Here is a 42,533-nt window from a genome sequence, read left to right as displayed (position 1 = left end):
GGACTGCCTCAGTCGTCGTGGCGCTCCCATGGAGAAACTGGCCCATAATGATTCCTTCCATTCCTGAGAAAAGAATGCACCATTAAAGTCTGGGACTAAACACCTAGAGAGCTTCCTCTTTTGATGGAATCACTTGGTGTCCTTTTGCGCCGTTGTCGTGAATGGATAGGTTGAGGCATGGATTCCTGTGACAAGCACAGGAATGACGGAAGAGAGGGTTTTTCGCCTGAAACTTCATCGTCTTGCAGGCCGAAATGTTTAGGCTTGTGTCAAAAGCCATATTGCCGTCATCCTGTGCTTGTCACAGGAATCCATGCCTCAACGGTGAAACAGTCCGCACCGATAAAAGAATATCACCGTTTCAACCTAAAAATGAAATGCTCTAGCCGTTGTTTTCGGGGCAAGCCCGAGAACACGACAGATCAAGGCTGCGGCGTTTTGGTGATGTTTCTATGTAAGCGGTGTCAGGACGCTTGTCGCATAAGCCGGGCGCTGTTTCAGCCGTTCGTACCAGGCGGCGAAGTTCGGGAAATCCGGCCGATCGAGCGGAAGCTCAAACCACGCATAGGCATAAACGCCCAATGGAATGTCGCCGATGCCGAATTCTATTCCGGAAAGCCATGGCTGGCTTGCCAGCGCCTTTTCCGGTACTTCCAGTGCCTTGGCGAACGCTATGACGCCTGCGGCCAGAACAGCCGGGTCGCGCTGGTTCTCGGGCAAACGCAGCGTGTGCCAGATGATATCGCGGAACGGGTTGTTCAGCTTGGTGCTCGCCCAATCCATCCATTTTTCCGCCTGCGCGCGGTGCTCCACATCGTCAATCCAGAGCGTATCCGTCCCGTATTTCGCCGTGAGATAGCGCACGATGGTGTTTGATTCCCACAGAACGAAGCCATCATCTTCGATAACAGGCACGAGGCCATTGGCGTTGAGCGCGCGAAATTCGGGCGTATCGACGACGCCATAGGCACCGCCCGCGGGAATGTTTTCATAGGCGAGGCCAAGCTCCTCCGCCGTCCAAAGCGCTTTCTTGACATTGGTCGAGTTGGGCCTGCCCCAGATTTTCAGCATGTCCGGATTCCCTAAAGTTTCAGCGGATGAGGTGACGTGTCAGGCGCCGTTCTATCCAATCCCACAGATTGCGGATCAGCTCCACAATCACGAAATAGATGACAGCGGCCCATAAGTAAGTCTGGAAATCGAAGGTCTGCGCATAGGCGCGGCGCGTCTCGCCCATCAGATCATAGATTGTGATGATGGCGACGATGGCCGATCCCTTGAGAAGCAGGATCAATTCGTTGCCGTAGGGGCGCAGCGCGACGATCAGCGCCTGCGGCAGGATGATTTTCCAGAACGTGACCCGCTTGGAAAGCCCCAGCGCGGAAGCGGCTTCCCATTGGCCGGTCGACACGCTTTTGATGGCGCCGCGCAGTATTACCGCCTGGTAGGCGGCGGTGTTGAGCGTGAAGGCGAGGATCGCGCAGCTCCAGGCATCGCGGAAGAAACCCCACAACCCCAGATCCTGCAATTGCGGGCGGAAGGAGCCGAGCCCGTAATAGATGAGGAACACTTGAGCCAGGAGCGGTGTCCCGCGGAAAAAATAGACATATCCGCCGGAAAGCCGACGCGCGAAACGGTTCTTCGACAGGCCTGCAATAGCGACGGGAATCGAGATGATCATGCCGAGCAGAAAGGAGATGGCGACGAGCGTGAGCGTCGTCTTAAGGCCGGACCAGTATTTCGGGCCATAGGTCTCGATGAGGCCGATATTCCAGGCGCCATAGAGATAAATGGCCAGGCCGATGAAAAACGCCAGCCACAGGCCAACGAGGAAATAGCCGGCCACACGCGCGCGCGTCCACCGATGGGGAAGGGCGGGAGGGCGCAGGACTGCCTCGTCGGAGGAGGTTACGGTCGTCATCAGGCGCGCCCTTTTCCCATGTTTTGGCTCTGATACGCCCAGTTCTCAATGCGGATGATGAAGAAGGACGAGATGATGGCGAGGGCAAGATAGAGCAGGCAGGCTATGCCGTAGAACAGGAAAGCCTCCTTGGTGACGCGGGCCGCGATGCCGGTCTGGCGCATGATGTCGGCAAGGCCGATGACTGAAATGAACGAGGTATCCTTGAGAAGAACCATCCAGAGATTCGCCAACCCCGGCAGCGCGATGCGGGTGAGTTGCGGCAGGATGATCTTGCGCATGGTCAGCCGGTTCGAAAGGCCGATGGCGTAGCCCGCCTCATATTGCCCCGCCGGAATGGCGCGGAAGGCGGAGAGGAAAACCTCGCTCGCATAGGAAGAGAAGACCACGCCCAGCGCCAGCATGCCGGCGGCAAAGGAATTGATCTCGATCCTGGCATCGATCCCCAATATTGCGACGAGTTTTTCCAGACCGATCTGCGCGCCGAAATAGATGAGGAACATGGTGAGGAGTTCCGGCAGGCCACGGAACACCGTGGTATAAATGCCGGCGGCGAGCCTTACCGAGCGCTCCTTGGATTGTTGCCCGAGAGCAACGAGAAAGCCGATTAAAAGGCCGAAAGGCAAGGTCGCCAGAGCGAGCGAAATCGTGATGAGCACGCCATGCGCTATGCTCGTTCCCCAGCCCCCTTCGCCGAAGCTCAAGAGCCTCGCGTAATATTCCATCCGCCTTTTCCCTTTTAGGCCTCTTCCGAGCCAGTCTGGCGTTTATCCCAAGGCGAGGCCAAAATGAACCGGCTTTTTCAAAAAAAAGCGGCGGAAATTGCTTCCACCGCTTTTCGCTCATTCATCAAGTCCCTTCTCGATCAATCGCCGTAGACATCGAAATCGAAGTACTTGTCGTTGATTTTCTTATATGTGCCATTGGCGCGGATGGCGGCGATGGCGTCGTTGAACTTTTTGACAAGTTCAGGGCGCCCCTTCTTGATGGCGATGCCCATGCCGGGACCGAAAATCGCAGGGTCCGCCTTGGGCATGCCGACGATCTTGCAGCAGGCGCCGTCGGCCGTTTTCAGCCAGTTGTCGATCACGACGCGGTCGTCAACCGCGGCATCGAGACGCCCATTGGCGAGATCCAGCTGATATTCCTCGGCGGTCGGGTAGGATTTGATCGAGCTGTCAGGATAGGTTTTTTCCGAAAAATTGGAAAAAGTGGTCGCTCCCTGCACGCCGATCGTCTTGCCGGCGAGGTCTTCCTTGGTGACGCCCTTGATGTCGGTATCCTTGGGCGCAACGACGGCCGGCGGCGTGCTCATATATTTATTGGTGAAATCGATCTGCTTCTCCCGTTCCGGCGTGATCGACATGACCGCGATGAAGGCATCGAATTTGCCGGCCTGCAATGCAGGGATCGCGCCATCCCAATCCTGCGTGACGAAGGTGCAATCGGCCTTCATCTGATCGCAAAGGGCCTTGGCGATATCGATATCGAAGCCTTCCAGCTTGCCGTCGGGGGAAAGCGTGTTGAAGGGGGGATAAGCGCCTTCGGAGGCGATGGTCAGTTTCAGCTTGTCCGCCGCCTGGGCGGTGTCCATTGCAATCGCGCCCATCGTCAAGACGACAATAGCCGCGGACGCCGCAAGGGCGAAACGCTTCATAATGTGCATTTGTCTGCACCTCCTAATACTCAAGCTCCGGCCTAGTCCCCGTTTGTTTTTATTCAGCCTTCGAGCATGGATACGCGGAAGTCCGCGTACGAAAAATAATATTCCCACTATTTTCACTACAAAAGCAATAGATTTTAGCGCGTTGGGCTGTGCGGGTAAAAAAGCCGCTTCGCGCGTCATCCTCGAAATGACTGGCTAGAAGGCAATAAAAAAGCGGCGGAAATCGCTTTCCGCCGCTTTTCATTCCAGATCAAACCACCGATCACTCGCCGTAGGCGTCGAAATCGAAGTACTTGTCGTTGATCTTCTTGTACTCGCCATTGGCGCGGATGGCGGCGATGGCTTCGTTGAACTTGGCTACGAGTTCAGGACGACCCTTCTTGATCGCGACACCAGCGCCGGGGCCGTGAATCTCGTCAACCGGCTTGATGGTGCCGACGACCTCGCAGCAGGCGCCTTCCGGCGTGCTCAGGAACTTCTTGAGCACGACGATATCGTCGGTGGCCGCATCGATACGGCCATTGGTGAGATCGAGGAAATACTCCTCGGCGGTCGGATAGGACTTGACCGTGCTGTCGGTGAAGGTCTTTTCCGCATAGGTTACGTGAGTGGTGGCTCCCTGGCCGCCGATTGTCTTGCCGGCAAGCGCTTCCTTGGTTGCGCCCTTGATGCCGGAACCCTTCGGCGCGATGACCGCCGGCGGCGTGTTGTAGTATTTTTTGGAGAAATCGACCTGCTTTTCGCGCTCAGGCGTGATGGACATCGACGCGATAAAAGCATCGAACTTGCCGGCCTGCAGAGCGGGAATCGCGCCGTCCCAATCCTGGGTGACGAAGGTGCATTCCGCTTTCATCTGATCGCAAAGTGCCTTGGCGATATCGATGTCGAAGCCTTCCAGCTTGCCGTCGGGCGTCAGCGTGTTGAAGGGCGGATAGGCTCCTTCGGAGGCGATGGTCAGCTTCAGCTTGTCTTCCGCCTGGGCGGTGTTCATTGCAATCGCGCCCATCGTCAAAGCAACGGCGGCCGCGGACGCTGCAAGAGCGAAACGCTTCATGATACGCATTTTGTCTAGACCCCTTTTGTTTATTGCCCGGCTGTTCCCCATCTTCTTTTTTGGTTCAGCCTTCGGGCGAAGGCACGTGATTTTTTCGTGCCTGTCAGGAGATATTCCCATTATATCAGCGGAAAAAGCAACAGAGATTAGCGGAGTTTTCCCAAGCCATTCCGAGCTTCGATGAAGTCGGCGATTCCCGTGATATCATCGAGGCCGAAAACCGGGACGGTTTCACCCTCAACGGGATGATCGGCGGCGATGGCGACGATATTGGGATCGCCGGCGGAGAGTCGCTCGCCCTTGCGGCCATCCAGCCGCCGCACTTCGATTTTCTTGATCGATTCGCGCTTGTAGCCTTCGACGAGAATGAGATCGCAGGGGCCAAGGCGCTGCACGATATCCTCGAGCGACGGCTCGTTTTCACCCTGCAATTCATGCATCAGCGCGAAGCGGCGGTTGGAAACGATGGCGACTTCTCCGGCGCCCGCCTTGCGGTGGCGGAACGAGTCGGTGCCTTCATGATCGATATCGAAATCATGATGCGCGTGCTTGACGGTGGAAACCCGCCAGCCGCGCCGCGTCAATTCCTCGACGAGGCGGACGACCAGTGTTGTCTTGCCGGAGTTCTTCCAGCCGGTAATGCCGAAAATACGTTTGGTCATGACGCGCGTTTTTCCAGCAATTCCTCGGCTAGCGCAAGATCTTCGCGGGTGTTGATGTTGAAGAAGGGATCGACGCTCGTTCCGTCCTTTGCGGGCAGAGGATCGAAATGCGCCTCCGCCACGCGGTGACGGTTGGCCCAGGCACTTACCTTCAGCTTCTCGTCACTCATAAGAAACGCCGCGAGGTCTTTTTCCAGCGCGACGGGCCAAAGGCCGAAAACCGGGTGGAGGTTGCCGCCTGATGCGGCCAGCGCGATGTCGGCCTTTGCATCTCCTTGCGCATCCATAAGGCGGCTGACCAGATCGGCGGGAAAGAACGGCGTATCGGCGGCGACGGTCACGATATGAGTCGCGCCCATTTCTGTTGCATGGCGCATCGCAGCGTGAAGCCCAGCGAGGGGGCCTTGATAGCCGGGTACATGATCGGCCACGACAGGCAAACCGAATTCAGCAAAGCGGGCAGGGTCGCCATTGGCGTTTATGATGATGTCGGGCAGTTGCGGGCTTAGCCGCTCGATGACGTTGTCGATAAGCGACTTGCCGCCCAGTGGCATCAGCGTCTTGTCGCCGCCACCCATGCGCGTCGCGCGTCCGCCTGCGAGGATGACGCCCAGGAGCTGCATTCTATCCTGCTTCCGTCAAAGCCGCCGGTTCGGGCGCCCGTGCTTCAATCCGTCCACGCCGTGAGACGACGCTTTCGCGATAGAGCATGTAGATGCCGCTTGAAACCACGATGACCGAACCGATGATCATGGCAATGTTGGGAATATCGCCGAAGATGACGAAACCAAGCAGGATCGACCAGAGAAGGCTGGTGTAGCGAAAGGGGGCGACGAAGGAGATCTCGCCCGCGCGCATCGCCAGGATGATGAAGTGATAGCCAATGAGAAGCAGGATCGCGGCGATCATGAGAAAGCCTGCCTCACCCCAGCCGACCGGCGACCAGCCGCCCATGGGCACGATGAGGCCCGCGCCAGTCAGCGTAACGATAAAGGAGGTGAGGGCGGAGATCATCAGCGTCGGCATCGTGTCCGGTATGCGCCGCGTCGCCAGATCGCGGCAGGCGGTGAAAACAACGCCCACGAGCAGCATCAGCGCGTAAGGATTTATGCCGTCGGCGCCGGGGCGCACAATGATGAGCACGCCGACAAAGCCGGTGGTTATCGCCAGCCAGCGCCGCCAGCCAACCTGCTCTTTCAGGAAAATAGCCGCAAGCAGCGTGACGGCAAGCGGCACGGACTGGAAAATGGCCGAGGTGAACCCGAGCGACAGGTTTGCCAGCGCGACAAGATAGGTGATGGTCGCGCCCAGTTCACCCACCGCGCGCAGAATGATCATCGGATGCAGCATTTTGCGGGGACTGACCAGCGCCTTGCGCTGTCTTGCCAGAAGCAGCACGACCATGGTGGCAAGCGTGCCGCGCAGCAGCATGATCTGCCCGGTATTCATGCTCTCGGAGAGGTATTTGGTGATGGAATCGTTGATCGTGAAGCTCGCCATGGCCAGCATCATGAAAATCGAACTGCGAATATTGGGAGAAAGCGCCACGGCGGTGATTCCAGATGAAGGCAATAAGGCAGTAAGGCAGTAGGGCAGTATGTGAAATAAGGGAACAAGGACATATTGCCCTACTGCCATATTGCCTTTGCTATCCCCCTGTAACGCTCATGTGCCGCGACACGGCGGGGCGGTTGTGGCGGCGGTCGATGATGAAGTCGTGCCCCTTGGGCTTGCGCCCGATGGCTTCGTCTATGGCGCGGGAGAGAAGCACGTTGCCCTCGGATGCGCGAAGCGGGGCGCGTAAATCCGCCGCATCCTCCTGCCCGAGACACATGAAGAGCGTGCCGGTGCAGGTGATGCGCACGCGATTACAGCTTTCGCAGAAATTATGGGTCATCGGCGTGATGAAGCCGAGCCTGCCGCCGGTTTCGTCCACCTCGACATAGCGGGCGGGACCGCCGGTCTTGTAGGGAATTTCGGCCATGGTGAATTCCCGCGCCAGCGAGGCACGCAGCATGGAGAGCGGCAGGTACTGGTCGGTACGGTCGAGATCGATCTCACCCATCGGCATGGTTTCGATCAGCGTCATGTCCATGCCCCGGCCATGCGCCCAGCGGATCATTTCGGGGATTTCGTGCTCGTTGAAACCCTTGAGTGCAACCGCGTTGATCTTGACCTTGATTCCGGCGGTCTGCGCCGCATCGATGCCGTCAAGCACACGCCCGATTTCGCCCCAGCGGGTGATGTCGCGGAATTTATCGGCATCGAGCGTATCGAGCGAGACATTGATGCGCTTCACGCCGCATTCCGCGAGTTCGCCCGCATGGCGCGCGAGCTGCGAGCCGTTGGTGGTGAGCGTCAGTTCTTCCAGCGCACCCGAAAAAATATGCGGGGAAAGCGCGCGGATGAGATGCATGATGTTCTTGCGCACCAGCGGCTCGCCGCCGGTCAGCCGCAACTTGCGCACGCCCTTTTCGATGAAGACGGTGCAGAGCCGGTCGAGTTCTTCGAGCGAAAGCAGGTCCTTCTTCGGCAGGAAAGTCATGTTCTCCGCCATGCAATAAGTGCAGCGGAAATCGCAGCGGTCCGTCACCGACACGCGCAAGTAAGTGATCGCCCGTCCGAAGGGGTCGATCATCGCCGGTTCGCGCGGGTTTGCCGGATGGATCGATATCATCTCGTTCAAGATCAGCTCCTCCGCAACACAGATAAGACGCTTGTCGCACGGACGCAATCGGCCTAACACGGGCTTAGAGCTTTTTGCCAAGCGCCCTCGTCCTTCGAGGCGTCATTCCGCTTCGCTTCATTGCGCACCTCAGGATGAGGGCTATTGGAGCGCCGCGCCTTCACCCTCATCCTGAGGTGTGAGCGAAGCGAGCCTCGAAGGACGAGGGTGAAGGCTTCAACGATGATGGAGGGGCGCCATGGCGGATGTCTGGCCCAAGGAATTGCGCGTTTCGCCGGATCGGAAAGTCCTGACGATCAGCTTCGACAATGGCGAGGCCTATGCGCTCCCCGCCGAGATGCTGCGCGTCCTCTCGCCGTCGGCGGAGGTGCAGGGCCACTCGCCGGAACAGCGCGTGACCGTTCCCGGCAAGATCGACGTGACCATTCTCAAGGTCGAGCCTATCGGCAATTATGCCGTGCGCATCACCTTTGACGATATGCACGATACGGGGCTTTTCAGCTGGACTTACCTGCACCAGCTCGGTCTCGAAAAGGAAAGCCGCTGGCGGGGCTATCTGGATGAGTTGGCCGAGAAGGGGCTGCGCCGCGAACGGTAAGAGGGACGAAATGACGATCATCAGGACGGTGGAGGAACTCGAAGCGCTGTATGGCAAGCCGGGCGAGGCGTCGGTCGTCAAGGAAGTCGACCGTCTCATTCCGGAATATGCGGCCTTCATCATGGCTTCGCCCTTCGTCGTGCTGGCGACGTCAGGGCCTGAAGGGCTCGACTGCTCGCCGCGTGGCTATCTCCAGGGCTTCATCCGCATCCATGACGAGCGCACCTTGATGATGCCGGACCGGCACGGCAACAACCGCGCCGATTCGCTGAAAAACATCATCCGTGACGGCAGGGTCGGGCTGCTCTTTCTCGTGCCCGGTTCGGGGACAACTTTGCGCGTCAACGGTCGCGCTACGATCTCGGTAGATCCCGATCTTTGCGCCTCCTTCGCCGTGCAAAACAAGGCGGCGCGGTCGGTGATGATCATCGATATCGAAGCGATTTATTTCCAGTGCGCGCGTGCCATTCATCGCTCGGAATTGTGGAATGCGGAAAAGCAAGTCGACCCGAAGCGCCTGCCAACGCCGGGACAGATGCTGGCCCGCACCAGCGGGACCGCTATCGACGGCGACGCTTATGACGCGGCGTGGCTGGAGCGGGCCAAGGCGACCATGTGGTAGGTCTGGTTATTCCTTCAGCATTTCCGTGATGCGGCGCATCATGTCGCCCATCATGTCGCATTCCTCTGGGCTGGATTGATCCATCACCCGGTCGATCAGCGCCGCATAAACCTCCAGCGCCCGCATCAACCGTTTCTCGCCCTCATCCGTCAGATAGAGGCGCATGATGCGCTTGTCCTTGGGATCGCCCTCCCGGCGCATGAGGCCTTGCGCCTCCATCTGCGGCAGAAGCATGGTGACATTGGACCGGCCAACCAGAAGCCGGCGCGCCAGATCGTGCTGCGACTGGCCGGGATGGCGGTAGAGATTGATCATCGCATCGAACTGGGCAGGCTTCAGCTCGAAAGGCGCTAAAGCGCGCGTGAGTTCGCGCGCCACCGCCTTTTCCGCACGCATCATCGCCACCCAGTTTTTGAAACGGGGATTGTCCCAGGGAAACGTTTTTGGAGCGTCTTGCATTCTGTTCAATCTTGTACAATATTGTTCAGCACTGAACAACTTACCGGCAGGAATCTCCAATTATGGCACCCTTCGTCTTGCAGGTCACCCGTCTTGGTTTCGAGGTTTATGGGCGCATCGCGCCGAAGCGGGCAGGGCGCGCCGCGTTCAATCTTTTTTGCCGCACACCCGGCCGCAAGCCGAAAACAAAATCCTATGCGGAAAAGCTTGCGCGCGCCGAAGCGAGGATGCGGAAGGCGCGGCGTCTCGACCTGACAATCGACCGCGGCATGTTCACGTCCTACCTTTTCGAGCCTGACAAGCCGTCCGGCGGCACCTCGCTCGTCGTGCATGGCTGGGGTTCACGCGCGGCGGACATGCTCGCCATCGTCGATGCGCTGCTGGATACCTGCGAGCGCGTCGTTGCCATCGACTTGCCCGGACATGGCGCTTCGCCGGGCAGGGCCCTCAACATGGTGCAGGCGATAGCGGCGGTGGACGCGGCGTGGCGGGAATATGGGCCGTTCAACGCCATGATCGGCCATTCCTTCGGCGGCGCGGTCGTGGTCAATGCGGCTGCGGGCGCGGTTCCGTGCTATCCGGCGCACAGGCCGCAAAAGCTCATCACCATCGCTTCGCCGCATTCGATGATCGAAGTTTTCGACGATTTCGGCAAGGCAGTCGGGCTTCCGCCTCAAGTGCGCAACGCGATGGATGACGAAGTGCTCCGGCTCGCCTGCCGCCCGCTCGCCGCCTTCGATACGCCCCAGCATTTGCGCCAAATGGGTATTCCCGCGCTGGCGATTCATGCGCGCGACGACAAGGAGGTTTCGGCGAAATCCGCCGAGGCCAAGGCCGCGGCGGGGCCGCATATAACGCTGCATTGGGCGGACGGGCTTGGTCATCGGCGGATCATCGCGAGCCCCGAGATAGCCGCGCGAGTGGCGCAGTTTGTGACGGGGCAGGGCGCGATGGTGGAGGCGGCCTGAGGGCCGCATCACCCCAAATTCAGCTCCTTGAAGAAATCATTCCCCTTATCGTCAATCACGACGAAGGCCGGGAAATTCTCAACCTCGATTCGCCAGATCGCCTCCATGCCGAGTTCCGGATATTCAACGATCTCCACCTTCTTGATGCAGTCCTGCGCCAGACGTGCGGCGGGGCCACCGATGGAGCCTAGATAGAAGCCGCCATGGCGTCCGCAAGCCTCGCGCACCTGGCGCGAGCGGTTGCCCTTGGCGAGCATCACCATCGAGCCGCCGAAGGACTGGAACTGGTCGACATAGGAATCCATGCGGCCAGCCGTGGTCGGGCCGAAGGAGCCGGAGGCGTAGCCGGCGGGTGTCTTGGCCGGGCCGGCGTAATAGATCGGGTGGTTCTTGAAATAATCCGGCATCGGCTCGCCCTTTTCCAGCCGGTCGCGGATTTTCGAATGGGCCAGATCACGGGCGACTATGATTGAGCCTGAGAGCGAAAGGCGCGTCTTTACAGGGTGTTTTGAGAGCTCGCTCAGGATGTCCTTCATCGGTTGGTTGAGATCGATCCGCACCACATGCGAGGAGAGCTTTTCCTCATCGATGTCGGGCATGTATTTCGCCGGGTTGGTTTCGAGCTGTTCCAGGAAGATGCCGTCCCGGGTGATCTTGCCCTTCGCCTGGCGGTCGGCGGAGCAGGAAACGCCGAGGCCGATCGGCAGCGATGCGCCGTGGCGGGGCAGGCGGATGACGCGCACGTCGTGGCAGAAATATTTGCCGCCGAATTGCGCGCCGACACCCAGCGACTGCGTCAGCTTGTGGATTTCGGCTTCCATCTCCAGATCGCGGAAGGCGTGGCCGTTTTCCGAGCCCTTGGTGGGGAGACTATCGAGGTAGCGCGTCGAGGCGAGCTTGACGGTCTTCAAGTTCATCTCCGCCGACGTGCCGCCGATCACCACGGCGAGGTGGTAAGGCGGGCAGGCGGAGGTGCCCAGCGTCAGGATCTTTTCCTTGAGAAAATCCAGCATCCGGTCATGGCTCAGGAGCGATGGTGTACCCTGATAGAGGAACGTCTTGTTGGCCGAGCCGCCGCCCTTGGCGACGAACAGGAACGTATAGGCGTCCTCGCCTTCCTCATAGATATCGATCTGCGCCGGCAGATTGTTCTTCGTGTTCTTTTCCTCGAACATCGAAAGCGGCGCGAGTTGCGAATAACGCAGATTCTTCTTCTCATAGGCGTCGAGCACACCGGCGCCCAGCGCCTCGGCGTCGCCGCCCTCTGTCCACACGCGGCGGCCCTTCTTCCCCATGATGATCGCCGTGCCTGTGTCTTGGCACATCGGCAGGATGCCGCCGGCGGCGATGTTGGCGTTCTTCAGGAGATCATAGGCGACGAAGCGGTCGTTATCCGTCGCCTCTGGGTCTTCGAGAATGTTCGCAAGCTGCTGCAGATGGCCGGGACGCAAGAGATGGTTGATATCGGCAAAGGCGGCTTCGGCGAGCAGTCGAAGGCCTTCCACATCGACGCTGAGGATTTCCTGTCCCTTGAAGCTGTCGACCGAAACATGATCGGAGGAGAGCTTGCGGTAGGGCGTTTCGTCCTGACCCAGAGGGAAGATCGCGTCTGCCATTTGTTGTCCCGTTTTTGCATATGGTTTGTTGAGCCGCTTTTATCGCGAGGGGTGGCAAAATCCACTGCGGCAGATCGCGCGCGATGCGGAAAAGTCACGCCTCAAGCGAATGTGAATGGTCGGCCCGTCTCAGGGCAGAAGAATTTTTCGTCGTTAAAAGAATCTATACGAGATTCCGCAAATGTGATGTTTCCCTCGGATTCGCATACGCGGCCCTCCTTGGCCGTAACAATAAAACTAGTGGGCGGACATCATGCATTTTCCTTCCAGAAGCAAAGCTCTGGCCGTAGCGGCGGCGAGCGCCGCGCTTAGCCTTTCGACGGCGCTGACTGCAACCGACGCACATGCCGCCAGCACGCTTATGGAACTATTCCGGCAGCGCAGCCAGGCACAGAGTCAGCCAACGGCAGAGATTGCACCGCCGCCCGTTGCCATGGAGCGCGCGCCCGCGCCGGTGCCTAAGGTCGAGAACGATCCTCGCGCGGTGGATATCCCGATCAAGCGGGTGACCGTGAAGGGGCCGCAGGTCTATGATTACAAGCCGGATGCGCTGGTGCGGGTTGATTTCTCCAAAATCGACATGCAGTTGACGGCCGCCACGCGAGATGTGGCAGAGCCGCTGAACAGCGCGATCACATCGGGCATGTCCCCTTTGCCGCCCAAGCCGGAAGCGACAAGCTTCGCGGCGCTTGCCGAGCATCTGAAAAAAATCGACGTGCGCACGGAAAAGGGAATTGCCGACGCCATTGTCGAGTTCTATTCGGCGCACCAGAAGTTCCTCTGGTCGGCGGACCTCGCAGTCTCGCCGAAGGCAAAGGCAGCGGCGGCGCTGTTCGCTCGCGCGGGCGAGGACGGACTGGACCCGGAAGAATATGCCGTCCTGATTCCGGCTGAAAGTTTCGACGAGGCGGATAAACAGGACCGCCTGAAAAAACTTGCCGATTTCGATATATTGATGACGGCGCGGGCATTGCGCTACGCGATTGACGCAGGCGAAGGACGCATTACCGCCGACCGCTTGAGCGAGATGCATGATCTTCCGCGCGGCCGGGTGAAGGCGCGTGACGTACTGGAGAAGCTGGCCATTTCCGACGATCCGGCTGCCTATCTCGCATCGTTCCACCCTCAGAGCAAATGGTATGCGGACCTGAAGAAGAGCCTTGCCGATCTGGATGGCATGGCAAATGACGTACAGGTGCGCATCGCGCCCGGCACGCTGATCCGCCCCGGCGACGAGAATGCCGAAATTGCCAATGTCGTGGCGTTGATTCAGAAGAAGGCGCCTGCCGATTATCTGGCAAAGCACGAGGCGGTTCTCGCCGAACATGTGGGTGCGAGCGTTTACGATCCGGCGCTGGTCGCGGCGATCAAGGACTACCAGAAACAGGCCGGCAGCAATCCGGATGGTGTCATCGGACGCAGCACGATCGCAACGCTGCAGGGCGAATCCACCGCGCTGAAACGCGACCGCATTCTCTATGCGATGGAGCGTCTGCGCTGGCTGCCGCATGAATTCGGTAATCGCTATGTCTTCGTCAATCAGCCGGCCTACCGGGCGCAATATTTTGAAGGAGCGCAGGAAAAGGTCGCGATGAATGTCGTGGTCGGCTCGCCGCGCCACCAGACCTTTTTCTTCTACAATAAAGTCCAGACGGTGGTGTTCAATCCATCGTGGGGCGTGCCGCGTTCGATCATCCTCAATGAGATGATGCCGAAAATCCTGCGTGATCCGGGCCATCTCGAACGCAGCGGCTATGAGGTCTACCAGGGGGGCAAGCGCGTTCCGTCCAGTTCCGTCAATTGGTCGCGGATTGCCGCGGGCAAGGGTGACGTCGGCATTCGCCAGACCCCAAGCCTCGACAATGCGCTGGGCGAACTAAAGATCCTCTTCCCCAACGAGCATGATATCTACATGCACGACACACCGGCAAAGTCCTATTTCAAGAAGGATATGCGGGCGTTGAGCCACGGCTGCATCCGTCTGGAGCGCCCGCGCGACATGGCCGCAGCGGTGCTGGGCGTGCCGGTGGAGAGCCTCAGCAAATATTTCGGCAAGAACGAGCGCGCCGTGAAGGTGCCGGAGCAGATCCCGGTCTACATTGCCTATTTCACCGCCTGGCCGGACGCTGAGACCGGAAAGATTCGCTTTTATGACGATGTCTATGAGCGGGATGGCCAACTGGCGAAGGCGATGGAGAAGACGCGGGCGGCAAGGCTGGCGAATAGTTGATTCATATTCAGGCGGCATGCGCTCAAAATAGGCCCATGCCGCCGGGAGAATCGATCAGGGAGAAACCGCTGCAGGGATGACCAGCACTCCGTCTCTCATGGCGATATAAGCGTTGCTATATTCATCGTAGGCGGAACAGTTGACGACCTTCCGCGTGACGAACTGTCCAGCTATCTTGTTTGACATCGTATCTATGATGATGACTCGGGGAGAATTTGGGCTGTTGATAGGCACGCAGGCACGAGGGCCGGCTTTACTGCATGAAATTTGTCCAAAAAATTCGTCGGGAGCCAAAGGATAGGGGATTGAAGCCGATTGTATATTAGTCGCGGTGTCGATGACGATTATTTGATTGTTCGAGACCGCGAATATTTTACTGCCATCATCAGAGATATCAAAAGTCGTAATAGGGCCAGACAAGCCGATAGTGCCTTTTGGTGTCATCGTTGCAAGATCGATATATATGATTGAAGCACTGAACCTGCTACCGGCATAAGCCAAAGATACATCCTTTGCCACTGCCACCCACGTTGGATCTATAGTCGTGGGTATCGGAACAGCCGGTGCGTCCGATGTTTGATCGATCACGTAAACACAGTTGCTGCCGGGAAAAATAGCTGTCTTTCCATCAGGGGTGAAAGCCATATTTGGCTGTTTAATAGTTGTTTGAAGTTGTGGAACACGAGGTGCGGGGCGAGCTTCGTCCTTCTCTACGTCGACGAATAATGTCGAGCCATCAAGCATGATCGCATAAGCTGCGAGCGTCGAAGGGCTGCAGATGATGGAATATACCGTAGTATCGACGTTTTCGACATCGGGATTCTCTTGATAAACGGTCTTCCCATCGTTATAATTCACCTTGAGTACGGCGATACGGTTCTTGGGACCGGGACAACAGGCGAAGAGCCGTTTCGTCATCGGGCTATAACCAATCCCGGATATAAGATTTCCATCGAGAAGGTAGCTGGGTTCAGATGCAATTGTTCCGTGCGTCATAGCTCTTTCCTTAAATCTTTCTTAAGCATTTCACTTGCTTTAATATCAAATAGTTAGATTGATCTTAGCAATTCCCTCTAACCGGAGCGGTTTAGAGTAGCGCAATTCTAGGGTTATATTATAAAAATGTCAAGCCAGGGTTGTATATATAGCCTACCCGGTGCGGACTGTTTCACCGTTGAGGCATGGATTCCTGTGACAGGCACAGGAATGACGGCAACATGGCTTTTGACACAAGCCTAAACATTTCTGCCTGCAAGACGATGAAATTTCAGGCGAAAAACCCTCTCTTCCGTCATTCCTGTGCTTGTCACAGGAATCCATGCCTCAACCTATCCATTCATGACAACGGCGCAAAAGGACACCAAGCGATTCCATCAAAAGAGGAATCTCTCTAGCCACCCATCGAGCATCGGCCGGAGGGATCTAACCGCCTCACGCCTCAAACGCCGGCAGGCTCTGGAAGGCGCGTTTGAGCGCCTCCGACCAACCGTCGGAAATCGTTGAATAGTAGGGGTCGGTGCGTTCGACGCGCTTGTGGGTGCCCAGCTTCAGCGAATCGGCCTCGTAGAGCTGCAGGTCGAGCGGCATTCCCACCGAGAGATTGGATTTCAGCGTAGAATCGAAGGACACGTAGAGAAGCTTCACCGCGTCCTCGAAAGTCATCGCCGGATCATAGGCGCGCACCAGGATGGGCTTGCCGTATTTGTGCTCGCCGATCTGGAAGAAGGGCGTATCCGCGGAGCACTCGATGAAATTTCCTTCCGGATAGATATAGAAGAGGCGGGGTTCGCCGCCCTTGATCTGGCCGCCGAGGATGAAGGACGCGGCGAAGGAATCGGCGTTCTGGCCGGTCGGCGCCGCCTCGCGGATGACTTCCTTGACGGTGTCGCCGATGAGCTTCGCCGTCTGGAACATCGATGGCGTTGCGAAAACCGACGGCTGGCGTTCATCTGGCGCTTTCGCGCGCTCCTCGATGAGGCTCACCACGCCCTGCGTCGTGGCGAGATTGCCCGCCGACAGCAGCACAATGACGCGGTCGCCGGTCTTCGACCATGTGTGCATCTTGGAGAAAGTCGAGATGTTATCGAGGCCGGCATTGGTCCGCGTATCGGACATGAAGACCAAGCCACGATCCATTTTGAGGCCAACGCAATACGTCATATCAGCGGTTCCGAATCCTTTTTTCGGATATTACTGCTCTACATTGATTTCGACCGCAAGCCTCTCGGCGGCGCTGCCGAAACGCATGCCTGAAATCGGCGCCGCGTCACGATAATCGAGACCGCAGGCGATGCGCACATAACGCTCATTGGGGCAGATGTCGTTGGCGGCATCGAACCCGATCCAACCGAGGCCGGCGACATGGGCTTCCGCCCATGCATGGCTCGCCGTCTGGTCGATCACGCCGTCCATCATCAGATAGCCAGAGACATAGCGCGCCGGAATATCGAGAAGGCGGGCGGCGGAAATGAAGATGTGGGCGTGATCCTGGCAGACGCCCTTGCCGTTTCTCAGCGCGCTTTCAGCATCGGTTTCAACATCCGTCGCGCCGGGAACATAGGCGACTTGGGCGTGGATGGTGTTCATCAGCGCGTGCAGGACGGCAAGCCTGTCGCCCCCGGCGGGAATATCAGCGGCCATGCCCCGCAGCGCTTCCCCGGGCTGGGTGAGCAGCGTCTTGCGCATGAACAGCCAAAGCGGCGCATAGCCGCCTGTCTCACCCATCACCCCCGCCCGGTCCTCCGTCTCGATCTGGCCGGTGGCGGTGATGGTGATTTCATTGGCGTTGCGGTCGTGGCGAACGAGATCGACCTTGTTGCCGTAGCCATCCGTATAGGAAACCTCCGGCTCCGCGCCATCCACCGTCAGCTGCCAGTGGGCCACCTTCTGCCCGGTCGTCGTCTGTGGGCGCAGCCGCAGCCGCTGCACGGCATAGGGCACGGGAAAATCATATTGATAATGGGAAACGTGGCGGATCGTCAGCAGCATCTGGGGCTCAATCGAAGTTATACGCCTCGGCGACTTGCGAGCCGAGGCGGTTGTTCTTGATGATGAAATCGGACAGGAATTCGTGCAGCCCGGTCTCGAAAATGCGGCTGATATCGTTGTTGTGCAAGGTCGCGTGCGTTCTTTCCGCCGTCTCGTGGGCTGCGTGGCGGGCGCTATAGTCCGCGGAGAGAAAGCCCAGATTGTCGGCGATGTTGCGGTAGCAGAAATGCAGCGAACGCGGCATACGCCCATTGAGAATGAGATAATCGGCGATATGCGCGGGCTTGTAATCCCCGTCATAGACCCAGCGATACGAGCGGTGGGCGGAAACCGAGCGCAGGATCGATTCCCACTGATAGTTATCGAGCGTGGTGCCGACATAGGAGATAGCGGGCAAGAGCACGTAATATTTGACATCAAGAATGCGGGCGGTGTTGTCGGCGCGTTCGATGAAAGTGCCTAGCCGGGCGAAATTGAAGATCTCGTTGCGGAGCATCGTGCCATGGAACGCGCCGCGTATCAGCGCGGCTTCGCGCTTGATCTGATCGAGAACCGGCGGCAGGTCGCTCTCCGGAACCGGACGCGCGAGCGCCTTTTTCAGCACCATCCAGGCTTCGTTGACGCTCTCCCAAGTGTCACGCGTCAAAGCGGTGCGCACCATTCGCGCATTCGAGCGCGCCGCCTCGATGCAGGACATGACGCTCGACGGGTTGTCCGTATCACGCAGGAGGAAATCAGAGACGGTGGCGGCGGTATAAGCCTTGTGCTTCTGCGAGAAGCCGGATGCCGCGCCGGCACTGACGACGACGGATGACCATTCCTCCGGGGCGTCCGAGGTTTTGGTCAGCGCCATTCTAAGGCCCGCATCGACGATACGCGCCATGTTCTCCGCCCGCTCGATATAGCGGTGCATCCAGTAAAGGCCGTTTGCTGTGCGTCCGAGGAGCATTATAGCGCCTCGCGGGCTAGTAAACCGTGGGCAGTGAGCAGTGAGCAGTAAGGCCTTGGGTAGCTCATTGGATAATCACCTGTTTTGTTGCTGCAGGTTGCGGATCAATGCGTGCAGCATTTTTCCAAGCTCGTCGGATTGGCCAAGTAGACGCACAACGTCAGTATCTACGAATAGGCCGACTCTTCCACATAGGATCACATGCGTCTCTGTCTCTCTCAGAGATCCTCTGGCTATCCGAAGAAATTGAACGAACGAATTTCTGTGTTCTCTCCCATAACCCTCGGCAATGTTTGCAGCGATAGATGCTGAAGAACGTCGAAGTTGTGATGTCATTCCATATGTTTCGCTGGCAGGAAAATTCTTCGTCGCAGAATAACAATCTACAGCGAGCTCAATTGCGGCCTTCCAAACTCGCAAATCTCTATACGACTTGACGGGGACGGCAAACTTTTCCTCCATCTGCTCACTGCTCACTGCTCACTGCTCACTGCTCACTGCTCACTGCTCACTGCTCACTGCTCACTGCTCACTGCTCACTGCTCACTGCTCACTAATCTAATCTTCCAACACCCAAGTATCCTTCGTCCCGCCGCCCTGGCTGGAATTGACCACCAGCGAGCCTTCTTGCAGTGCAACGCGGGTCAGCCCGCCGGGCGTTATGCGGATGCGGTCGGAGACGAGGACGAATGGGCGCAGATCGACATGGCGCGGGGCAAGGCCCTTTTCGGTGAGGATCGGCGTGGTGGAGAGCGCCAGCGTTGGCTGGGCGATATAGTTATTTGGACGTGCTTTAAGTTTTTCGGCGAAAGTTTCACGCTCCGCTTTCGATGCGGCGGGGCCGACGAGCATCCCATAGCCGCCCGAGCCGTGCACCTCCTTCACCACCAGTTCCTGGAGATGTTCAAGTACGTAGGCGAGGCTGTCCTTTTCAGAGCACCGCCATGTAGGCACGTTTTCGAGGATCGCCTTGCGGCCGGTATAGAATTCGATGATCTCGGGCATGTAGGAATAGATCGCCTTGTCGTCGGCGATGCCGGTGCCGGGCGCATTGGCGATAGTGATGTTGCCGGCGCGGTAGACATCCATGATGCCGGCGACGCCGAGCGTCGAATCAGGGCGGAAGGTGAGGGGATCGAGATAGGCGTCATCGACCCGCCTGTAGAGCACGTCGATCGCGCGGAACCCCTCCGTCGTGCGCATCGCCACCCGGCCATCGACCACGCGCAAATCGCTGCCTTCGACCAGTTCCACGCCCATCTGGTCGGCGAGGAAGGCATGTTCGAAATAGGCGGAGTTGTGGATGCCCGGCGTCAGCACCGCGACGGTCGGTGTACCCTTGGTCACTGCCGGCGCGACGGCGGAAAGCGACTGGCGCAGCAATTGCGGATAAGTCTCGACGGGACGCACCTTCACATGCTGGAACAGCTCGGGGAAGAGCTGCATCATGGTTTCCCTGTTTTCCAGCATGTAGGACACGCCTGATGGCGTACGGGCATTGTCTTCCAGCACGTAGAACTGGTTTTCCGCCGTACGCACGATATCGACGCCGATGATATGGGTGTAGACATTTCCGGGCGGGCGGAAGCCGACCATTTCCGGAACGAAGGCCTCGTTATGGGCGATCAGCTCCTTGGGGATGCGCCCGGCGCGCACGATCTCCTGCCGGTGGTAGATATCGTCGAGAAAGGCATTGAGCGCCATGACGCGCTGCTCGATTCCCTGCGACAGGCGCCGCCACTCCTGGCCCGAGATAATGCGCGGGATGATATCGAACGGGATCAGGCGCTCGGCGGCCGCTTCATCGCCATAGACGGCAAAGGTGATGCCCGTCTTGCGAAAGACATGCTCGGCGTCGACCGTCTTCTGCGCCAGCTTGTCGGGATTTTGCGTATCAAGCCATTTTTGCAGGTTTTTGTAAGGCGGGCGGACGCCGTCATCCCCTGCCAGCATTTCATCAAATGGCTTCACCCATGTTCCCCATTTTTTATTTTGTTGACACCATTCAAGCGCTTTTGGGGAAAAAAGCAAGCGCGATCCGCTCCTTCGGAAAGCAGATATAAGACTTGCCTAAAAATCAGGCTTAAGAGGAATCATTCGGCTTAGGGTTGGATCATTTGGCCATAAAATTCGGCTATTGCCCATGCGATGAAGGCGAGCATCAGGGAAACGCTCAGGATCGTCAGCACCCTTGTGCCCCACCGGCCCTGTTTCGCCCTTCTTTCATCGATTGTTTTCATCATGCGGAACCTCTCTCTTTGGGAGAGAACGACATCAACGGACATGGGTTCCCGCCATGCTCCGCTGTTGTTGGCAATATGTGAGAGGCCGCTTGACTGGCAAGGCTGTCCCACGTATATCCCGCCGCACTTCCCGGCCCATAGGGCCTTGGGCGGGCGCGTAGCTCAGCGGGAGAGCACTCCCTTCACACGGGAGGGGTCACAGGTTCAATCCCTGTCGCGCCCACCATTTAAAGCGGAATTTCACGACTCTTATCCGATTTTAATGAGAATACGGCGTCTCAGGGAGCCAATCTTCGGCAATCAAACCGTCGACACGCATGAACTCCCGCAGATTGCCGGTTATGACGGCAAGTCCGGCGCTCCGGGCATGCCCGGCAATCAACAGATCGTAGCCGCCAATCATCCGCCCCTTGCGCTCCAGGACCGCTCGTATATTCGCCGCATGGGCGGCTGCGGCCTCATCAAATGGGAGAACCGCAAGGCGACCGGCAAAATTCTCGACACTTGAGCGGTGCTTCGCTACATCGGCCGATTTTTCCGCGCCGTAAAGCAATTCGCTCAGCACGATTGTCGAGATGCAGAGCCCATCCGCGTTTTCATTAAAACGGTCACGCAGCCCCTTTGGCCGGTCTCGCAGAAGCCGGATGCACAAATTGGTATCCAGCATATAGCGCAGCATGTCAGAAACTCTCCCTGACTTGCGCCGCAGGTTGGTTGCGCTCCCCTAGGTCAATGCCGGGCGCATCAAAAAAATCATCCCAGATGCTGTTGGCCGGGACGATCACACGACGGTTGCCATCGCGCAAAATCGCAACTTCTTTCACATTCTCGGGAAACGCCACGTCTTTTGACAGACGGACAGCTTGCGTCCGATTCGACTGGAAAAGGGTGGTACGCGACATTTTGAGGCCTCCGCAATGTATATATCGAACGTATACTCGAACTAGGTATATGTCAATCGTATATCCCTAAATCGCATTAGCCAGCCTATCCTCTATATAGGCGGCGCGGAGGCGTTCTGTGATCGCACCCGGCTTGCCGGTGCCGACCGGAGCGCCGTCGATGCGCGTTACCGGCATGACGAAGCCTGTAGCCGAAGTGCTGAACGCTTCCGCGGCTTGTCTCGCTTCCTCAGGCGTGAACGCCCGCTCTTCGACCGGGATGCCAGCGCCACGCGCCAGATCCAGGACGGAAGCGCGGGTGATGCCGGGCAGGATCGCGGTGGAAAGGCTGCGGGTTATCAGTCTGCCTTCGTTCGTGACGATATATGCGTTGGATGAGCTTCCCTCGGTAACGTAGCCGTCCTCGACAAGCCAGGCATCATCCGCGCCTTTATGCGTGGCTTCCGTCTTGGCGATGGAGGGATAAAGAAGCTGCACCGTCTTGATATCGCGCCGATCCCAGCGCAAATCCGGCATGGTGATGACGGAAATGCCCGTTTCGGCCTTCGGATTGGCGAGAATGGCCTTCGCTTGCGTGAAAAGGGTAATCGTCGGGACGGGGTTTTTCGGAAATTCGAAATCGCGGTCGGCGGGACCGCGCGAGATCTGCAAATAGATCAGGCCTTCATCGAGCTTGTTGCGCATGACGATCTGGCGATGAATGTCGAGCAGGCTGTCGGCATCGAGCGGGGCGGGAATCTTCAGTTCGCCGAGCGAGCGCTTCAGCCGCGCGGCATGACCGGGAAAATCGATGAGCTTGCCGCCGATGACGGCTGTGACTTCGTAAACGGCATCGGCAAAGAGGAAGCCACGGTCAAAAACGGAAACCTTGGCTTCGCTTTCGGGAAGCCATTCGCCGTTCACATAGACAATACGCTGCATGTCCGAATCCTTTTTGTTCGGGTTCATCCTCTAGCGGAGCATGAACACTTCGCAGGGGGCGCCCGCGCGCGCGGGCTGCGCATCGGGTTCGCGGATGATAAGGCCGTTCGCACGGGCAAGCGCGCTCAGCATGGAGGAATCCTGCAACGGCAGGGGGGTGGCGACAAGCTCGCCGTTTTCAGCAAGGGCGATTTCGGCGCGGATATGATCGCGCCTCGAATCATTGGCGGGCAGGTCGATAGCCAGACGCGCGGCGCGAATATCCGGTCGGTAATGCCTGCCGGAGAGCGCGCAAACGAGCGGGGCAAGGAAGAGATGGGCGCAAATCAGGCTCGACACGGGGTTGCCGGGAAGACCAAGAACACGAACCTTGCCTGGTAGTATTCCCGACATCAGCGGCTTGCCGGGGCGCATCGCGATCTTCCAGAAATCGAGTTTCATGCCGCGACGGGTGAGCGCCGCATGGACGAGATCATGGTCGCCGACCGATACGCCGCCTGATGTGACCAGTATATCCGCACCCATTTCAATTGCTGTGCCGATGGCGGTTTCGATATCCTCGATACGATCCCGGACAATGCCTGAATCGAGCGACATGCCGCCATTGAGGCGGACAATTTCCGCAATGCCTGATGTGTTCGAGGCGATGATTTGATCGGGACCAGGGTTTTCCCCGGGCGCGACGAGTTCGTTGCCGGTGGCAAGAATTGCCACCTTGGGCTGGCGCACGACATGAAGCTCGGCATTGTTCGCGGCTGCGGCAAGGGAAAGCGCTGCGGGATCGAGAACGCGGCCCGGTTCGAGCAGAACATCGCCAACCGCGAAATCCAGACCTGCCCGACGGATGTTCCGGCCTTGCGCGACGGTTTGCAGGACGCGGATGCTATCGCCGGCAAGTCGCTTGGTATTTTCCTGGATGAGAACGGTATCCGCGCCTTGCGGAACCGGAGCGCCGGTAAAAATGCGCACGGCTTCGCCGTTAGCCACAACGCCAGAAAAGCGCTTGCCTGCCGCTGATTCACCAATGAGCTTGAGTTCAACCGGCACGGAAAGAACATCGGCGGCGCGGATCGCATAGCCGTCCATCGCCGAAGCGTCGAATGGCGGCTGGGTTTGATGTGCGATGACGGGGCGGGCCAGAACCCGCCCGCCGGCTTGGGCCAAGGGTATGGTTTCCTCGCCAAGCGGCGCGGCGCCAGCCAGAAGCCGCGCGAGCGCCTCCTCCACGGGCAGCAGCGCCATGTTACGTTACCTTTCGCTCAATTTGCCCCTCACCCTTACCCTCTTCCCGCAAGCGGGGCGAGGGGGGCATCAGCGTTGACGCTTCGTTCTTCTCCCCGCCTGCGGGGAAAAGGTGCCGGCAGGCGGATGAGGGGCCTCTTTCCATGTCAGGCTGCTCCCGGCATTGGCGCGGTCCAGTCGCCGGACTTGCCGCCGCTTTTGGAGAGAAGCCTGATGTTGCCGATCACCATGGCTTTGTCGGCGGCTTTTGCCATGTCGTAGATGGTGAGGCAGGCGACGGAAACGGCGGTCAGCGCCTCCATCTCGACGCCGGTTTTTCCCCTGAGCTTCGCCGTCGCCTCGATGCGAAGACCGGGCAGGGCTTCATCGGCCTCGATCTCGACGGTGACTTTTGTCAGCATCAGCGGATGGCAGAGGGGGATCAGGTCTGCCGTTTTCTTGGCCGCCATGATGCCGGCGATACGCGCGGCGGCGATGACATCGCCCTTGGCTGCATTGCCTTCGAGGATAAGCGTCAAGGTTTCGCGGCGCATGGTCACAAAGCCTTCCGCCACCGCGACACGCTCGGTCTCGGCCTTTCCGCCGACATCGACCATATGGGCCGCGCCGGTCTTGTCGAGATGGGTGAGCTTGCCGGTCATTGAATTAGAATTTTTCATTTTTTGATGGAAACGAAGGCGGGACAGCGCCCCCCTCTGGCTTGCCAGCCATCTCCCCCTCAAGGGGGGAGATTAAGCCTTCATCGGCGTTCGGTATCAACCACATAGGTCTCGGAATGAGCGGGAAGGGCTGTATCAGCCAATCTCCCCCCTTGAGGGGGAGATGCCCGGCAGGGCAGAGGGGGGTATCTGGAGCCAGCGTTTCCAATGAAACCTCTCTACCCAAAAAGCAGTGCATGAGTAGCCGCGGCGACATCCTCCTGCCGCATCAGGCTTTCGCCCACCAGGAAGGCGCCTATGCCGGATTGCTTCAGCCGCAAGCAATCGTCATGCGTAAAAATGCCGCTTTCGCCGACAAGCAGCCGGTCATCCGGCGCCATAGCCGCCAGACGCTCCGAGACGGCGAGATCGACCTCGAAGGTGCGCAGGTTCCGGTTGTTGATGCCGATGAGGGGTGAGGCGAGCTTTAGCGCGCGCTCCATCTCCGCCTCGTCATGAACCTCGATCAGCGCATCCATGCCAAGCGAGGAAGCGGTTTCCTCCAGCTCGCGGGCAAGATCGTCGCTGACGCTTGCCATGATGATCAGGATGCAGTCCGCGCCCCAGCTGCGGGCCTCGAAGACCTGATAGCTGTCGAACAGAAAATCCTTGCGTAGCGCGGGGAGGGAACATGCCGCCCGCGCGGCGGTCAGGAACTCCGGCGCGCCCTGGAAGGAGGGAGTGTCGGTCAGCACGGAAAGACACGCGGCTCCGCCTTGCTCATAGGCGATGGCAAGGGCGGGGGGATCGAAATCCGGACGGATCAGGCCTTTTGACGGACTCGCTTTCTTGATTTCCGCAATGAGCGCGAATTCATTCGCGGCTTCCTTGCGCCGCAGGGCGTCGAGAAAGCTGCGTGTCGGCGGCTGGTATTTGATCCGCTCTTTAAGTTGATCAAGCGGCACGGCTGCCTTGGCCGCAGCGATTTCCTCGCGCTTGTAGGCTTCGATCTTTTTCAGAATGTCGCCCATGGCGCTAGACCTCGCGGTTGGAAACGGCGATGAGCTTGTTCAATACCGTATTTGCGGCCCCGCTGTCGACCGCATGGGCAGCAAGCGCAACGCCTTCATTGAGAGTCTCGACCTTGCCAGCAATGACGAGCGCCGCGCCTGAGTTCAACAGCGTGATATCGCGGAACGCGCCTTTGACGCCTTCGAGGACGCCGCGCAAAGCCTCGGCATTATAGGCGGCGTCGCCGCCCTTCAGTTCGCTCGGATCGGCGCGTCTCAGGCCGACGCTTTCCGGCGTCACTTCGAATGTCCGGATCTCGCCGTTTTCCAGTGCGGCGACATGAGTCGTGCCGGATGTGGTCATTTCGTCGAGGCCGTCACCATGCACCACCCAGACCGATTGCGAGCCTAGTTCTTTCAGCACATGGGCGAGGGGCTCCACCCATGGGCGGGCGAATACCCCGACGAGCTGGCGCTTCACGCCTGCGGGATTGGAGAGGGGGCCGAGCAGGTTGAAGATGGTGCGCGTACCCAGCTCCACCCGGCTCGGGCCGACATGGCGCATCGCTGAATGATGCGAAGGCGCGAACATGAAGCCCAGCCCCGTCTCGCGGATGCACTCGGAGATGCGCTCCGGGCTGATCTCGATATTGACGCCGAGCGCCGCCAGTGTATCCGCCGCGCCGGATCTCGAGGAAAGTGCGCGATTGCCATGCTTGGCCACAGGCACACCCGCGCCTGCCACCACGAAAGCCGAGCAAGTGGAGACATTGTAGGAGCCGGATTGATCGCCGCCGGTGCCGACGATATCCACCGCATCGTCAGGCGCCTCCACCGGCAGCATCTTGGTACGCATGGAGGCGACTGCCCCCGCGATTTCATCCACCGTCTCGCCGCGTACCCGCAAGGCCATCAGGAAGCCGCCGATCTGCGAAGGCGTCGCCTCGCCGGACATCATGATGCCAAAGGCTTCTTCCGCTTCGGCGCGTGAGAGGGGAGCGCCGGACGCGGCCTTGGCGATATGGGTCTTCAAGTCAGCCATGAACCCCTCTCAACCTTCTTAATAAGCCAGTGCGCGTTCAACAGCCGTCTGGTTGACCTTGACCGGGAATTCGGTCTGGAACTTCGCCACGAGCTGGTCCAGCAGATCGTCGGAAAGACGTGCGTCAATGGCCTTGCGCTCGTTTTCAGGCAGCGAATCCGGTCCCGTGCTGGCCGGCTCCACCGCATCGATGACCTTGAAGACGATCTGTGATCCATCGGCGGCGGGCGCGATACCGGCCATGCCATTGGGTCCGCTGAACACCTGAGAGACCGCGTCAGGCGAAAGCTCGGTATCCTTGCCGGTGCGGGTGATACCGCGCTTCGTCTGCTTCTGCAGCTGAAGCTCGCCGGCGAGCGCATCGATCGTCGCGCCGCCATCGAGGCGCTTCTTCAGCTCTCCGACCTTGTCCGCCAGTTTCTTTTGCGCCTGCTCGGCCTTCCACTGCGCGATGACCTTGTCCTTGACCTCGTCAAGCGCGCGGTCGCGTGCAGGAGTGATGCTGTCTACCTGGTACCAGAGATAGCCATTATTCCCCAAGGGCAGCGCGTCGTTATCAACGCCCGCGTCGGTCTGGAAAGCGCCGGGGAGAAGACGGCCCTGTTCCGGTATATCGGCCACGGCTTTTCCGTCCGGTCCATTGCCGTCCTTGTCGACTGCCGCGATAGTAACCGCCTTCAAGTTGAGTTTGGAGGCCGCGTCGGCCATAGACGTGCCTGAGGAACGCGCATCCTCGAAACCGTCATGAAGAGCGGGAATTTCCTTGGTGGCTGCGGAAACCGCAAGTGCCTTGCGGATATCGGTCTCGGCTTCCGCAAGCGGTGTCACTTTTTGCGGCGTAATGGCTGTTACGCGCAGGATGACCGGACCGAACGCGCCGTTCACCACACCGCTAACCCCACCTTCCGGCAGTGCGAATGCTGCTTCGGCCACGGGCTTTTCGGGCAGGGTATCCTTGGTGTAAGTGCCGAGCGTCACATCCTGAAGCGTCTTGCCCTGTTCCTTGACCAGGTCGTCGAATGACGTTCCGGCGGCGATTTTCGCCTGCGCGGCTTTTGCGGCCGCCTCATCAGGGAAAGCCAATTGCTGGATCGCGCGGCTTTCGGGTGTCGTGTAGCGGGCGATATTCTTGTCGTAATAGTCCTTGATTTCCTCCGGCGTAACGGAGGAAAGCTTGGCGATATCCTCCGGCGCGAGCTTCACATAAGTGATCTTGCGATATTCCGGCGCGCGATATTCAGCCAGATGGGCGTCGAAATAGGTCTTCAACTCGGCATCGGAAGGATTGGGAATTTCGCCGACGCTCGAAAGCGGCAGGGTGATGTAATCGATGGTACGGCTTTCGCCCTGATAAAGCGCCATCGCCTTGAGCAGCGTGGCGGGTGCCTTCACGCCGTCGGCGACGGCTTCGACAATCTGCTGGCGCAGGGCGATATCGCCGCGCTCTTTCAGATAATCCTCAGGGCGCATGCCGGCCTGGCGGAGCACGTCCACGAAGCGCGTCTTGTCGAATTGGCCGCTCGCATTCTGAAAGGCGGGGTCTTGCGCGGTCAGCTGCAACAGCCGGTCCTCGGAGAGGCCGAGCTTCATCTGCCGCGCGCCTTCGTCAAGCACGACACCGGCGCCGAGCTGCGCAAGAACCTGATTGGTGATGCCGAACGCCTGCGCCTGGTCGCGCGTGAGGCGCTGGCCGAATTGCTGCGAGAGCATCTGGATCTGCCGGTCATAGGCGAGCCGGAATTGCGTTGGCGTCACCTCTGAGCTGCCGGAGGAAAGAACGGCGTTGCCGCCGATATCGGCACGGAACACGTCGGCGATACCCCAGGCCCCGAAACTGAGGACCAGGACACCGAGAAGAAGCTTGGCGACCCATGAGCGGGCTGCATTACGCAAACTGTCGAGCATAGAAGTATCCTGGGTTTTCAAATTTTTCTTTTGATAAAGAGGGGATAGCCTCAAGCGGGGGCGGTATGCAAGGATTTCATTGTTTAGCCGTATGGTCTTATGCGAAAAGTCTGCACCAATTCGATACATATCCGGCGCTTGCTTTGCGAGAGGGATTTGATAGTCAGGCTCTAACTTTACGATTTTTGCCGGAATTCGACCGCTAGGAGGAACAAATGACCCCAGGTATTCGTCCAATGGTGGCCGGCAACTGGAAGATGAACGGCACGGGGGGACAGCTTCCTGAATTGCGGGCGATTGCTGTGGGTTTTGCCGCTTCCGGGCTTGATCGAAAGCTCGATGCCGTGATCTGCGTTCCCGCGACCCTCATTTCCCGCGCGGCGGATGTACTGGTCTCCTCGAAGGTCGGCCTTGGCGGCCAGGACTGTTCCGTAAAGGAATCAGGCGCCCATACGGGCGATATTTCCGCTGTCATGCTGAAAGAGGCCGGCGCGGATTATGTGATTGTCGGCCATTCCGAGCGGCGCACCGATCATCATGAAACCGACGCGGTTGTCAGCGCAAAGGCAGAAGCCGCCTGGAAAGCGGGCCTGACTGCAATCGTCTGCGTCGGGGAGACGGCGGCTGAGCGTCAGGCCGGGCAAACGCTCGATGTGGTTGCCAGGCAATTGCTGGGCTCGCTGCCCGACGACATGAAAAGCGAGACGACAATTGTCGCCTACGAACCCGTCTGGGCCATCGGCACCGGGCAGACGCCGACGGCCGGCGATGTCGAAAAGGCCCACGCCTTCATGCGCCGGGAACTGATCGCGCGCTTCGGCGGTGAAGGCGCGAAGCTCCGGTTGCTCTATGGCGGATCGGTAAAGCCCTTGAATGCGGTAGAGTTGCTGGGTGTGACAAATGTCGATGGTGCGCTTGTTGGTGGCGCCAGCTTGAAAGCAACTGATTTCCTCGCCATTTGTGAGGCTTATAAGAGTTTATAATCGTGCACAGCAAGCCATTTTCCTGCCCCAGCGGCTTGGATTATCGGACAAGAAAGTGTAAAGAGCCACAAGTTTCATTTAGCCGCATGAGCTTATCCAAAACGCACGCAATTTTTTGGGGTCATGCTCTAAACGCCAGAAAGCAGATTTGAATCCATGGCATCCCTGCAGCCCATCATCATCGTCATCCATCTTTTGATCGTCATCGCGCTGGTCGGCGTGGTGCTCATCCAGCGCTCCGAAGGCGGGGGGTTGGGCATCGGCGGTGGCTCCGGCTTCATGACCGCGCGCGGTGCGGCCAATGCGCTGACCCGGACGACGGCGATCCTGGCCGCGGCCTTCTTTGCCACCTCCATCATTCTGGGCGTCATGGCCCATCGAGGGGGCGGCGCGGGCGATATTCTGGACCGTATCCCGGCCGCTGTCCCTGGTAGCCAGACGACACCGGCGACCCCGGGCTCGGGTGGAGTGTTGAACCAGTTGGGCGGGGCGTCATCGCAGTCGGCTGCCCCTGCGCCAGCACAACCGGCGCCTTCGCAAGCAAATCCGGCTACTCCTGCAGATCCGGTTCCGAATTCGCAGTAAAAGCACCAAGAATTAACACTTTTACTTGAAGTAAATGAAAGCCTTTCGCGAAAACGGGAGGCTTTTATGCTTTGTTAACAGCCTTGTTTTATTGCCTTGAGCGAAAAGTGTTGCATACGAGCAATACACGGATCCCATTTCTGTTTGATTCGCAGATTGTGCGTTGAGTGAAAAACATGTTTGGCGTATCTGAAACTAAAAGGGCGGTTACCGAGTTATTCCCAAGACGAGCCGCTCTGCCAGGTCTCATTCTCATCAGGGGTAATCCCATGTTATCACGCCTTGTTCTTCTCGCTGGTGTCGCGGGATTGTGTCTGACTGTTCCGGCGGTGGCTCAGCCCTCCACCCAGAGCGGCGCCGCCAGGGCGGCCGTGGGCGCCAATGCGCTGCTCAAAGAGGTTTCGCTCGCAACCGAGAGTAAGAAGTCCCAGGCCAAGGCGCGCAAGAAGAACAATGCGCAGCAGACCAGTGCGCGGGGCAAATACAACCTCGACCCGAAGTTCATGCCGCAGGAAGTCTCGTTTTCGGGATATAAGCCCGGCACGATCGTCATCGACCCGGCGAAGCGCTTTCTCTATCTGGTCGAAACCCCCACTTCCGCGCGCCGCTATGGCATAGCTGTCGGCAAGGAGGGGCTGGAATTCAAGGGCACGGCGACCATTCAGACCAAGCGGGAATGGCCGCGCTGGATCCCGACCAAGGAAATGATTCAGCGCAATCCGGCGCAGTACGGCATGTACAAGGACGGCATGGACGGTGGCCCCGGAAATCCGCTCGGCGCCCGCGCGCTCTATCTCTCCCAGGGCAACAAGGACACCTATGTGCGCATCCATGGCACCACGCAGCCCTGGACCATCGGCAGCTCCGCCTCCAATGGCTGTTTCCGCATGGTCAATGAGCATGTGATGGACCTTTACAGCCGCGTCGATGTCGGCACGGAAGTCGTCGTTCGCTGAAACGACATATCCAGCGGTTGGAAAAGCCGGGTTAAAAACCCGGCTTTTTTGCTGTATTCAAAACTTTGCGGCATTGCGATTTAATCCTGTAAAAACAGAACGTTAGAGTCGCATTCAAAAGCAACAATTAAATTAGCGTCACGAAACGAACCCGGGGAGAATTTTCCCGGGCCCGATTTTTTTGTGGCGGAATCAATCAAGAGGGTCTAACGACGTAAGCCCATGGCGCGATATGTATTCATCACAGGCGGCGTGGTTTCCTCGCTCGGAAAAGGCATTGCTGCCGCAGCACTTGCGGCTCTCCTTCAGGCACGCGGCTATCGCGTGCGCATCAGGAAGCTCGATCCTTATCTCAACGTCGATCCCGGCACGATGTCGCCTTACCAGCATGGTGAGGTGTTCGTGACGGATGACGGGGCGGAAACCGACCTCGACCTCGGACATTACGAACGGTTCACCGGGCGTCCTGCCAACAAGCAGGACAACATCACCACCGGCCGGATCTACCGCAACATCATCGAGAAGGAACGCCGCGGCGATTATCTGGGCGCAACCGTTCAGGTCATTCCGCACGTCACCGACGAGATCAAGAACTTCATTACCGAAGGCAATGACGATTTCGATTTCGTGCTGTGCGAGATCGGCGGTACGGTCGGCGATATCGAGGCGATGCCCTTCCTCGAAGCGATCCGCCAGTTGGGCAACGAATTGCCGCGCGGCAGCGCCGTCTATATCCACCTGACGCTGATGCCCTATATCCCGGCGGCGGGCGAATTGAAGACCAAGCCGACGCAGCACTCGGTCAAGGAGTTGCGCTCGATCGGCATCGCGCCGGATATCCTGCTGGTGCGCGCCGACCGGCCCATTCCGGAATCGGAGCGACGCAAGCTGTCGCTGTTCTGCAATGTGCGGCCCTCGGCGGTCATCCAGGCGCTGGACGTGGCAACCATTTACGACGTGCCGACTGCATATCATGCGGAAGGGCTCGATTCGGAAGTGCTGGCGGCCTTCGGCATCGACCCCGCGCCCAAGCCGCGCATGGAGCGCTGGCAGGAAGTGTCACACCGCATCCATAACCCGGAAGGCGAGGTGACCATCGCCATCGTCGGCAAATATACCGGCCTCAAAGACGCCTATAAATCGCTCATCGAGGCGCTGCATCATGGCGGCATGGCGAACCGCGTGAAGGTCAATCTCGACTGGATCGAATCGGAGGTTTTCGAGCAGGAAGACCCCTCGCCATATCTGGAAAAAGTGAACGGCATCCTGGTTCCGGGCGGCTTCGGCGAACGCGGCTCGGAAGGTAAGATCCTGGCGGCAAAGTTCGCGCGCGAGCGCAAGGTGCCTTATTTCGGCATCTGCTTCGGCATGCAGATGGCCTGCATCGAGGCCGCGCGCAATCTGGCCGGCATCGAAAGCGCCTCTTCGACGGAGTTCGGCCCGACAAAGGAGCCGGTCGTCGGCCTGATGACGGAATGGCTGAAGGGCAATATGCTGGAGAAGCGCAGCAAATCCGGCGATCTCGGCGGTACCATGCGGCTCGGCGCCTATGAGGCGCGGTTGAAGAGCGGGACGCGCATCGCCGACATCTACGGTTCTTCCGAAATTTTCGAACGCCACCGCCACCGCTACGAGGTCAATGTCGACTACAAGGAGCGGCTGGAGGAATGCGGGCTGGTATTCTCGGGCATGTCACCGGACGGCGTTCTGCCGGAGACCATCGAATACCCCGATCATCCCTGGTTCATCGGCGTGCAGTATCATCCGGAGCTGAAATCGCGCCCGTTCGAACCGCACCCGCTGTTTGCTTCGTTCATCGAGGCGGCAGTGGAACAGGGGCGGTTAGTGTAGTCTGTTCTGATGAAGACGCCGGCGCCAGGTACCCCCCTCTGCCCTGCCGGGCATCTCCCCCTCAAGGGGGGAGATTGGCTTATACGACCATCCGGCCTCAATCTTCACCGTTGGCGATTGATGCCGGCATTGGTGAAGGCGTAATCTCCCCCCTTGAGGGGGAGATGGCTGGCAAGCCATAGGGGGGTACTGTCCCGCTACGTTTCCGTGTAGATGCTTTAGGAGGCCCAACTCATGCCCACCAACTCCACCGTCAAAGCCGGCAACGTCACCTTCTCCAACACGGCACCGCTGGCTCTCATCGCCGGCCCCTGCCAGATGGAAAGCCGGCAGCACGCCTTCGACATGGCGGGCGCGCTGAAGGAATTGACCGAGAAGCTTGGGATCGGCCTCGTCTATAAATCCAGCTTCGACAAGGCGAACCGTACCTCACTGTCAGGCACACGCGGCATGGGACTGGAAAAGGCGCTCGAAGTCTTCACCGATCTCAAAAAAGAATTCGGTCTTCCAATGCTCACCGATGTGCACACGGAAGAGCAATGCGCCATCGTCGGCAAGGTTGTCGATGTGCTGCAGATCCCGGCCTTCCTCTGCCGCCAGACTGATCTTCTGATCGCGGCGGCAAAGACCGGGAAGGTGATCAACATCAAGAAGGGCCAGTTCCTCGCGCCCTGGGACATGAAGAATGTCCTTGCCAAGGTGACGGAAAGCGGCAATCCCAACGTGATGGCGACGGAACGCGGTGCTTCCTTCGGCTACAACACGCTCGTCTCCGACATGCGCTCCCTGCCGATCATGGCAGGCTTCGGCGCGCCGGTCATTTTCGACGCGACTCATTCCGTGCAACAGCCGGGAGGGCAGGGCGCTTCATCGGGCGGCCAGCGCGAATTTGTCGAGACGCTGGCGCGGGCAGCGGTTGCCGTCGGGGTCGCCGGGGTGTTCATCGAAACCCATCAGGACCCCGACAATGCGCCTTCCGACGGGCCGAATATGGTGCCCCTCGATCAAATGCCACGCCTCCTCGAAACGCTGATGGCGTTTGACCGGATTGCGAAGGCCTAAAGTCGCGCAGCTTTACACGGGATGGTGGTCGCGGTAGCTTGCCCCCGGTGGAGGCGAGCGATATGCCGAGAATAATGTTTCTCGTGGCTTTTTTGGTCGCGGTATGCGCGCCCCAATTGGCGTTGGCCGCTTCGACCGAATATCAAGCTGGTGCGGTTCGCATCACCGTTCCGGATGTGGATGGCGCGTTCAACGCCATCGTCTGGTATCCTACCTCCGCCCCGGAGAAGCCGTGGCAGGCTGGTCCGTTCACCATTTCCGCCAGCCAGAACGCGCCAATCGCCACGGATCGGCGTTTCCCGGTGGTGCTCTTCTCGCATGGCCGTGGCGGCTCTCCACTAAGCCATCGTGAACTTGAAGCCAGTCTGGCGCGTGAAGGTTTCGTGGTCGTGGCTCCCGCGCATCTAGGGGATACGGCCGGCCAGCCTCAAGCAAAAAATCAGGCTCAAATTCTGATGGCGCGTCCGCGCCAGGCGATGGAAGCCCTGAACGCAGCGCTGGCTGACCGCCGCTTTGCGGAGCATGTAGATTCAGCGCGCATCGGCATGATCGGCTATTCGGCGGGCGGATACACCGCTCTGGTGCTTGCCGGAGCGCGCCCAGATTTCGAGGCAGCGACGGCCTATTGCCAAGGCGAAGGGCAGGGAGATATCGGTTCATGCGGACCTGCCAAGGACGGCACAGCCGATGCCGACAAACAACTCGGGACATGGCAACCGCCAACGGAACCGCGCTTGAAGGCGCTGGTGCTGATGGACCCGCTGAGCTTCGTTTTTGACAAGGCAAGCCTCGCTGCGATCAAAATTCCAGTCCTGCTGCTGCGGCCAAAAGACGACGCCTATATGAGCGCAGCGCCCAACGCCCTTGCACTGGCCAAAGACCTCCCCACGCCTCCGGAACAGATCGTGGTGCCCGGACGTCACTTCGTCTTCATCGATCCATGCCCTGAGAAATTGGCGGCGGAAGCCCCGCTCATTTGCAAGGACGGTCCGAGTGTCGACCGCACCGCGATTCATCGCACCATTGAACATGACGTGGCGGATTTCCTTCGAGCGCATTTGTGACGGCGATTTCATCAGCCAAGGGATTTTCCTTCCCCCCTCCTTTCGATATGGAAAGACGCGAAAGTTCTTTTGCGTTTCAATTGGTCCAGGAAGGAAGCATCCCATGACTGCTATCATCGACATCGTCGGTCGTGAAATTCTCGACAGCCGCGGCAATCCCACCGTGGAAGTCGATGTGAGGCTGGAAGACGGCTCCTTCGGTCGGGCGGCGGTGCCGTCGGGCGCTTCCACGGGCGCGCATGAGGCGGTGGAACTGCGCGATGGCGGCGCCCGCTATCTGGGCAAGGGCGTCGAAAAGGCTGTCGATGCGGTCAATGGCGAGATCTTCGACGCGCTGGCCGGCATGGATGCGGAAAACCAGATCCATATCGACCAGACGATGATCGATCTCGACGGCACGCCGAACAAGAGCCGCCTCGGCGCCAACGCCATCCTCGGCGTTTCGCTCGCCGTCGCCAAGGCTGCGGCGCAGGCGACCGACCTGCCGCTCTATCGTTATGTGGGCGGCGTCAACGCGCATATCCTGCCTGTGCCGATGATGAACATCATTAATGGCGGGGCGCATGCCGACAATCCGATCGATTTCCAGGAATTCATGGTGCTTCCCGTCGGCGCGTCCTCCATGCGCGAAGCGGTGCGCCATGGCGCGGAGGTGTTTCATACGCTGAAGAAGCGTTTGAAGGATGCCGGCCATAACACCAATGTCGGCGACGAGGGCGGCTTCGCGCCGAACCTGATGAGCGCTGAGGCGGCCTTGGATTTCATCGTTGAGTCCATCGAGAAGGCCGGCTTCAAGCCGGGCGAGGAGATCGCCATCGGGCTCGATTGCGCGGCGACCGAATTCTACAAGGGCGGCAACTACGTCTATGAAGGCGAGAAAATTACGCGCGACGCCAAGGCGCAAGCCGAATATCTGGCCAAGCTCGCCACGGATTATCCTATCATCACGATCGAAGACGGCATGGCCGAGGATGATTGGGAAGGCTGGAAGTATCTGACCGACCTCATCGGCAACCGCTGCCAGCTCGTCGGCGACGATCTTTTCGTCACCAATTCGGCACGCCTGCGCGATGGCATCAAGATGGGCGTGGCGAACTCGATTCTGGTCAAGGTCAACCAGATCGGCTCACTCTCCGAGACCCTCGACGCCGTCGAGACGGCGCACAAGGCGGGCTACACCGCCGTCATGTCGCACCGTTCGGGCGAAACCGAGGATTCGACCATCGCCGATCTCGCCGTCGCCACCAATTGCGGACAGATCAAGACCGGTTCGCTCGCCCGCTCCGATCGGCTCGCCAAATACAACCAGCTCATCCGCATCGAGGAAGAGCTCGGACCGCAGGCGCGCTACGCGGGTTATTCGGCGTTCAAGCGGGTCTGATCGTTCGTTGCTTTCGCCGCGCGTCCATGGCGCGCGGCGGTCCTGCCGGCCCCTTAATTCGCGTGCTGTGGCTTGATCTTGTAGACGCCGTTTTCCACGCTTTCGAACAGCTCTCTTATCTGGGGATGGCGCAGCGGTTCGCCGCTTAAGTCAAGTAACAGGTTCTGCTCCGATACATAGGCCGTATACTCGCCTTCCGCGTTTTCAGCGAGCAAATGATAAAACGGCTGGTCGCGATTTGGCCGCACATCCTCGGGGATGGCCTGATACCATTCCTCTGTATTGGCGAATTCCGGATCGACGTCGAAGATGACGCCGCGAAATGGGAAAAGCCGATGCTTGACCACTTGTCCAATCTGAAACTTTGCATGCTTTATTTGTGGAATGCTCATTGTACTTGAATGTGCCGGGTTTGGGTGCATCTTCATATCTATCTGGCGCTGTTGGCCCTGAATTTCCAGGTAAAGCCGCTGCCAGGCTTAAGACCCTCGCGCATGAAGAAACCGCGAAGCGGAGCGAACGAGCGCAGAAGCTCAAGGCCAACGCTGCGCGCGATCTGTGCCGGCAGGAAGCCGGTCAGGAGTGAGCGGTTCAGCGCATCGACAGATCCCGTGCGGGCCAGGACGTCCGGTCGCCGCGAGCGGTCATAGGCCCGCGTTACGCGCTCGGCCCCCATGTCGGATGGATCGGCCTGCAGCGCCTTCAAAAGCGTCTCCACATCACGAACGCCGAGATTGAGCCCCTGCGCGCCAATTGGCGGGAAGACATGCGCCGCCTCTCCGGCGAGCACCGTCCGGTTGGCGGCAAAGGCGGTCGGCACCAGTCCCGACAGCGGCCACGCCTGCTGTTTTGTCTCGACCGTGACCTTGCCAAGCATCGAATGCATCCGCTCCTCGACCCGAGCAGCCAGCGCCGTCGGGTCGAGCGACATCAGCTCCTCCGCAAGCGCCGGATTAGCAACCCAGACGAGGCTTGAGCGTCGGCCGGGCAGGGGCACTTGCGTGAACGGGCCATCCTCGGTGTGGAATTCCGTCGAGATATTCTCATGGTCGAGCGTATGGGCGAAGGAGAGCACGATCGCTGTCTGCGGATACGTCCAGCGCCGGGCGCCGATATCAGCTGCTTCCCGCGCCGGAGAGTTGCGCCCGTCGCAGGCAACGAGAAGGCGCGCGACCATCTCGCTGCCATCGCCGGTCTGAATTTCGACATGGTCCGCCATGTGCCGGTAGCCAGTCGCCGGTGAAAGGATACGGGCAATGCGCGGATCGGCATCCACCGCTTTGGCGAGCGCCTTGTTGAGCACCGTGTTCGGCATGTTGTAGCCAAAAGCCTGCTCGCCGATTTCGCCGGCGTGGAAAGTGACGGTGGGACTTCTGACGAGGCGGCGCGTGGCGTCGACAATGCGCATCGTAGCCAGTGGCGCGGTTTGGCTGGAGATGACATCCCACACGCCCAATCGCTTCAAGAATTCAATCGCCGGCATCATCAGCGCCGTGGTTCGCTGGTCGTTTTCGCTTGGGGAGGGGCCTATGAGCGCAACCTCATACCCCTCTTTAGTCAATGCGAGCGCTGCAATCATCCCGGCCGGACCGCTGCCCGCGATGGCAATTTGCTTTTCGATTTTTACGCTCATGGCTGAAGTCCTTTGCGAAATCAGGCAGCTGTCTCGTTGATGCTGTAAGCCCGGACTGGGTAAAAGACACGCGGAAAATGCGTTTTCCCTTGCTCTTTGATCTTAATTTGCGAAAAGCTTTTCATGGGAGCGGCCCATATGGATGAGATCCGGACCGGCAAAAAGAATCGGCAAGGCGCGTGAAAGAAAAATTGTCTGAAAAATTCAAAACCAAGCGGGTGACCGTGCCGCAGGTTCGGGCTTTTTCCGTTCATCTGCTGACGGCCTCCGGTTCGTTTCTCGCCTTTCTTTCCATTGTCGCCGCAAGCGAGGATCGTTGGACCGCCATGTTCTGGTGGCTCGGCCTCGCTTTGTTCGTCGATGGCATTGACGGGCCCATCGCTCGCAGGCTGGACGTGAAATATGTCCTGCCCACTTGGTCCGGCGAACTCCTCGATAATATCATCGATTATGTCACCTATGTGCTCATCCCTGCCTTTGCGCTTTATCAAAGCGGTTTCATGGGCGAGGGGCTTTCCTTCCTGTCCGGCGCGATCATCGTGATCACCAGCGCGATCTATTATGCCGATACCGGCATGAAGACGAAGGAAAACTTCTTCAAAGGCTTTCCCGTCGTCTGGAATATGCTTGTCTTCACTCTGTTCATAATCCGGCCCGGTGAGTGGATCGCATTCGCGACGGTGGTCGTCTCCGCCATACTTTCCTTCGTGCCCATCCATTTTCTGCATCCGGTGCGTGTCGTTCGTTTGCGCCCGCTCAATCTCACCATTTTTCTTCTATGGTGTGCCCTGGGTGTAACGGCTATCTTCTATTCGCTGCAGGCGCCATTATGGGTGCGCATTGGTATTTCTATCACGGGCATCTATCTTTATTGCATCGGCGCGGTGATGCAATTTTTCCCGAAATTGGGAGCATCACGCGCTTAACCGGAACGGAGTGTAGCGATGACCCATGCCATCCGTGTTCATAAGGTCGGCGGACCGGACGTTCTTTCGTACGAGCCTGTAGAAATCGGTGAGCCGGGGCCGGGCGAGGCAAAAATCCGCCAGGAAGCCATCGGCCTCAATTTCATCGACGTTTATTACCGCACCGGCCTATACAAAGCGCCGTCACTCCCGTTCATTCCCGGCAATGAAGGCGCGGGCATTGTCATTTCAGTCGGCCCCGGCGTCAGCAACATAAAGCCTGGAGACCGCGTCGCCTATGTCGCGCTGGGGGCCTATGCCGAGGAGCGTATCGTCCCTGCTGACCGTTTGGTGATCGTCCCCGACGGCATTGACTTAAAAACGGCAGCCGCCGTCATGCTAAAAGGCATGACCGCGCAATATTTGCTGCGCCGTACCTTCCATGTGAAGAAAGGCGACACGATCCTCATCCACGCGGCGGCAGGCGGCGTCGGCCTCATTGCCGGGCAATGGGCCAAACATCTGGGCGCGACGGTCATCGGCACCGCCAGTTCGCCCGAAAAGATCGAACTCGCCAAGGCCAATGGCTACGATCACGTCATCAATTACCGCACCGAGAATTTCGTCGAGCGGGTAAAGGAGCTGACCGGCGGACAGGGAGTCGATGTGGTCTACGATTCCGTCGGCAAGGACACGTTCCCTGCCTCGCTCGACGTGCTGAAACCCTTCGGCATGTTCGTGAGCTTCGGCCAATCCTCCGGCTCCATTCCGCCCTTTGACATCGCCATCCTGCAACAGAAGGGATCGCTCTTCGCCACCCGCCCGTCGCTCAATCAATATACCGCCAAGCGGCACGACCTCGAAGCCATAGCGAAGGACCTGTTTTCCGTCATCGAGAGCGGCGTCGTCTCGGTGCATATCAACCAGACCTATGCGCTGAAGGATGCGGCCAAGGCCCATGCGGACCTTGAAAGCCGCAAGACGACAGGCGTGTCGGTGCTTATTCCCTAGACCGCCGCTCTTTCGGCATATTGGTGGTGCAGTTTTTCCCGCGATTGGGTGGCAGCTAAAGCCCAGAGATTGTGGACAACGCCCCTTGTCCAGCCGTCATTCTCGGGCTTGTCCCGAGAATCTGCCATAAGAAAAAGATAAGCGATTACCGTCCTGACAGATCAGGTCGGCAGATTCTCGAGACATCCTCGGATTTAATCCGAGGACTGAGAATGACGAACAATAGCAGCGGAGTGCAGCCATGACCCATGCCATCCGTGTTCATCAGCTCGGCGGACCCGAGGTGCTTACTTACGAAACAATCGAAATCGGCGAACCGGGGCCGGGCGAGGCCAAAATCCGCCAGGAAGCCATCGGTCTCAATTTCCTCGATACCTTGTTCCGCACCGGCACCGGCCTATACAAGGCACCCTCGCTCCCCTTCACGCCGGGCAATGAAGGCGCGGGGATCGTCCTCTCCGTCGGACCGGGCGTGAAAAACATTAAACCAGGCGATCGCGTTGCCTATGTCGTGACGCTTGGCGGCTATGCGGAAGAACGCATCGTCCCCGCCGACCGGTTGGTGATCGTTCCTGATGGTATCGACCTCAAAACCGCCGCCGCTGTCATGCTGAAAGGTATGACGGCGCAATATCTTTTGCGACGTGCCTTTCACGTGAAGAAAGGCGACACGATCCTCTTCCACGCGGCGGCGGGTGGCGTCGGGCTTATTGCCGGGCAATGGGCGAAACATCTTGGCGCAACGGTGATCGGCACAGCCAGCTCGCCAGAAAAGATAGAACTCGCCAAGGCCAACGGCTACGACCACGTTATCAATTATCGCACCGAGAACTTTGTCGAGCGCGTGAAGGAACTGACCGGCGGCCAAGGCGTCGAAGTGGTTTACGATTCGGTCGGCGAGGATACGTTCCCGGGCTCGCTCGATGTTCTGAAACCGCTCGGCATGTTTGTAAGTTTTGGACTGTCCTCCGGCCCGATTCCGCCCTTTGACATCTCAATTTTGCAGCAGAAGGGATCGCTCTTCGCCACGCGGCCAACGCTCAATACCTATATCGCCAAGCGGAAGGACCTTGAAGCCACGGCGAAGGATTTGTTCTCCGTTATCGAAAGCGGTATCGTATCGGCGCACATCAACCAGACCTATGCGTTGAAAAATGCGCCACAAGCGCATATCGATCTGGAAAGCCGCAAGACGACAGGCACGACGGTGCTTATTCCGTAGGCGAGTGTCGTCACTGCATCTTATGTGTGCGAATCTCAGGGTGTGTGCGTATTTTGCACTTCCCAATTTCAAGGGTGCTGTCATAAGAAGCCAAACGTATGATCCCGAAAAGTTGCAGACTTCCAGGCAAGATCATATGAATAAAATGCTGCTTGTGGGAAGCCATGTCAGTTACCGCCACCGATCAGCCGCTTCTGGACGTTCGCCGGGTCACCAAGACATTCGGCAACCTCGTTGCGTGCGACGCGATCGATCTCGTCATCAAGCGTGGCGAAATCCACGCGCTTCTGGGCGAAAACGGCGCCGGCAAATCCACCTTCGTAAAAATGCTGTTCGGCTCGCTGCAGCCGGTTGCGGGAGAAATCTTCTGGAAGGGCCGGAAGGTGAACATTTCCAGTCCCGCCGTTGCGCGCGGGCTCGGCATCGGCATGGTCTTCCAGCATTTTTCCCTGTTCGACTCCCTGACCGCTGCGGAAAACATCGCGCTCTCATTGGATAAGAAAATTCCGCTACAAGACATTGCGGTCCGGGCTCGTGATCTGGGCGAGGCTTATGGCCTGCCTCTCGATCCCGATGCGCTGGTCGGCGATCTTTCGGTAGGCGAGCGCCAGCGCATCGAAATCATCCGCTGCCTTCTGCAGGAGCCGGATTTGATTATTCTTGATGAGCCGACATCGGTTCTGACCCCGCAGGAAGCTGATCGCCTGTTCGTAACGCTGGAGCGGCTGCGTGCCGAGGGCAAGTCCATCCTCTATATCAGCCACAGGCTGGACGAAGTGAAGCGGCTTTGCGATCGAGCGACCGTTCTTCGCCACGGCAAGGTGGCGGGCGATTGCGATCCTCGAAAAGAAACGCCGGCGTCGCTCGCCCGCATGATGGTCGGCAACGATATCAAGATCGCCCGCCGCGATGTCGCGACGGGCGGGAAGGGCGAAGCCCGGCCGCTGCTTGAAATCAGGGGACTGAGCCAGCCGCCACGCGGGCCATTCTCCACCGCGCTCCACGATATAAGTCTTACGGTTTATGCAGGCGAGATTGTCGGCATCGCGGGCGTTTCCGGCAACGGGCAGGGCGAATTCTTCGAATCCGTCTCGGGCGAGATGAGGCAGGACCGCGCGGATACGATCCGCATCGGTGGTGTAGCCGCCGGGCGGGCCGGCATTTCGCGGCGCAGAGGGTTGGGCGCGGCCTTTGTGCCGGAGGAGCGGCTCGGCCACGGCGCCGTGCCGGAATTGCCGCTGACGGACAATTTGCTGCTTTCCCGCTATGCGACCGATGGTGGGGCGTTTCTGCGCGGCGGCCCGCTTAAAATTCTGGCGAGACACAGGCTGCAATCCGCCGTCGGCTCAATCGTCAAGGCGATGGATGTGCGCAAAAGCGGGGAAAACCCTGATGCATCCGCACTATCGGGCGGCAATTTGCAGAAGTTCATCATCGGACGGGAACTCGCCCGCAAGCCCGCCGTTCTGGTTGTCAACCAGCCGACATGGGGCGTCGATGCCGGGGCGGCGGCGTATGTAAGACAGGCGCTCATTGATTTGGCGCGTGATGGTTCAGC

At 58.9% G+C, this 42,533-nt stretch carries 42 protein-coding genes and 1 tRNA gene (1 of these 43 only partly in view); 16 read left to right on the top strand and 27 right to left on the bottom strand.

Annotated features, from left to right (window positions below; all coding sequences use genetic code 11):
- Nucleotides 1-450 precede the first annotated feature (450 nt).
- From C7477_RS09140 to moaA, 9 genes are all read right to left on the bottom strand, one after another.
- A complete protein-coding gene (locus C7477_RS09140; RefSeq protein ID WP_110751302.1) occupies nucleotides 451-1,071 on the bottom strand; it encodes a glutathione S-transferase family protein in 621 nt (206 codons plus the stop codon).
- Nucleotides 1,072-1,090: 19 nt separating this feature from the next.
- Nucleotides 1,091-1,921, bottom strand: a complete 831-nt coding sequence (locus tag C7477_RS09135; RefSeq protein WP_110751300.1) for an ABC transporter permease — start codon at nucleotides 1,919-1,921, stop codon at nucleotides 1,091-1,093.
- On the bottom strand, nucleotides 1,921-2,646 hold the full coding sequence (locus tag C7477_RS09130) for an ABC transporter permease (protein ID WP_110751298.1): 726 nt from the start codon (nucleotides 2,644-2,646) through the stop codon (nucleotides 1,921-1,923). The genes C7477_RS09135 and C7477_RS09130 overlap by 1 nt, the downstream gene beginning before the upstream one ends.
- 140 nt (nucleotides 2,647-2,786) lie before the next feature.
- Nucleotides 2,787-3,587 carry a transporter substrate-binding domain-containing protein gene (locus tag C7477_RS09125; RefSeq protein ID WP_110751296.1) on the bottom strand — a complete coding sequence of 267 codons (801 nt, stop codon included), beginning with the start codon at nucleotides 3,585-3,587 and terminating at the stop codon, nucleotides 2,787-2,789.
- Nucleotides 3,588-3,849: 262 nt separating this feature from the next.
- Nucleotides 3,850-4,650: a transporter substrate-binding domain-containing protein gene (locus tag C7477_RS09120; protein WP_110751294.1), complete on the bottom strand. Its 801-nt coding sequence runs from the start codon at nucleotides 4,648-4,650 to the stop codon at nucleotides 3,850-3,852.
- 137 nt (nucleotides 4,651-4,787) lie between these two features.
- Nucleotides 4,788-5,303, bottom strand: a complete 516-nt coding sequence (gene mobB, locus C7477_RS09115; RefSeq protein ID WP_110751292.1) for a molybdopterin-guanine dinucleotide biosynthesis protein B — start codon at nucleotides 5,301-5,303, stop codon at nucleotides 4,788-4,790.
- Nucleotides 5,300-5,926 (bottom strand): molybdenum cofactor guanylyltransferase MobA, encoded by a 627-nt coding sequence (mobA, locus tag C7477_RS09110; protein ID WP_110751290.1) that lies wholly within the window; start codon nucleotides 5,924-5,926, stop codon nucleotides 5,300-5,302. The genes mobB and mobA overlap by 4 nt, the downstream gene beginning before the upstream one ends.
- 1 nt (nucleotide 5,927) lies before the next feature.
- Nucleotides 5,928-6,851: a DMT family transporter gene (locus C7477_RS09105; protein ID WP_110751288.1), complete on the bottom strand. Its 924-nt coding sequence runs from the start codon at nucleotides 6,849-6,851 to the stop codon at nucleotides 5,928-5,930.
- A gap of 100 nt (nucleotides 6,852-6,951) precedes the next feature.
- Nucleotides 6,952-7,980: a GTP 3',8-cyclase MoaA gene (gene moaA / locus C7477_RS09100; RefSeq protein ID WP_110751338.1), complete on the bottom strand. Its 1,029-nt coding sequence runs from the start codon at nucleotides 7,978-7,980 to the stop codon at nucleotides 6,952-6,954.
- A 247-nt stretch (nucleotides 7,981-8,227) separates the two neighbouring features.
- On the opposite strand from moaA, the gene C7477_RS09095 reads away from it, so the two are divergent.
- Nucleotides 8,228-8,587, top strand: a complete 360-nt coding sequence (locus tag C7477_RS09095) for a gamma-butyrobetaine hydroxylase family protein (protein ID WP_110751286.1) — start codon at nucleotides 8,228-8,230, stop codon at nucleotides 8,585-8,587.
- Nucleotides 8,588-8,597: 10 nt separating this feature from the next.
- Complete coding sequence (locus C7477_RS09090) at nucleotides 8,598-9,209, top strand: pyridoxamine 5'-phosphate oxidase family protein (RefSeq protein WP_110751284.1); 612 nt, start codon at nucleotides 8,598-8,600, stop codon at nucleotides 9,207-9,209.
- Nucleotides 9,210-9,215: 6 nt separating this feature from the next.
- On the opposite strand, the gene C7477_RS09085 is transcribed toward C7477_RS09090, so the two are convergent.
- Nucleotides 9,216-9,668, bottom strand: coding sequence for a MarR family winged helix-turn-helix transcriptional regulator (locus C7477_RS09085; RefSeq protein ID WP_110751282.1), 453 nt, complete (start codon nucleotides 9,666-9,668; stop codon nucleotides 9,216-9,218).
- A 62-nt stretch (nucleotides 9,669-9,730) separates the two neighbouring features.
- Here C7477_RS09085 and C7477_RS09080 point away from each other — a divergent pair, with 62 nt between their 5' ends.
- On the top strand, nucleotides 9,731-10,636 hold the full coding sequence (locus C7477_RS09080) for an alpha/beta fold hydrolase (protein ID WP_110751280.1): 906 nt from the start codon (nucleotides 9,731-9,733) through the stop codon (nucleotides 10,634-10,636).
- An 8-nt stretch (nucleotides 10,637-10,644) separates the two neighbouring features.
- Here C7477_RS09080 and C7477_RS09075 read toward each other — a convergent pair whose 3' ends face one another.
- Complete coding sequence (locus tag C7477_RS09075; RefSeq protein ID WP_110751278.1) at nucleotides 10,645-12,252, bottom strand: fumarate hydratase; 1,608 nt, start codon at nucleotides 12,250-12,252, stop codon at nucleotides 10,645-10,647.
- A gap of 253 nt (nucleotides 12,253-12,505) precedes the next feature.
- On the opposite strand from C7477_RS09075, the gene C7477_RS09070 reads away from it, so the two are divergent.
- Nucleotides 12,506-14,482 (top strand): L,D-transpeptidase family protein, encoded by a 1,977-nt coding sequence (locus tag C7477_RS09070; RefSeq protein ID WP_110751276.1) that lies wholly within the window; start codon nucleotides 12,506-12,508, stop codon nucleotides 14,480-14,482.
- Between the two features lie 54 nt (nucleotides 14,483-14,536).
- Here the strand turns inward: C7477_RS09070 and C7477_RS09065 are convergent, their stop codons facing one another.
- The 6 genes from C7477_RS09065 to C7477_RS09040 all read right to left on the bottom strand — a co-directional run bounded on the left by C7477_RS09065 (nucleotide 14,537) and on the right by C7477_RS09040 (nucleotide 20,390).
- Nucleotides 14,537-15,478, bottom strand: coding sequence for a YncE family protein (locus C7477_RS09065; RefSeq protein WP_110751274.1), 942 nt, complete (start codon nucleotides 15,476-15,478; stop codon nucleotides 14,537-14,539).
- A 435-nt stretch (nucleotides 15,479-15,913) separates the two neighbouring features.
- Nucleotides 15,914-16,642, bottom strand: coding sequence for a proteasome-type protease (locus tag C7477_RS09060; protein ID WP_110751272.1), 729 nt, complete (start codon nucleotides 16,640-16,642; stop codon nucleotides 15,914-15,916).
- Between the two features lie 30 nt (nucleotides 16,643-16,672).
- Nucleotides 16,673-17,470 (bottom strand): transglutaminase family protein, encoded by a 798-nt coding sequence (locus C7477_RS09055; RefSeq protein WP_110751270.1) that lies wholly within the window; start codon nucleotides 17,468-17,470, stop codon nucleotides 16,673-16,675.
- A gap of 7 nt (nucleotides 17,471-17,477) precedes the next feature.
- Nucleotides 17,478-18,419 (bottom strand): alpha-E domain-containing protein, encoded by a 942-nt coding sequence (locus C7477_RS09050; protein WP_110751268.1) that lies wholly within the window; start codon nucleotides 18,417-18,419, stop codon nucleotides 17,478-17,480.
- A gap of 75 nt (nucleotides 18,420-18,494) precedes the next feature.
- Nucleotides 18,495-18,881, bottom strand: a complete 387-nt coding sequence (locus C7477_RS09045) for a four helix bundle protein (RefSeq protein WP_110751266.1) — start codon at nucleotides 18,879-18,881, stop codon at nucleotides 18,495-18,497.
- A 96-nt stretch (nucleotides 18,882-18,977) separates the two neighbouring features.
- Nucleotides 18,978-20,390, bottom strand: a complete 1,413-nt coding sequence (locus tag C7477_RS09040; protein WP_110751264.1) for a circularly permuted type 2 ATP-grasp protein — start codon at nucleotides 20,388-20,390, stop codon at nucleotides 18,978-18,980.
- A gap of 423 nt (nucleotides 20,391-20,813) precedes the next feature.
- Between C7477_RS09040 and C7477_RS09030 the strand changes: the two genes are divergently transcribed.
- Nucleotides 20,814-20,888, top strand: a tRNA-Val gene (locus tag C7477_RS09030).
- 33 nt (nucleotides 20,889-20,921) lie between these two features.
- Here the strand turns inward: C7477_RS09030 and vapC are convergent.
- The 8 genes from vapC to C7477_RS08985 all read right to left on the bottom strand — a co-directional run bounded on the left by vapC (nucleotide 20,922) and on the right by C7477_RS08985 (nucleotide 28,322).
- Complete coding sequence (vapC, locus tag C7477_RS09025; RefSeq protein WP_110751260.1) at nucleotides 20,922-21,341, bottom strand: type II toxin-antitoxin system tRNA(fMet)-specific endonuclease VapC; 420 nt, start codon at nucleotides 21,339-21,341, stop codon at nucleotides 20,922-20,924.
- 1 nt (nucleotide 21,342) lies between these two features.
- Nucleotides 21,343-21,564 (bottom strand): type II toxin-antitoxin system VapB family antitoxin, encoded by a 222-nt coding sequence (vapB, locus tag C7477_RS09020; RefSeq protein ID WP_110751258.1) that lies wholly within the window; start codon nucleotides 21,562-21,564, stop codon nucleotides 21,343-21,345.
- Between the two features lie 66 nt (nucleotides 21,565-21,630).
- Nucleotides 21,631-22,485: a D-amino-acid transaminase gene (locus C7477_RS09015; RefSeq protein ID WP_110751336.1), complete on the bottom strand. Its 855-nt coding sequence runs from the start codon at nucleotides 22,483-22,485 to the stop codon at nucleotides 21,631-21,633.
- A gap of 30 nt (nucleotides 22,486-22,515) precedes the next feature.
- Nucleotides 22,516-23,727, bottom strand: a complete 1,212-nt coding sequence (locus C7477_RS09010) for a molybdopterin molybdotransferase MoeA (RefSeq protein WP_110751256.1) — start codon at nucleotides 23,725-23,727, stop codon at nucleotides 22,516-22,518.
- A 146-nt stretch (nucleotides 23,728-23,873) separates the two neighbouring features.
- Nucleotides 23,874-24,368: a cyclic pyranopterin monophosphate synthase MoaC gene (moaC, locus tag C7477_RS09005; protein WP_110751254.1), complete on the bottom strand. Its 495-nt coding sequence runs from the start codon at nucleotides 24,366-24,368 to the stop codon at nucleotides 23,874-23,876.
- A gap of 236 nt (nucleotides 24,369-24,604) precedes the next feature.
- Entirely contained in the window at nucleotides 24,605-25,396 is a 792-nt protein-coding gene (trpC, locus tag C7477_RS08995) for an indole-3-glycerol phosphate synthase TrpC (protein WP_110751250.1), read from the bottom strand.
- Nucleotides 25,397-25,400: 4 nt separating this feature from the next.
- Complete coding sequence (gene trpD / locus C7477_RS08990; protein ID WP_110751248.1) at nucleotides 25,401-26,417, bottom strand: anthranilate phosphoribosyltransferase; 1,017 nt, start codon at nucleotides 26,415-26,417, stop codon at nucleotides 25,401-25,403.
- Between the two features lie 18 nt (nucleotides 26,418-26,435).
- Complete coding sequence (locus tag C7477_RS08985; protein ID WP_110751246.1) at nucleotides 26,436-28,322, bottom strand: peptidyl-prolyl cis-trans isomerase; 1,887 nt, start codon at nucleotides 28,320-28,322, stop codon at nucleotides 26,436-26,438.
- Between the two features lie 215 nt (nucleotides 28,323-28,537).
- Between C7477_RS08985 and tpiA the strand changes: the two genes are divergently transcribed.
- From tpiA to eno, 7 genes are all read left to right on the top strand, one after another.
- Complete coding sequence (tpiA, locus tag C7477_RS08980) at nucleotides 28,538-29,305, top strand: triose-phosphate isomerase (protein ID WP_110751244.1); 768 nt, start codon at nucleotides 28,538-28,540, stop codon at nucleotides 29,303-29,305.
- A gap of 165 nt (nucleotides 29,306-29,470) precedes the next feature.
- Nucleotides 29,471-29,890 carry a preprotein translocase subunit SecG gene (gene secG / locus C7477_RS08975; RefSeq protein WP_110751334.1) on the top strand — a complete coding sequence of 140 codons (420 nt, stop codon included), beginning with the start codon at nucleotides 29,471-29,473 and terminating at the stop codon, nucleotides 29,888-29,890.
- A 269-nt stretch (nucleotides 29,891-30,159) separates the two neighbouring features.
- Nucleotides 30,160-30,846: a L,D-transpeptidase gene (locus C7477_RS08970; protein ID WP_110751242.1), complete on the top strand. Its 687-nt coding sequence runs from the start codon at nucleotides 30,160-30,162 to the stop codon at nucleotides 30,844-30,846.
- Between the two features lie 222 nt (nucleotides 30,847-31,068).
- Nucleotides 31,069-32,697: a CTP synthase gene (locus tag C7477_RS08965; RefSeq protein ID WP_110751240.1), complete on the top strand. Its 1,629-nt coding sequence runs from the start codon at nucleotides 31,069-31,071 to the stop codon at nucleotides 32,695-32,697.
- A 234-nt stretch (nucleotides 32,698-32,931) separates the two neighbouring features.
- Complete coding sequence (gene kdsA / locus C7477_RS08960; protein ID WP_110751238.1) at nucleotides 32,932-33,759, top strand: 3-deoxy-8-phosphooctulonate synthase; 828 nt, start codon at nucleotides 32,932-32,934, stop codon at nucleotides 33,757-33,759.
- Nucleotides 33,760-33,821: 62 nt separating this feature from the next.
- A complete protein-coding gene (locus tag C7477_RS08955) occupies nucleotides 33,822-34,823 on the top strand; it encodes an alpha/beta hydrolase family protein (RefSeq protein ID WP_110751236.1) in 1,002 nt (333 codons plus the stop codon).
- A gap of 103 nt (nucleotides 34,824-34,926) precedes the next feature.
- Nucleotides 34,927-36,204, top strand: coding sequence for a phosphopyruvate hydratase (gene eno, locus C7477_RS08950; RefSeq protein ID WP_110751234.1), 1,278 nt, complete (start codon nucleotides 34,927-34,929; stop codon nucleotides 36,202-36,204).
- Nucleotides 36,205-36,257: 53 nt separating this feature from the next.
- Here the strand turns inward: eno and hspQ are convergent, their stop codons facing one another.
- Together hspQ and C7477_RS08940 are read right to left on the bottom strand one after the other, a co-directional pair.
- Nucleotides 36,258-36,596 carry a heat shock protein HspQ gene (gene hspQ, locus C7477_RS08945; protein ID WP_110751232.1) on the bottom strand — a complete coding sequence of 113 codons (339 nt, stop codon included), beginning with the start codon at nucleotides 36,594-36,596 and terminating at the stop codon, nucleotides 36,258-36,260.
- A gap of 38 nt (nucleotides 36,597-36,634) precedes the next feature.
- A complete protein-coding gene (locus tag C7477_RS08940; RefSeq protein ID WP_110751230.1) occupies nucleotides 36,635-37,837 on the bottom strand; it encodes a UbiH/UbiF family hydroxylase in 1,203 nt (400 codons plus the stop codon).
- A gap of 179 nt (nucleotides 37,838-38,016) precedes the next feature.
- On the opposite strand from C7477_RS08940, the gene pcsA reads away from it, so the two are divergent.
- The 4 genes from pcsA to C7477_RS08920 form a co-directional block, all read left to right on the top strand.
- On the top strand, nucleotides 38,017-38,763 hold the full coding sequence (pcsA, locus tag C7477_RS08935; RefSeq protein WP_110751228.1) for a phosphatidylcholine synthase: 747 nt from the start codon (nucleotides 38,017-38,019) through the stop codon (nucleotides 38,761-38,763).
- An 18-nt stretch (nucleotides 38,764-38,781) separates the two neighbouring features.
- Nucleotides 38,782-39,753, top strand: a complete 972-nt coding sequence (locus C7477_RS08930) for a quinone oxidoreductase family protein (RefSeq protein ID WP_110751226.1) — start codon at nucleotides 38,782-38,784, stop codon at nucleotides 39,751-39,753.
- Between the two features lie 241 nt (nucleotides 39,754-39,994).
- A complete protein-coding gene (locus tag C7477_RS08925; RefSeq protein ID WP_110751224.1) occupies nucleotides 39,995-40,975 on the top strand; it encodes a quinone oxidoreductase family protein in 981 nt (326 codons plus the stop codon).
- A gap of 164 nt (nucleotides 40,976-41,139) precedes the next feature.
- A protein-coding gene (locus C7477_RS08920) for an ABC transporter ATP-binding protein (RefSeq protein WP_110751222.1) crosses the window boundary here: on the top strand, nucleotides 41,140-42,533 show its 5' portion. 157 nt of this gene lie beyond the right edge of the window; 1,394 of the gene's 1,551 nt are visible here — the first part of the coding sequence; its start codon is at nucleotides 41,140-41,142; the stop codon falls past the right edge of the window.

Origin of the sequence: Paramesorhizobium leguminum (genome assembly GCF_003217235.1) — a bacterium.
GTDB classification, from domain to species: domain Bacteria; phylum Pseudomonadota; class Alphaproteobacteria; order Rhizobiales; family Rhizobiaceae; genus Paramesorhizobium; species Paramesorhizobium leguminum.
The sequence above is the reverse complement of the archived record's forward strand: the minus strand, read 5'-3'. Positions and strand labels throughout refer to the sequence as shown.

Coding starts and splice junctions, on each gene's coding strand:
- C7477_RS09140 (WP_110751302.1), bottom strand. CDS start 1,071: ATGCTGAAAATCTGGGGCAGGCCCAACTCGACCAATGTCAAGAAAGCG.
- C7477_RS09135 (WP_110751300.1), bottom strand. CDS start 1,921: ATGACGACCGTAACCTCCTCCGACGAGGCAGTCCTGCGCCCTCCCGCC.
- C7477_RS09130 (WP_110751298.1), bottom strand. CDS start 2,646: ATGGAATATTACGCGAGGCTCTTGAGCTTCGGCGAAGGGGGCTGGGGA.
- C7477_RS09125 (WP_110751296.1), bottom strand. CDS start 3,587: ATGCACATTATGAAGCGTTTCGCCCTTGCGGCGTCCGCGGCTATTGTC.
- C7477_RS09120 (WP_110751294.1), bottom strand. CDS start 4,650: ATGCGTATCATGAAGCGTTTCGCTCTTGCAGCGTCCGCGGCCGCCGTT.
- mobB (WP_110751292.1), bottom strand. CDS start 5,303: ATGACCAAACGTATTTTCGGCATTACCGGCTGGAAGAACTCCGGCAAG.
- mobA (WP_110751290.1), bottom strand. CDS start 5,926: ATGCAGCTCCTGGGCGTCATCCTCGCAGGCGGACGCGCGACGCGCATG.
- moaA (WP_110751338.1), bottom strand. CDS start 7,980: ATGATATCGATCCATCCGGCAAACCCGCGCGAACCGGCGATGATCGAC.
- C7477_RS09095 (WP_110751286.1), top strand. CDS start 8,228: ATGGCGGATGTCTGGCCCAAGGAATTGCGCGTTTCGCCGGATCGGAAA.
- C7477_RS09090 (WP_110751284.1), top strand. CDS start 8,598: ATGACGATCATCAGGACGGTGGAGGAACTCGAAGCGCTGTATGGCAAG.
- C7477_RS09085 (WP_110751282.1), bottom strand. CDS start 9,668: ATGCAAGACGCTCCAAAAACGTTTCCCTGGGACAATCCCCGTTTCAAA.
- C7477_RS09080 (WP_110751280.1), top strand. CDS start 9,731: ATGGCACCCTTCGTCTTGCAGGTCACCCGTCTTGGTTTCGAGGTTTAT.
- C7477_RS09075 (WP_110751278.1), bottom strand. CDS start 12,252: ATGGCAGACGCGATCTTCCCTCTGGGTCAGGACGAAACGCCCTACCGC.
- C7477_RS09070 (WP_110751276.1), top strand. CDS start 12,506: ATGCATTTTCCTTCCAGAAGCAAAGCTCTGGCCGTAGCGGCGGCGAGC.
- C7477_RS09065 (WP_110751274.1), bottom strand. CDS start 15,478: ATGACGCACGGAACAATTGCATCTGAACCCAGCTACCTTCTCGATGGA.
- C7477_RS09060 (WP_110751272.1), bottom strand. CDS start 16,642: ATGACGTATTGCGTTGGCCTCAAAATGGATCGTGGCTTGGTCTTCATG.
- C7477_RS09055 (WP_110751270.1), bottom strand. CDS start 17,470: ATGCTGCTGACGATCCGCCACGTTTCCCATTATCAATATGATTTTCCC.
- C7477_RS09050 (WP_110751268.1), bottom strand. CDS start 18,419: ATGCTCCTCGGACGCACAGCAAACGGCCTTTACTGGATGCACCGCTAT.
- C7477_RS09045 (WP_110751266.1), bottom strand. CDS start 18,881: ATGGAGGAAAAGTTTGCCGTCCCCGTCAAGTCGTATAGAGATTTGCGA.
- vapC (WP_110751260.1), bottom strand. CDS start 21,341: ATGCTGCGCTATATGCTGGATACCAATTTGTGCATCCGGCTTCTGCGA.
- vapB (WP_110751258.1), bottom strand. CDS start 21,564: ATGTCGCGTACCACCCTTTTCCAGTCGAATCGGACGCAAGCTGTCCGT.
- C7477_RS09015 (WP_110751336.1), bottom strand. CDS start 22,485: ATGCAGCGTATTGTCTATGTGAACGGCGAATGGCTTCCCGAAAGCGAA.
- C7477_RS09010 (WP_110751256.1), bottom strand. CDS start 23,727: ATGGCGCTGCTGCCCGTGGAGGAGGCGCTCGCGCGGCTTCTGGCTGGC.
- moaC (WP_110751254.1), bottom strand. CDS start 24,368: ATGACCGGCAAGCTCACCCATCTCGACAAGACCGGCGCGGCCCATATG.
- trpC (WP_110751250.1), bottom strand. CDS start 25,396: ATGGGCGACATTCTGAAAAAGATCGAAGCCTACAAGCGCGAGGAAATC.
- trpD (WP_110751248.1), bottom strand. CDS start 26,417: ATGGCTGACTTGAAGACCCATATCGCCAAGGCCGCGTCCGGCGCTCCC.
- C7477_RS08985 (WP_110751246.1), bottom strand. CDS start 28,322: ATGCTCGACAGTTTGCGTAATGCAGCCCGCTCATGGGTCGCCAAGCTT.
- tpiA (WP_110751244.1), top strand. CDS start 28,538: ATGACCCCAGGTATTCGTCCAATGGTGGCCGGCAACTGGAAGATGAAC.
- C7477_RS08970 (WP_110751242.1), top strand. CDS start 30,160: ATGTTATCACGCCTTGTTCTTCTCGCTGGTGTCGCGGGATTGTGTCTG.
- C7477_RS08965 (WP_110751240.1), top strand. CDS start 31,069: ATGGCGCGATATGTATTCATCACAGGCGGCGTGGTTTCCTCGCTCGGA.
- kdsA (WP_110751238.1), top strand. CDS start 32,932: ATGCCCACCAACTCCACCGTCAAAGCCGGCAACGTCACCTTCTCCAAC.
- C7477_RS08955 (WP_110751236.1), top strand. CDS start 33,822: ATGCCGAGAATAATGTTTCTCGTGGCTTTTTTGGTCGCGGTATGCGCG.
- eno (WP_110751234.1), top strand. CDS start 34,927: ATGACTGCTATCATCGACATCGTCGGTCGTGAAATTCTCGACAGCCGC.
- hspQ (WP_110751232.1), bottom strand. CDS start 36,596: ATGAGCATTCCACAAATAAAGCATGCAAAGTTTCAGATTGGACAAGTG.
- C7477_RS08940 (WP_110751230.1), bottom strand. CDS start 37,837: ATGAGCGTAAAAATCGAAAAGCAAATTGCCATCGCGGGCAGCGGTCCG.
- C7477_RS08930 (WP_110751226.1), top strand. CDS start 38,782: ATGACCCATGCCATCCGTGTTCATAAGGTCGGCGGACCGGACGTTCTT.
- C7477_RS08925 (WP_110751224.1), top strand. CDS start 39,995: ATGACCCATGCCATCCGTGTTCATCAGCTCGGCGGACCCGAGGTGCTT.